The sequence below is a fragment of the Streptomyces albiflavescens genome (genome assembly GCF_014645835.1).
Taxonomy (GTDB): domain Bacteria; phylum Actinomycetota; class Actinomycetes; order Streptomycetales; family Streptomycetaceae; genus Streptomyces; species Streptomyces albiflavescens.
Genome location: NZ_BMMM01000013.1, coordinates 214083 through 271753 on the forward strand (window position 1 = coordinate 214083; position 57671 = coordinate 271753).

47 protein-coding genes, 1 tRNA gene and 2 pseudogenes (1 of these 50 only partly in view) are annotated in these 57671 nt (G+C 69.9%); 31 read left to right on the forward strand and 19 right to left on the reverse strand.

All coding sequences use genetic code 11. The annotated features are described in order from the left end of the window. Positions 1–14: 14 nt before the first annotated feature. Both IEY95_RS31710 and IEY95_RS31715 read right to left on the reverse strand, forming a co-directional pair. Positions 15–422, reverse strand: a complete 408-nt coding sequence (locus IEY95_RS31710) for a VOC family protein (RefSeq protein ID WP_189189603.1) — start codon at positions 420–422, stop codon at positions 15–17. A gap of 321 nt (positions 423–743) precedes the next feature. After that, positions 744–4823, reverse strand: coding sequence for a discoidin domain-containing protein (locus IEY95_RS31715; protein WP_189189604.1), 4080 nt, complete (start codon positions 4821–4823; stop codon positions 744–746). Between the two features lie 280 nt (positions 4824–5103). On the opposite strand from IEY95_RS31715, the gene IEY95_RS31720 reads away from it, so the two are divergent. The 12 genes from IEY95_RS31720 to IEY95_RS31775 all read left to right on the forward strand — a co-directional run bounded on the left by IEY95_RS31720 (position 5104) and on the right by IEY95_RS31775 (position 18831). Beyond that, complete coding sequence (locus tag IEY95_RS31720; RefSeq protein WP_189189605.1) at positions 5104–7254, forward strand: DUF8189 domain-containing protein; 2151 nt, start codon at positions 5104–5106, stop codon at positions 7252–7254. A gap of 116 nt (positions 7255–7370) precedes the next feature. Continuing rightward, entirely contained in the window at positions 7371–8657 is a 1287-nt protein-coding gene (locus IEY95_RS31725) for an ABC transporter substrate-binding protein (protein ID WP_189189606.1), read from the forward strand. A 1-nt stretch (position 8658) separates the two neighbouring features. Next, the gene (locus IEY95_RS31730) at positions 8659–9594 is read left to right on the forward strand and encodes a carbohydrate ABC transporter permease (protein WP_189189607.1); all 936 of its coding nucleotides are present in this window, start codon (positions 8659–8661) and stop codon (positions 9592–9594) included. Beyond that, positions 9594–10442 (forward strand): carbohydrate ABC transporter permease, encoded by an 849-nt coding sequence (locus tag IEY95_RS31735; protein ID WP_189189608.1) that lies wholly within the window; start codon positions 9594–9596, stop codon positions 10440–10442. The genes IEY95_RS31730 and IEY95_RS31735 overlap by 1 nt, the downstream gene beginning before the upstream one ends. Then, positions 10439–12538 (forward strand): alpha-galactosidase, encoded by a 2100-nt coding sequence (locus tag IEY95_RS31740; RefSeq protein WP_189189609.1) that lies wholly within the window; start codon positions 10439–10441, stop codon positions 12536–12538. The genes IEY95_RS31735 and IEY95_RS31740 overlap by 4 nt, the downstream gene beginning before the upstream one ends. A 124-nt stretch (positions 12539–12662) precedes the next feature. Then, entirely contained in the window at positions 12663–13436 is a 774-nt protein-coding gene (locus IEY95_RS31745; protein WP_189189610.1) for an SDR family NAD(P)-dependent oxidoreductase, read from the forward strand. A 40-nt stretch (positions 13437–13476) separates the two neighbouring features. Next, the gene (locus IEY95_RS31750; RefSeq protein ID WP_189189611.1) at positions 13477–14214 is read left to right on the forward strand and encodes a FadR/GntR family transcriptional regulator; all 738 of its coding nucleotides are present in this window, start codon (positions 13477–13479) and stop codon (positions 14212–14214) included. Next, positions 14211–15356: a galactonate dehydratase gene (dgoD, locus tag IEY95_RS31755; protein WP_189189612.1), complete on the forward strand. Its 1146-nt coding sequence runs from the start codon at positions 14211–14213 to the stop codon at positions 15354–15356. The genes IEY95_RS31750 and dgoD overlap by 4 nt, the downstream gene beginning before the upstream one ends. A gap of 8 nt (positions 15357–15364) precedes the next feature. After that, complete coding sequence (locus tag IEY95_RS31760; RefSeq protein WP_189189613.1) at positions 15365–16183, forward strand: hypothetical protein; 819 nt, start codon at positions 15365–15367, stop codon at positions 16181–16183. Between the two features lie 118 nt (positions 16184–16301). Beyond that, positions 16302–16934 (forward strand): bifunctional 4-hydroxy-2-oxoglutarate aldolase/2-dehydro-3-deoxy-phosphogluconate aldolase, encoded by a 633-nt coding sequence (locus tag IEY95_RS31765; protein ID WP_189189614.1) that lies wholly within the window; start codon positions 16302–16304, stop codon positions 16932–16934. Then, positions 16931–17839, forward strand: coding sequence for an SMP-30/gluconolactonase/LRE family protein (locus IEY95_RS31770; RefSeq protein WP_189189615.1), 909 nt, complete (start codon positions 16931–16933; stop codon positions 17837–17839). The genes IEY95_RS31765 and IEY95_RS31770 overlap by 4 nt, the downstream gene beginning before the upstream one ends. Further along, on the forward strand, positions 17836–18831 hold the full coding sequence (locus IEY95_RS31775; RefSeq protein WP_189189616.1) for a sugar kinase: 996 nt from the start codon (positions 17836–17838) through the stop codon (positions 18829–18831). The genes IEY95_RS31770 and IEY95_RS31775 overlap by 4 nt, the downstream gene beginning before the upstream one ends. Before the next feature lie 511 nt (positions 18832–19342). On the opposite strand, the gene rox is transcribed toward IEY95_RS31775, so the two are convergent. Further along, positions 19343–20773 carry a rifampin monooxygenase gene (gene rox, locus IEY95_RS31780; RefSeq protein ID WP_189189617.1) on the reverse strand — a complete coding sequence of 477 codons (1431 nt, stop codon included), beginning with the start codon at positions 20771–20773 and terminating at the stop codon, positions 19343–19345. A gap of 703 nt (positions 20774–21476) precedes the next feature. Between rox and IEY95_RS51080 the strand changes: the two are divergent. The 5 genes and pseudogenes from IEY95_RS51080 to IEY95_RS31800 form a co-directional block, all read left to right on the forward strand. Beyond that, positions 21477–21612, forward strand: a pseudogene (locus tag IEY95_RS51080) (IS256 family transposase); the annotation flags it as partial. Positions 21613–21943: 331 nt separating this feature from the next. Further along, positions 21944–22813: a HalD/BesD family halogenase gene (locus IEY95_RS31785; RefSeq protein WP_189189618.1), complete on the forward strand. Its 870-nt coding sequence runs from the start codon at positions 21944–21946 to the stop codon at positions 22811–22813. A 69-nt stretch (positions 22814–22882) separates the two neighbouring features. Beyond that, entirely contained in the window at positions 22883–23728 is an 846-nt protein-coding gene (locus tag IEY95_RS31790) for a class I SAM-dependent methyltransferase (RefSeq protein ID WP_189189619.1), read from the forward strand. Between the two features lie 59 nt (positions 23729–23787). Continuing rightward, on the forward strand, positions 23788–25548 hold the full coding sequence (locus tag IEY95_RS31795; protein WP_229703499.1) for a choline/carnitine O-acyltransferase: 1761 nt from the start codon (positions 23788–23790) through the stop codon (positions 25546–25548). Positions 25549–25827: 279 nt separating this feature from the next. After that, a pseudogene (locus tag IEY95_RS31800) lies at positions 25828–25950 on the forward strand (IS3-like element ISRhosp5 family transposase); the annotation flags it as partial. Between the two features lie 41 nt (positions 25951–25991). Here IEY95_RS31800 and IEY95_RS31805 read toward each other — a convergent pair. After that, entirely contained in the window at positions 25992–26225 is a 234-nt protein-coding gene (locus tag IEY95_RS31805) for a hypothetical protein (protein WP_189189622.1), read from the reverse strand. Between the two features lie 144 nt (positions 26226–26369). On the opposite strand from IEY95_RS31805, the gene IEY95_RS31810 reads away from it, so the two are divergent. Then, on the forward strand, positions 26370–26612 hold the full coding sequence (locus IEY95_RS31810; protein ID WP_189189623.1) for a DUF6510 family protein: 243 nt from the start codon (positions 26370–26372) through the stop codon (positions 26610–26612). 490 nt (positions 26613–27102) lie between these two features. On the opposite strand, the gene IEY95_RS31815 is transcribed toward IEY95_RS31810, so the two are convergent. Beyond that, positions 27103–27471: a hypothetical protein gene (locus tag IEY95_RS31815; protein WP_189189624.1), complete on the reverse strand. Its 369-nt coding sequence runs from the start codon at positions 27469–27471 to the stop codon at positions 27103–27105. Between the two features lie 339 nt (positions 27472–27810). On the opposite strand from IEY95_RS31815, the gene IEY95_RS31820 reads away from it, so the two are divergent. The 5 genes from IEY95_RS31820 (at position 27811) to IEY95_RS31840 (ending at position 33056) form a co-directional block, all read left to right on the forward strand. Continuing rightward, a complete protein-coding gene (locus IEY95_RS31820) occupies positions 27811–28086 on the forward strand; it encodes a hypothetical protein (RefSeq protein ID WP_189189625.1) in 276 nt (91 codons plus the stop codon). Between the two features lie 11 nt (positions 28087–28097). Further along, entirely contained in the window at positions 28098–28925 is an 828-nt protein-coding gene (locus IEY95_RS31825; RefSeq protein WP_189189626.1) for an alpha/beta fold hydrolase, read from the forward strand. Positions 28926–29173: 248 nt separating this feature from the next. Beyond that, entirely contained in the window at positions 29174–30103 is a 930-nt protein-coding gene (locus tag IEY95_RS31830; protein ID WP_189189627.1) for a universal stress protein, read from the forward strand. Then, positions 30100–32469 carry a glycoside hydrolase family 65 protein gene (locus tag IEY95_RS31835; RefSeq protein ID WP_189189628.1) on the forward strand — a complete coding sequence of 790 codons (2370 nt, stop codon included), beginning with the start codon at positions 30100–30102 and terminating at the stop codon, positions 32467–32469. The genes IEY95_RS31830 and IEY95_RS31835 overlap by 4 nt, the downstream gene beginning before the upstream one ends. 143 nt (positions 32470–32612) lie before the next feature. Beyond that, on the forward strand, positions 32613–33056 hold the full coding sequence (locus tag IEY95_RS31840) for a universal stress protein (protein ID WP_189189629.1): 444 nt from the start codon (positions 32613–32615) through the stop codon (positions 33054–33056). A gap of 131 nt (positions 33057–33187) precedes the next feature. On the opposite strand, the gene IEY95_RS31845 is transcribed toward IEY95_RS31840, so the two are convergent. Next, positions 33188–33889 carry a response regulator gene (locus IEY95_RS31845; protein ID WP_189189630.1) on the reverse strand — a complete coding sequence of 234 codons (702 nt, stop codon included), beginning with the start codon at positions 33887–33889 and terminating at the stop codon, positions 33188–33190. 79 nt (positions 33890–33968) lie between these two features. Next, on the reverse strand, positions 33969–34643 hold the full coding sequence (locus IEY95_RS31850; protein WP_189189631.1) for a CBS domain-containing protein: 675 nt from the start codon (positions 34641–34643) through the stop codon (positions 33969–33971). Between the two features lie 483 nt (positions 34644–35126). On the opposite strand from IEY95_RS31850, the gene IEY95_RS31855 reads away from it, so the two are divergent. Both IEY95_RS31855 and IEY95_RS31860 read left to right on the forward strand, forming a co-directional pair. Continuing rightward, positions 35127–36194: a zinc-dependent alcohol dehydrogenase family protein gene (locus IEY95_RS31855; RefSeq protein WP_189189632.1), complete on the forward strand. Its 1068-nt coding sequence runs from the start codon at positions 35127–35129 to the stop codon at positions 36192–36194. A 19-nt stretch (positions 36195–36213) separates the two neighbouring features. Further along, entirely contained in the window at positions 36214–36936 is a 723-nt protein-coding gene (locus IEY95_RS31860) for a helix-turn-helix domain-containing protein (RefSeq protein ID WP_373294578.1), read from the forward strand. Between the two features lie 144 nt (positions 36937–37080). On the opposite strand, the gene IEY95_RS31865 is transcribed toward IEY95_RS31860, so the two are convergent. Beyond that, positions 37081–37536, reverse strand: a complete 456-nt coding sequence (locus IEY95_RS31865; RefSeq protein WP_189189633.1) for a pyridoxamine 5'-phosphate oxidase family protein — start codon at positions 37534–37536, stop codon at positions 37081–37083. 441 nt (positions 37537–37977) lie between these two features. Between IEY95_RS31865 and IEY95_RS31870 the strand changes: the two genes are divergently transcribed. The 3 genes from IEY95_RS31870 to IEY95_RS31880 all read left to right on the forward strand — a co-directional run bounded on the left by IEY95_RS31870 (position 37978) and on the right by IEY95_RS31880 (position 41187). Continuing rightward, positions 37978–39696, forward strand: coding sequence for a GAF domain-containing sensor histidine kinase (locus tag IEY95_RS31870; RefSeq protein ID WP_189189735.1), 1719 nt, complete (start codon positions 37978–37980; stop codon positions 39694–39696). Between the two features lie 138 nt (positions 39697–39834). Then, positions 39835–40542, forward strand: a complete 708-nt coding sequence (locus IEY95_RS31875; RefSeq protein WP_189189634.1) for a CBS domain-containing protein — start codon at positions 39835–39837, stop codon at positions 40540–40542. A gap of 42 nt (positions 40543–40584) precedes the next feature. Further along, positions 40585–41187, forward strand: coding sequence for an Rv1733c family protein (locus IEY95_RS31880; protein WP_189189635.1), 603 nt, complete (start codon positions 40585–40587; stop codon positions 41185–41187). A gap of 170 nt (positions 41188–41357) precedes the next feature. Here the strand turns inward: IEY95_RS31880 and IEY95_RS31885 are convergent, their stop codons facing one another. The 5 genes from IEY95_RS31885 to IEY95_RS31905 all read right to left on the reverse strand — a co-directional run bounded on the left by IEY95_RS31885 (position 41358) and on the right by IEY95_RS31905 (position 46103). Further along, positions 41358–42017: a CBS domain-containing protein gene (locus IEY95_RS31885; protein ID WP_189189636.1), complete on the reverse strand. Its 660-nt coding sequence runs from the start codon at positions 42015–42017 to the stop codon at positions 41358–41360. A gap of 26 nt (positions 42018–42043) precedes the next feature. After that, positions 42044–42505 (reverse strand): Crp/Fnr family transcriptional regulator, encoded by a 462-nt coding sequence (locus IEY95_RS31890; RefSeq protein WP_189189637.1) that lies wholly within the window; start codon positions 42503–42505, stop codon positions 42044–42046. Between the two features lie 308 nt (positions 42506–42813). Beyond that, on the reverse strand, positions 42814–43722 hold the full coding sequence (locus IEY95_RS31895; RefSeq protein WP_189189638.1) for a GlxA family transcriptional regulator: 909 nt from the start codon (positions 43720–43722) through the stop codon (positions 42814–42816). Positions 43723–43732: 10 nt separating this feature from the next. Then, complete coding sequence (locus IEY95_RS31900) at positions 43733–44332, reverse strand: isochorismatase family protein (RefSeq protein ID WP_189189639.1); 600 nt, start codon at positions 44330–44332, stop codon at positions 43733–43735. 328 nt (positions 44333–44660) lie between these two features. Further along, entirely contained in the window at positions 44661–46103 is a 1443-nt protein-coding gene (locus IEY95_RS31905) for an extracellular catalytic domain type 1 short-chain-length polyhydroxyalkanoate depolymerase (RefSeq protein ID WP_189189640.1), read from the reverse strand. A gap of 520 nt (positions 46104–46623) precedes the next feature. Here IEY95_RS31905 and IEY95_RS31910 point away from each other — a divergent pair. Next, positions 46624–46788, forward strand: coding sequence for a hypothetical protein (locus tag IEY95_RS31910; RefSeq protein WP_189189641.1), 165 nt, complete (start codon positions 46624–46626; stop codon positions 46786–46788). Positions 46789–47094: 306 nt separating this feature from the next. After that, entirely contained in the window at positions 47095–49761 is a 2667-nt protein-coding gene (locus IEY95_RS31915; protein WP_189189642.1) for a SpoIIE family protein phosphatase, read from the forward strand. 154 nt (positions 49762–49915) lie between these two features. Here the strand turns inward: IEY95_RS31915 and IEY95_RS31920 are convergent, their stop codons facing one another. The 5 genes from IEY95_RS31920 to IEY95_RS31940 all read right to left on the reverse strand — a co-directional run bounded on the left by IEY95_RS31920 (position 49916) and on the right by IEY95_RS31940 (position 55901). After that, the gene (locus IEY95_RS31920) at positions 49916–50494 is read right to left on the reverse strand and encodes a hypothetical protein (RefSeq protein ID WP_189189643.1); all 579 of its coding nucleotides are present in this window, start codon (positions 50492–50494) and stop codon (positions 49916–49918) included. Between the two features lie 43 nt (positions 50495–50537). Next, positions 50538–51755, reverse strand: coding sequence for a bifunctional class I SAM-dependent methyltransferase/NUDIX hydrolase (locus tag IEY95_RS31925; RefSeq protein WP_189189644.1), 1218 nt, complete (start codon positions 51753–51755; stop codon positions 50538–50540). A gap of 80 nt (positions 51756–51835) precedes the next feature. Continuing rightward, the gene (locus tag IEY95_RS31930; RefSeq protein WP_189189645.1) at positions 51836–53764 is read right to left on the reverse strand and encodes an ABC transporter ATP-binding protein; all 1929 of its coding nucleotides are present in this window, start codon (positions 53762–53764) and stop codon (positions 51836–51838) included. Further along, positions 53761–54642, reverse strand: a complete 882-nt coding sequence (locus IEY95_RS31935) for a phosphotransferase enzyme family protein (RefSeq protein ID WP_189189646.1) — start codon at positions 54640–54642, stop codon at positions 53761–53763. Before IEY95_RS31935 ends, IEY95_RS31930 begins: the two co-directional genes overlap by 4 nt. A 785-nt stretch (positions 54643–55427) precedes the next feature. Then, positions 55428–55901: an ABC transporter ATP-binding protein gene (locus IEY95_RS31940; RefSeq protein WP_189189647.1), complete on the reverse strand. Its 474-nt coding sequence runs from the start codon at positions 55899–55901 to the stop codon at positions 55428–55430. A 401-nt stretch (positions 55902–56302) separates the two neighbouring features. Here IEY95_RS31940 and IEY95_RS31945 point away from each other — a divergent pair. Then, positions 56303–56376: transfer RNA gene (locus IEY95_RS31945), tRNA-Met, on the forward strand. Positions 56377–56529: 153 nt separating this feature from the next. On the opposite strand, the gene IEY95_RS31950 is transcribed toward IEY95_RS31945, so the two are convergent. Further along, positions 56530–57671: the 3' portion of a glycoside hydrolase family 32 protein gene (locus tag IEY95_RS31950; RefSeq protein ID WP_189189648.1), read on the reverse strand. It continues 307 nt past the right edge of the window; only the last 1142 of its 1449 coding nucleotides appear in the window; its start codon lies beyond the right edge, outside the window; its stop codon occupies positions 56530–56532.

Sequence of the window (57671 nt, forward strand, 5' to 3'; positions counted from 1 at the left end):
GGGCCTACCGACGGTCAGCCGTCACCACGGCTTGCCCGGCTTCGCTGGCGCAGCGAGATCCGGTTGCCGTCCGGATCCACTGCCTCGATACGGACCCCGAACGCGTAGTCCTCCGGTTCGGGCCGGTCGAATGTCACACCGCGGTCGCGCAGCACCTTGAAGTCCTTCCTCAGGTCGTCCGATTCGAGGAAGACCGGACCGGGCACGGTGCCCCGCTGCGCCTCGGCCGGCTGCCCCGCGGCCGCAGCGTGCGGCCACAGGATGAATTCGAGCGGACTGCCGGGGACGCCAACGGTGAGGAAGCGTCCTTCAGGACCCGGATAGTCGACGCGCTTGTCCAGGCCGAGCTGTTCCGTGTAGAACCTCAGCGCGCGGTCTTGATCGGTGACATAGAGCGTCACGTACATGACGTTTGTCAGCATCGTGTTGTCCATTCCATTTGTCGGTCCGACGACGTGCATGCCCGGGTGTCGATCGGCCCGGGAGTTGGAGTCGGTTCTCGGTCACACGGGGTGGGCCGTGTTGCTTCGTCACTCCACTGACGGGCCCTGACCGGAGAATGTGACGGATGGACGGAAAAACCTGTGTAGGCCGGCTCAGTCCTTGAGCTGCGGCCTCTTGTTGCTTCGAGGGCTCGGCGAGCGCGGCGGACACGCCGGTGAGCGGGACGGGTGCCGACTGGTTCCATTCGTTGTCAGGACAGCGGCCCCCGTCCACGCACACGCAGCGCAGGCACACCCCGCTCACGACGACGCCGAGACCTCAGGAACGTTGTATCCGTCGAGGCGAACCTGAGGACGGCCGGACGGCAGCTCCTCGGCCGGCCAGGACAGGGTGATCGACCGGGTCTCGTCCGGCAGCAGCCACAGGTAGTTGTCGCCGTACAGGGTGGGCAGAACGCGGTCGCCCGTGCTCGCGTCGTGCAGGGAGAGCCGGACCATGGCCGCGACGGAGGAACCGCGATTGTGTACGCGTGCGGTGAGTTCGCGTCGTGTCCCTGTCCGGAGCATGCGGCCGAGGCTGACGGAGACCTTGGTCGAGCGGACCGCGTTCAGGGCGCGCATGTCCGAGGGTTCTCGGTAGCGCCAGTAGGTGTTGCTCGACAGCAGCGTCCCTCGGGCATCGCTCAGGTGGAGCCGCAACAGATGGAACGCCGGGAGCGAATCGGTCAGGCCCGCTGTGAAGACCTGCGTGGTCGCGGAAGCCCCGAGGTCGATGCTTCTACGCTGCTCCTTGCCGAGCCGGCGCCCGTCGAGGCCGTAACACTGTGCCGTCACCACCGCATTGGAGATCTTCCGCGGGGTGTGGTTGACCCCCATGACGTGCCAATCGGTGGGGTCGGCCTGGATATGCAGGGGCTCACAGGCTGCTCGGGCACCGTAGTAGGTGCCGTTGACGTCGAAGTCGTAGTCGTACGTCTGCCACACCGTGCTGTACCAGGCGGGATGGGACATCCACAGCATGAGCCCACCGGCGTCGTCCCACAGGTTGGCGTTCCAGGCCTCGAACATGGCCCTGAAGTTCTCGTAGTTGACGAACTGCGCCTTGCGGCAGAAGTCCTCCAGGCCCTTGGCCGTGTCGAGCCGGGCTTCGATGGCCGCCTGATAGTTCTGCGGTGCCTGATTTCCCCTGGTGCTCCAGTCGTGGTGGAACCACGCGCCGCCGATCGGCCACTCCGGCTCCGAGCCGACGAGCCGGCGCATCGTCCGTGCCGTCGGCACGGTGGGCATCCCGATCTCGGTGTGGAAGCCGAAGCTCCCGCTGCCGTAGGTGGACGCGGAGTAGTAGCGCGTCGGCTCGACCCAGCCGTAGGGTCCGCCGCCGGACACGATCCCGCCCGCAGAGTTGTTCTGGTACAGCAGATCGGGCGCCTCCGCCCGGACCGCGGCGCGCATACCGTTGTCCACCGCGCCCGGCGGATTACCCTCGTTGGCGCCGCACCACACGACGATGCTCGGGTGGCTGCGGTAGCGCCGCACGGTGTTCCGCGCCAGGTCGAGGAAGGCCTTGTGGTCCGGCGGGTCCATGGCCCAGGCGTTGGGGAAGTCGTTCCAGACCAGCAGACCGTGTTCGTCGCAACTGGCGTAGAACTCCTCGCGGTTGCTGCTCCCCACCCAGTTGCGGATCATGGTGAAGTTCATGTCGCGGTGCATCCGCACCGCCGCGTCCATCCGCGCGGCGGGCATACGGCGCAGCAGTTCGTCCCAGCCCCAGTTGCCGCCGCGGGCGAAGACGCGGACACCGTTGACGCTGATTTTGAGCGGGACGGGGGTGTTGTCGACCGACTTCACGTCCGTCCAGTCGTCGCCGTTGTCGGAGACCTGGAGGGTGTACGTCTTCGGGTACGCCGCCTCCCAGACGATGACGACACGGTCGAACGACTGGGAGGACCCGAGGTCGACCTGGATCCACTGGTCGTTCTCGAAGGCGGAGGACCAGCGGGTCCCGGGATTCCCGTCGACCGCGTTGCCCGGCTGGTTCGAGGAATCATCGACGGAGGACGCGGTCGCCGTCCGGCGCAGGGCGAGATCGGTGTCCGGCGAGGAACTGTCCAGGATCGACAGACTCCACATCGACGAACCCCAACTGGTCGCGCGCGTACGGCAGAAGACGCGCAGGTACCGCGCGGTCCGGGCCTCGAACTCGACACTCTGCAGGCTCGCCGAGCCCCCCGACCGGAACGGCAGAGGAACCGCCGTGTTGTCGACGGACTGTACGTCCGTCCAGTCGCTGCCGTTGTCCGAGACCTGGACGGTGTACGTCTTCGCGTACGCCTGTTCCCAGGTGATGACGACCTGATCGAAGGAGAGCGACGACTCCAGGTCGACCTGGATCCACTGGTCGTCCGCGAACGCGGAGGACCAACGGGTGCCCGCATCGCCGTCCGTGGCATTGCCGGGCTGGTTCGCCGCATCGTCCACGGACGAGGCGGTGGCCTTCTTGTGCAGGGCCAGGTCGGTGTCGGGCGCCGAGCTGTCCGCGACCGACAGGCTCCACATCGACGAGCCCCATTCGGTGGCCCGCGTCCGGCACCTGATCCGTACGTAACGGGCCTTCTGGCGAGCGAAGTTCACGGTCTGTGCGTACGCGTCGCTTGCGGACTGGAACGTCAGCGGCACGTCGTACTCGTAGCCGTACTGACGTATTCCGAAGCGGGTGGCGCGGCGGTCGCTCTCCTGGCCGCCGATGGAGGCGGCGAGGGTGAGCCGGTGCAGGTTCGGTTCGCCGTAGCCATTGGGCCACCACAACTTCGGGTCGTTCAGGCGAAGTTCAGGGTGAGTGGCCGGCGTGAAGGAGACGTCGACGCTTTCGCCCGCGGGAACCGTGACCGCCTGCGTCAGCCGTACGTCGTCGAAGGCGGCGACGACGGTCACACGTCTGCTGTCCGAGTCGGCATTGCGGACCGGCACCACGATTGTCAGCTCGGCGGTGCGGGTGTCGGGCAGGTCCGGCAGCCTGGTGTCCACCCGGGGATCGCCGAGGACGGCGGCTCCGGTGGAGCGCAGGCGGACGTGGTTCCAGATGCCGGCGGCCCGGTCCCGCACCGCGGGCATCCAGTCCCAGCCCGAAGAGGCCAGGTAGGTCGGCGAGTTGCGGTTCATCATGTTGGCCCCGGCGTCCACGAAGGCGAGGCCCGCCGGACCTTTGTCTCCAGGGCTGCCCGGGAACGGCATGGGCGTGATCTTCACCGCGAGCGCCTGGTCGCCGCCGTCTGTCAGCAGTTCCGTGACGTCGTGGGCGGCGCGTGCGAAGGGGAAGGTGAGGTCGCCGACCCTGGTGCCGTTCAGCCAGATGTCGGCCTGGTGGTTGATACCGTCGAACTCCAGCCAGATGTGGCGTCCCGCGCCGGTGCGCAGCTGCGTCGGGAGACGGAAGCCGCGCCGGTACCACCAGGCGTGCCGCGACAGGGCTTCCGGGATGTGGAGGTTGTTGAGTCCGGAGACCGGGTCGGGCAGGTGGCCCTGGTCCACGAGCGAGGACAGGACGGTGCCGGGCACGGTCGCCGGCAGCCAACGACTGGTGTCCACCGACGGCTTGGACAGGTCGGCTCCGTCCCCGTCGGCCCAGTCGTCCATGGTCAGTTCCCAGCCGGACTCCAGGGGTACGGTGCCGTCCTCGGCGATCGTGAGGGAGGGCGGCGTCCGATGGTGGGTGCCCCAGTCGGTCCAACCGGTGGCGTCCGGGCGCGGGGTGCGGCACGTGCCGTACACCTGAAGTCCGTTGAGGCCCAGCGGGTTCGCGTTGGACCGCTTGTGCACGGTCATCCGCACCCACCGCGCGGAGACCGGCTCGGACAGGGCGATCTCCATGACCCCGCCGGTCCCGGCGTCGGTGCGGTACACGGACGTCCACGCCGTGCGGTCTCGGGAGGTCTCGATGACGAAGTCGACCGCACAACTGGACAAGATCTCCTGCCCTGTTGTGTTGTCGCGGGGATTCCCGCCGGGGGCGTCGACGTACGCCGGATCGTCCGCGGTCGCCTCGAAGGTGAGACGCAGCGATTCGACCTCGCACACGGCCTGCAGATCGACGGAGATCCACTGTGGATCGCCGGACGCGGCGCGCCATCCCGTTCCCCGTACTCCGACGGTGTCGACCTTGTCGACCACGAACTCGGCGGGTGTGGGTGCGTAGTCGGTGGAGGACACCTCGATGGGGCGATAGGTGGCCAACTCGCCGTGTGACGCGGTCTGATCGGACTGTCCGGTTTCGGCCGCGAAGCCGTCGGCGGGCAGAGCCATGCCGAGTCCGAAACCCGCGAGCAGCGTGGAGCCGGCGGACAGGACCGTGCGCCGGGAGGGGAGAGACGACTGATCCGACATGAACAACGGCTCCGATCAGGGAAGTTCGAGCAGCGGGTGAAATCGGAAGAGCCAGAAGACAACGTTGCCAACGTCCTTTGACAACGTTGCCAAACACTGCACCGCCGGGCTAGGCCTGTCAAGGTTTCGCGCGCCACGGTCCCGCCTGTCTCAATAAATTAGGAATAAATATTGACAGGGTTTCGGTCGCGCGCCACAGTCTTCGCCGTGACACCGTCGGCCCCAGTGTCAGGGCGGCCCGTGTCACGTCCTCCTGCTTCCCAACGACCGGGAGAGGTAAGTGACTTCACTTCAGCCGGACCGAAGAACCCCAGGTCCCATACCTGCTCGCCGCGCCGCGGCGATCGCGACCGCGGTGGTCCTCGCCGTGACCGCGGCCCCCACGGCCACGGCGAACACAGCCGACGACCAAGGAGCGCCCGAGTACTACGACAGCGGACTTGCTCCGACGCCCTACATGGGCTGGAACACGTACTACGGACTGGGAGCGCCCACCGAGAAGGAGGTGCGCGCTGTAGCCGACCGGCTCGTCAGCAGCGGTCTGCGCGACAGCGGCTACGACATCGTGTGGCTCGACGGCGGCTGGCAGGCCGACAACCCCCGAGACGAGCAAGGGCAGTTGGCTACCAACCCGGACCGCTTCCCTTCCGGGATCCCCGCACTCGTCTCCTATCTCCACCAACGTGGTCTGCGGGCGGGCATCTACACGGACGCCGGCACCTACGACGGCGGCAAGAGCTGCGGCCTCGGCAGCCGCGGCCACTACACCGAGGACGCCCGGCAGTTCGCCGACTGGAAGATCGACGCGATCAAGGTCGACTTCCTGTGCGGGATCGCCGAGAAGCTCGATCCCGGGCCGGCGTTCAAGGAGTTCAGCGACGCGGTCGCCAAGTCGGGCCGCAGGATGCTGCTCAATCTGTGCAACCCGCTGACCGACGACTGGGGGCTGCCCCACACGCCGGAACAGGACGCCCACAACACGTACGTCTATGGTCCGACGGCCGCGGACTCCTGGCGCACGGGCACCGACATCGCCTGGGGCACGCCGAGCCCGGGCCAGTGGCCCAATGTGCTGCGCAACATGGATGCCAACGCCTGGCACCCCGAGGCGCAGGGCCCCGGCCACTACAACGACCCGGACTACCTCATCCCCATGCGCCGCATGGCGGACGGCGGCTACGAGCTGACGCAGGAGGAGTCCACCACCCAGTTCGTGATGTGGGCCGAGATGGGGTCACCGCTCGTCCTGGGCTCCGATCCCCGCACCCTCTCCGACGCCATGCTCGCGACGCTGCGCAACCCGGAGATCATCGCCGTCGACCAGGATCCGCTGGCCGTTCAAGGCGTCAGAGTGGCCACCGACTCGGTCGGGGACGTCTACAGCAAGGTGCTCCAGGGGCACGGCCGGCGCGCGGTCGTCCTGCTCAACCGTTCGGATCAGCCGGCCGAGCGCACGGTTCGGTTCGCCGATGCCGCCCTGGGCGGGCCGGTCAAGGTCCGCGATCTGCGGGCGCGTGCCGACCGTGGCACCCACTCCGGGTCGTACACCGTCCAAGTTCCCGCGCACGGCACCGCGTTCCTGAAGCTGACCGGTGAGGACGCGCTGCCCGGGACGAACCTGGGCGAGAAGACCACGTCGAGCCCGGCGGTCGTGCGCGACGGCGACACACTCACCACGTTTCTGCGCGGCCCGCACGGATCGCTCGTCCAGCACTCGGCCGCCGCCGGCGGGGGCGGCGCATCCCGGACGAGGGATCTCGGCGGCCCCGTCCAGGGCCGGATCCTGGGTCAGCCGGCCGCGTACGCCTCACCGGGCGGCCGCATCGACGTCTTCGTCCGTGGAGCCGACTCGCAGGCGTACCGGCGGGTCTTCGCCGACGGTCGCTGGGGCGACTGGCAGCACCTTGGAGGGAAGTTGACCGACGCGCCGTCCGTGGCGTTCACGGACCCTGCGCACTGGACGCTCTTCGCGCGCGGTGCCGACGGCCGGGTCGTCCAGCGCGGCCCCTCGCCCGACTGGTCGTCGCTCGGGGCGCCGGGGGACCGGCCGACCTACGGAAGGCCGTCCGCCGCCGTCGACGCCGAGGGGCGCGTCCATGTGGCCGTACGCACCGCGGACGACTCCGTTTGGGCGAGGGCACGAGACGCCAACGGCGCCTGGTCCGAGTGGAGTTCGCTCGGCGGGACCGTGAGCGGCAGCCCGACGCTGGTCTCCGTGGATGGCGCCGTGGTGCTGTATGCGCGGGCCGGCGACTACACGCTCTGGCAGCAGCGTTACGAGTCCGGTGCCTGGCAGGGCTGGACTAAGCGGCAGGAGTTTCCCAGCGCAGCTTTCGAAGGCGCGCTCGGAGCTGTCGCCGGGTCGGGGGGCACGGTCGACGCGGTCTTCCGCGGCGTCGACGGGTATGTCCACCGGACTCAGTTCAAATAAATTAGTAATTATTCTTGACGTGGTGCGAGCGCCACGCGAATCTGGATCCGCCGTGAGCGGGGCACCGGCCGTCAGGAGGGCCGGGCCCCGCCGTGCGGGCCCATAGGGAGTACTTCATGACGAACCATCAGCTCAGCCGACGGCGCGTCCTCGCCGGACTCGGTGCCGCCGGGACGACGGCACTGATCAGCGGCTGCGTCACCTCCACCTCCTCCGGCAAGAGCTCCTCGAAGGGTGCGGTGACCCTTCAGTCCAACCTCTCCGCCCCCCAGGCCAAGTCGGCGATGGAGGACCTCGTCGCCGCCTACGCCAAGCAGGGCTCGGGGCGCGCCAGCCTCAACACCGTCGCCTCGGAAACCTTCCGCACCCAGCTGCCGACGTACCTGACGTCCGCCAACCCGCCGGACGTGTACACCTGGTATCCCGGCTCGGTGGCGGACTCGTACGCGAAGAAGAATCTGCTGCTGGATCTCAGCGATGTCTGGGACTCGCCCGACCTCAAGCGCTACTCGAAGGCGCTGCACACGCTGTGCACCGCGAGTTCCGGCAAGAAGGTCTTCGTGCCCACCACGTACTACTGGTGGGGCATGTTCTACCGCAAGTCGAACTTCGCCAAATGGGGCGTCGAGGAGCCCAAGAGCTGGGACGACTTCCTCGACCTGTGCGACAAGCTCAAGAGCAAGGGCGTCGCTCCCATCGGCCTGGGTGCGGGCGGCAACACGGCCTGGGTGGCCTCGGCCTGGTTCGACTACCTCGACATTCGCATCAACGGCGCTGACTACCACCGCCAACTCCTCGCAGGCAAGCACCGGTTCGACGACCCCGAGGTGCGCAAGGTCTTCGACCGGTGGCAGGAGGTGCTGCCGTACTTCGACCCGAACGGCGCCGCCGTCCCCTTCGAGGACGCCACGACCTCCCTGCTCAACGGCCGCTCCGGCATGATGCTGATCGGCACCTTCTTCGCCGACGCGGCGCCCAAGGACGCCCTCGGCGACATCGACTTCTTCCGCTTCCCCGTCATCGACGCGAAGGTGCCGCTCGCCGAGGAAGCCCCCACGGACGGCTACTTCGCCAGCGCCCGCACCGGACGCGGCGACCAGGTGAAGGACCTGCTCCGCTACCTCGCCACGGCCGAGGCCCAGGAGATCTACCTCAAGGGATCCTCGGGCACCGCGCTGCCCTGCCACCCCGACGCCAAGGACACCGGCACGGCCCTCGTGAAGAAGGGCCGCAAGCACATCGAATCGGCCGCCGAGATCACCCAGTTCTTCAACCGCGACTCCAGCGACGCCCTTCAGCCCACCGCCGACAACGCGCTGATCAAGTTCCTCGCCAAGCCCAAGACGATCGGCAGCATCCTCACCGACTGGCAGCGCGACGCCGAGAAGATCTGGAGCGCGTGAGGTGGCCGTCCTGACCGCCCCCGAGCGGAAGGCCCAGGCCTCGTCGCCACCGCGCCGCGGCCGGGCCCGGAGCATCCACGCCACCCCGCCGCTGGTGCTCGCGTTCGTCCTCGTCCCACTGCTCGCCGAGGCACTGTGGGTGTTCTGGCCCGCGATCCAGGGCTTCTACCTGGCTCTCACGCGGTGGGACGGCGTCTCCGCACCCCGGTTCATCGGCCTGGACAACTTCCGGGAGATGGCCCACGACGACGTCTTCCGCAGCGCGGCCGGCCACACGGTGCTCTGGCTGCTCCTGTTCGGCGGCCTGTCCGCGCTCCTCGGACTGGGCGCCGCCCTGCTGCTCCAGCAGGAACGCCGGGGCGTCGGCTTCTACCGGGCCGCCCTGTTCCTGCCCGTGGTCTTCTCCCTGGTCGCCACCGCCCTCGTATGGCAGGCGATCTACCAGCCCGACGGCGTCCTCAACCAGCTCCTGCAGTCGCTCGGCCTCGGCAGCCTGCGCCACGCCTGGCTCGCCGACCAGGACACCGCCCTGTACGCGGTCATCGTGCCCGCGCTCTGGCGCCAGATCGGCTACGTGATGGTCCTGTACGTCGCCGGACTCAAGGGCATCGACCCGGCGCTGTACGAGGCGGCCAAGGTCGACGGGGCCGGACCGTGGCAGAGGTTCCGGCATGTGACGCTGCCTCAGCTGCGGAGCGTCAACGCCGTCGTCCTGTCCGTCATCATCATCGACTCGCTGCGCTCCTTCGACGTCGTGTGGTCGTTGACCCGCGGCGGCCCGTACCACTCCTCCGAGCTGCTGAGCACCTACATGTACTCCACCGCCTTCCAGTCCCTGCGCCTGGGATACGGCTCCGCCCTGGCCGTCGTCATCTTCGTCCTGGCCTTCGGAGTCATCTGCTCCTACCTCGTCCGCGCCTTCCGGGAGGCCGACTGATGCCCGGTACGTCCACGGCGCTGCGCCGGCGGCGCGCCGCGACCGCCGGATTCCATCTGGGCGCCGGCACGCTGGCGATCCTGTGGCTGCTGCCCATCGCCCTGGTCCTCGTGACCAGCCTGCGCTCCTTCGACGACATCGCCGCCCACGGGCTGGGCAGTTGGCCCCGCTCCTTCACCCTCGGCAACTTCCGCCAGGCCTGGGTCGACGGCGGCCAGCAGCGCGCCCTCATCAACAGCCTGATCGTCACCGTCCCGTGTGTGCTGGTGACGCTGATCCTGGCGGCCATGGCCGCGTTCGCCCTGAGCAGGTACGCGCTGCCCTTCCGCCGCGCCCTGCTGCTGCTCATGCTCGGCGGCAACCTGCTCCCGCCGCAGATCCTGCTCATCCCCGTGTCGAAACTCAGCGAACTGCTGGGCGTCTACGACACACTGCCCGCCCTCATCGGCGTCCAGATCGGCTTCGGCGTCGGCTTCTATGTCTTCGTCCTGCATGGCTTCATGCGCGCCATCCCGCCCGAGATCCAGCAGGCGGCCGTGGTCGACGGCGCCGGTCCCTGGCAGCTCTTCTGGCGGATCATCCTGCCGCTGACCCGACCCGCGCTCGCCGCGCTCAGCGCACTGTCCTTCACTTGGATCTTCAACGACCTGCTGTGGGCCATCACCGTGCTGCGCAGCGACACCAATATGCCGATCACCGCTGCCCTCATCGGACTGCAGGGGCAGTACGTGTCGATGTGGAACGTGATCGCGGCCGGCTCCGTCATCGCCGCCGCGCCCACCGTGGCCGTGTTCCTCCGGTTCCAGCGCCACTTCGTGGCCGGACTCAATCTGGGAGCCGTCAAATGACGTCGTACCGGCGCTGGACCCTGCGCACCGAGCACACCGCCTACACGGTCCGGCTGGCCCCCGACGACACCTGGGCCGAACTCCACGCGTGGGGACCGCACGGCGTCGAGGAGGGCCCGTCCGCCCTGGACTGGTCCCGGCGCACGCACTTCATCACGCCCGCCGACGCCGCGCCCGTCGAGTATCTGCCGTACGGCGCACGGCCGTTCACCGGCGCCGACCTGGTCGCGGGCCGCCCGGGCCACGACCGTGGCGTGTGGTGGACCTTCGCCGACGCGCACGAGGGCGACGGAAGCCTGCGGCTCACCTTCACCGACGACGTGCTGGGCCTGCGGACCGCCCTGTGCTACGCCACGGTCCCGGACACCGACGTCATCCACCGCTGGACCGAACTCACCTGCACCGGAGACGAGGAACTCCGCCTTGAACGCCTCGACTCGGCCGCCGTGAACATACCCGTCACCACCGGTGCGCGGCTCACCTACCTCACCGGCCAGTGGTCCCAGGAGTTCCAGCGCACCCAACTCGACCTGACCAGAGGCACGTTCACCATGGGCAGTCGCCAGGGCGTGCCCGGACACGCGTACGCGCCCTGGCTCGCCGTCCAGGACGCGGCGGCACCCCGCGACGCTCCCGCCCCGGCCTACGGCATGGCCCTGGAATGGCCCGGCAACTGGCACTTCACCGCGGAGGCGGAACCCGGCGGCGCCGTGCGCGTGCGGGCGGGCCGGGTGCCGCACGAGGGCGCGGTCCACCTGGCGCCCGGCGACACCCTCGTCACGCCCCGTCTCGCGTGTGCGTTCAGCGCGGACGGGCTCGACGGCCTGTCCCGCGTCTGGCACCGCTACGAGCGCAGACTCGCCGGAGACCGGCTGCACCGTACCCGCAAAGTCCTCTACAACTCCTGGGAAGCCACCGGATTCGACGTCGACGCGTCCGGTCAGCTGGAGCTCGCCAAGGCGGCCGCCGACATCGGGGCCGAGCTGTTCGTCGTGGACGACGGCTGGTTCACGGGCCGCACCGACGACACCGGAGGACTGGGTGACTGGCACCCCGATCCGGCGGCGTTCCCGCAGGGCTTCGACCGGTTCGTCGACGACGTACGTGCCCTGGGGCTGGACTTCGGTCTGTGGGTCGAGCCCGAAGCCGTCAGCCCCGGAAGCCGCCTGTACGCGGAACACCCCGACTGGGTGTACCGGATCGACGAACGCCCCGCCCGACTCGTGCGCAACCAACTCCTGCTGGACCTGGGCCGCACGGACGTCCAGGACTTCGTCATCGCCACCCTCGACCGGCTGCTGACCGACCACGCCGTGAGCTACCTGAAGTGGGACATGAACCGGCCGCCGACCGAGCGCGGCCGGCCCGGCGCCGGCCCCGCCGACCGTCTCGACCTGGACGCCGAGCACGTCGCCGGCTATCTGCGCGTCCTGGACCACCTTCGCGCCGCGCACCCCGACGTCACGGTCGAGGGCTGCGCGGGCGGCGGCGGCCGCATCGACCACGCGACCCTCGCGCGCACCGACGTCGTCTGGCCCAGCGACAACACGGCACCGCTGGACCGGCTCTCCATCCAGTTCGGGTTCCTGCACGCGCACGCGCCGCATGTGATGAGTTCCTGGGTCACCGACGCGCCGGGCGTGTTCGACCCGCGCCCGCGCAGCCTCGCCTTCCGGTTCGTCAACGCGATGTGCGGGGTCCTCGGGATCGGCGCCGACCTACGGACCTGGAACCCCGAGCAGCGAGCTGAAGCCGCCCGGTGGATCGCCCGCTACAAGGAGGTGCGCGAGGTCATCCACCGGGGCGAGGCCCGGCTGCTCGGCTGCCCCGCGGACCCCACCTGCGGTGTGCAGTACGACGCCGAGGACGGAAGCCGCACCGTGGTCGCCGCGCTCAGCACCGGGCGCCTCGATGGCGCCCCGCTCGTACCCGGCCGTCCCGACCGGCTGCGCCTGCGGGGCCTCACCCCGGACGCCCACTATCACGACGCCGCGACGGGAGCGACGTACAGCGGAGCCCATCTGCTCCACTACGGACTGCCGTTCGCGTGGAGTGCCGACCATGACGCCGAACTGGTGGTGCTGATACGGCAGTAGGACGTCATCCGGCATAGGTTTCCCAGCAGCCCCGTACGGGTTTCCCAGCATTCCGCATCGGTTTCCTGGCGCGGCCCATCAGGCGCGGTCCGCCGCGCCCGTACAGAAGGAGTCGAACCGCACCATGGACACGTCCGCACGACGGTACGGTGCCCGCTTCGTCGGCCGCACGGCCGTGGTCACCGGAGCGGCCTCCGGGATCGGAGCCGCCACCGCCGAACGCCTTGCCCAGGAGGGCGCCGCCGTCGTGCTCGCCGACCTCGCGGAGGAACGCGGCGAGGCCGTGGCGGAGCGGATCGCCAAGGACCGCGGCCGGGCCCGGTTCGTCGCCGCCGATGTCGCGGCCGAGGCCGACTGGACACGGATCGTGGCCGCCGCGCACACCTTCGGGCCCGTGGACGTCCTCGTCAGCAACGCCTTCACCGTCGACGTCGCTCCGGCCCACGAACTGTCCCTCCCCTCCTGGCAGCGGCAGATCGACGTCAACCTCACCGGCGCCTTCCTCGGTTTCAGGACAGTCCTGCCGGATCTGCGGTCCCGCCGGGGAGCGGTGGTGCTGACCTCGTCGGTCCACGCGCACAAAGGCATCCCCGGACATCCGGCGTACGCGGCGTCCAAGGGCGCCCTGCTGTCGCTGTGCGGTCAACTCGCCGTCGAATACGGGCCCGATGTACGGGTCAACGCCGTCCTGCCCGGTCCGATCCTGACGGCGGCCTGGGACAGAGTCCCGCCCGAGGAGCGGGAGCGCAGTATCGCCGAAACGGCCGCCCGCCGCTTCGGGGCACCCGAGGAGGTGGCCGCGGCCATCGCGTTCCTCAGCGCCGACGAAGCCTCCTACATCACCGGGTCGAGTCTCCTGGTGGACGGTGGCTGGAGCGTCGTCAAGGCCTCCGCATGACCCACCGTCGCCCTCACCTCTCAGCAGAAAGGCTCACGACATGACGCCCTACGCCCGCCGCGGCGTGCACGGCCAGACCGTGGAACTCCTCGCCCGCCGCGTCCTGAGCGGCGAGATTCCCGAAGGGGCGACGCTCGACCTGGTGGCACTCCAGAGTGAACTGGACGTGAGCCTCACGGCTTTGCGCGAGTCGCTGAAGGTGCTGGCCGCGAAGGGGATGGTGGACGCCCGCCAGAAACGCGGCACGTTCGTCAGGGCGCGCGCGGACTGGAACCTTCTGGACGCCGACGTCCTGAGATGGCAGTTCGAGGGCGGTCGCGCCACCGAGGCCGACGAGGCGTTGCTGCGGAACCTCGGAGAGGTACGCGCCATCATCGAGCCGGCCGCGGTCCGCCTCGCGGCGCAGCGGCGCACCGACGTCGACCTCGCCGCACTGGAGAGCGCCCTGGAGGCGATGGGGGAGGAGGACACCGACGCCACCCATGCGGTCGAGGCCGACCTCGCCTTCCACCGCGCCCTGCTCGCCGCCACCCACAACGAGCTGCTGGAACGCATGGAAATGGTCATCGAGTCGGGCCTCGCCCACCGCGACCGCATCGTGCACAGCTCCCCCCACAGCGACGACCCCGTGCCCAGCCACCGCGCCGTCCTCGACGCCGTACGCGACCAGGACCCGCAGGCCGCCGAGGCCGCCATGCGCGCCCTGCTCGACCAGGCCGTGCGCGACCTGGACCGGCTCAGCGCCTCCGACGACACGAAAGGCCCCCGCGGCAAGTGAAGATCGCTCGCATAGAAACCTTCCTCGTTCCGCCGCGCTGGCTGTTCTGCCGCATCGAGACCGACGAGGGCGTGGTCGGCTGGGGCGAGCCCGTCGTCGAGGGACGCGCCGAGGTCGTCCGGGCCGCCGTGGACGTCCTGTCCGAATACCTCGTGGGCCAGGACCCGTTGCGCGTCCAGGACCACTGGCAAGTGCTCACCAAGGGCGGCTTCTACCGCGGCGGTCCCGTCCTGTCGAGCGCCGTCTCGGGCCTCGACCAGGCGCTGTGGGACATCGCCGGCAAGACGTACGGGGCGCCGGTGCACGCCCTGCTGGGCGGTCCCGTGCGCGACCGGGTGCGGGTCTATGCCTGGGTCGGCGGCGACGAACCGGCCCAGCTGGCCGACCAGATCGCCGCCCAGGTCGAGGCGGGCTTCACCGCGGTGAAGATGAACGCGGCCGGTGTCACCTCACCGATCGCGACCGCGGCCGAGACAGCGGCCGTAGTTGCCCGGGTAGCCGCGGCGCGTGAGATCCTCGGCCCGGACCGCGATGTCGCCGTCGACTTCCACGGCCGCTTCACCGCCGCGAGCGCACGCCGGGTCCTCACCGAACTCGCACCCCTGCACCCGCTGTTCGTGGAGGAACCCGTCGTCCCCGAGCAGAGCCATCTGCTGCCCGGGCTCGTCGCCGCGAGCCCGGTGCCGCTCGCCACCGGCGAACGACTCTACGGACGCGGTGACTTCCTGCCGGTTCTCACCGCAGGCGTCGCCGTCGTGCAACCGGATCTGTCCCACGCCGGTGGCATCTCCGAGGTGCACCGCATTGCTTCCCTTGCCGAGACCTACGGCGCCCAACTCGCCCCCCACTGCCCGCTCGGCCCCATCGCGCTGGCGGCCAGCCTCCAAATCGCCTTCGCCACACCGAACTTCCTGATCCAGGAACAGAGCCGGGGCATCCACTACAACAAGGACGCCGACCTGCTCTCCTACCTCGCCGACCCCGAACCCTTCCGCTTCGTGGCGGGCCACGCACGGCGCGGCGACCAGCCCGGCCTGGGCATCACCATCGACGAGGCCGCCGTACGCGCCGCCGACCGCACCGGGCACACCTGGCGCAACCCGGTGTGGCGGCACGCCGACGGTTCCTTCGCAGAGTGGTGACCCCCCTCGTGCCCGCCCCACTCGCCATCGAGACCGACACGGCCCACGGCGGCCGCTGGACCTCGCTGAAGGCCCGCGGCCGTGAATGGCTCTGGCAACGTGCTGCTCCGGAACGTGCGAGCGTGTCGCCCGGCGACGCGTTCGCCGACGCCGGCGGACTGGAGGAATGCATCCCCACAGTCCGCGGCACCCCCGACCACGGAGACGCCTGGTCGCGTGCCTGGACCCGCAGCGCGGATGCCGAGAGCGTGCGCTGCGACCGCTTCGCCCTCACACGCACCATCCGCGGTACGGCGGACGGCGCCGAGGCCCACTACACACTGACCGCCGAGCCCGGCTTCCGATTCGTCTGGGCGGCTCACGCCCTGCTGGACCTCTCGCAGAACGCGACCCTCCAGATCAGCACCGGCGCCGCCACCCGCCTCTTCCCCGAATCGGCCGCCCTCCTGGCAGAACCGTGGCCCGCCCGCGCATCGTGGCTGGAGGGCCCCTGGCCCGCGCCCCGTGGACTGCGCCTGGACCGGCTCGGCCCGGACGACGGCACCGCGGTCGGAGCCGTCGTGGACGCCTCCCGATGCTGTGTCCACGACGCGGAGGACCGCCTGGCACTGGCCCTCGAAGCGGACGGTCAGCCGACCGCCATCGCCCTGTGGCGCAACCTCGGCGGTTTCCCCACCTCAAGTCCCTACCGCAGTACGGGTGTCGAGCCGATGCTCGGCCGGGTCTTCGACCTCGCCGACGCGGGCCCGGGCGACGCCGCCCGGGTACCGGCGTCGGGTGAGGTCCGTTGGCGGCTCACGCTGACCGCGGACTGCCGCTGCCCCTGATCCGAACGCAGATGACCCTAATGCCCATCGCCCGAGGGTCGATGGCCCGAATGCCCATCGCTCGAGGGTTGATGGCCCGAATTCTGATGATCCGAACGCTGAGAAAGGAGCCCCGCCCATGGACCTGCGAGCCGCACTGGCCACGCATCGCCTGGTCGCCATCGTGCGCGGAGACGAGCCCGAAGCCGCGCTGCGCACCGTGCTGACCCTCGCCGAGGAGGGCATCGAGCTGATCGAGGTGTCGCTCACCGGCAAGGACGCCCTCACCGTCATCGAACGAGCCAGAAAGGCCCTCGGACCGGACAGGCCCCTCGGCGCCGGCACCGTCCTCAGCGCCGACGACGCCCGTGCCGCCCACCGCGCGGGCGCCGACTTCGCGGTAACCCCCGGGCTGGGGGAGGGAATCGACGCGGCACGCGATCTGGGCATGCCGGTGCTCGCGGGCGTGCTCACCCCTACCGAGATTCTCGCCGCACGCGCTCTCGGCGCGGCCGCACTGAAGATCTTCCCGGCGGCCCAGGCCGGGGGAGCCGCCTACCTCAAGGCGCTGCGCGGCCCGTTCCCCGACGAACCGATCGTGCCCGTGGGCGGCGTCGACGAGACCTCCGCCCGGTCCTATCTGGCGGCAGGCGCCACGGCGGTCGGTGTCGGCTCGCCCCTGGTCGGCGACGCCGCGGACGGCGGAAGTCCGGCTGAGCTCCGCAAGCGCGCCGCAGCGTTCCTCACCGTGGTACGAGAGGCCACGCGGTGACCGAAGACCACCCCGGCTGCGGCCGACCCGACCGGCTGGAACTCGGCGAAGGCATCCGCTGGACCGACGGACGCATCGTGCTCGTGGACCTCCTCGCGGGGCGCCTGCTCACCGCCCCCGACGATCCGACGGCGCCCCTGCAGACACTCGCCCAACTCCCCGTCCCGCTGGGGGCGGTGGCCGCTGTGGCCGACCGGCCGGGCAGCTGGATCGCCGCCGCGGGCACCGGCATCTGCCTGCTCGCACCCGACGGTGCCCTGACCTGGCTGGCGCGGCCCGAAGGTGACGCCTCCTCGCGCATGCGCATGAACGACGCCACCGCGGATCCTTCGGGACGCTTCTGGGCGGGCAGCATGGCGTACGACGCCGACGAGGGGGCCGGATCGCTCTACCGGGTCGACCACGACGGCACGGTGGTCCGCGTCCTGCGGGACATCACCGTGCCCAACGGGCCCGTGTTCACGGCGGACGGCCGCTTGATGTACCTGGCCGACAGTGCGCGAGGCATCGTACGGCGCTACCCCGTCGATCCCACAACAGGCCAACTCGGCACGCCTGAGGTGTTCTTGACCATTGACGACGGCAGCCCCGACGGGATGGCCATCGACGCCGAAGGCGCCGTATGGGTGGCCGTCTGGGGCGCCGCGACCGTGCGGCGCCATCGCCCGGACGGCACCCTCGATCGCGTGCTGCGACTACCGGCGACTCAGCCCGCCGGTGTCTGCCTCAAGGACGACTCCCTGCACATCACCACCGCTCGTGTCGGACTCTCCGCCCCTGGACCCTTCGACGGCGCACTGTTCACCGCTCGGGTCGACGTGCCCGGCAACCCGGCGGCCCCCTACCGGCCGCACGCCTCAATCTCCGCAAAGCTGTCGCCATCCGCCGTGCCGGAGTCCGCATGACGAACCCCTGGCGACCTTCCGGAGGACCGGTCTGCTGCGTCGGCGAGACCATGGCAGCCCTGGCGCCCGATCCGCCCCAGCCACTGGAGCAGGCTGACGGCCTGCGCCTGTCGGTCGCCGGGGCCGAGTCGAATGTGGCGATGTATCTGGCGGACCATGGTGTCCACGTGTCCTGGCTCTCGGCCGTCGGGGACGACGCGTTGGGGCGACGCGTGCGTGCCGCGATCGCCGCAGCGGGCGTCGACGTCTCGGGCGTGCGCACGGACGCGAACAGGCCCACGGGGCTGCTCGTCAAGGACCCGGACTCAACGGGCACCCGCGTCCACTACTACCGTACGAACTCGGCCGCCGCGGCCCTCGGAACGGATCTGCTGGACGCCGAAGAGCTGCGGCAGGCCTCCCTGGTGCATTTCACCGGGGTCACGCCGGCACTGTCGCCGTCCTGTCGGGACCTGGTGGTACAGGCACTCGCCGTATCGGCGGACCAGCGCCCGTACGCCGTGAGTTTCGACGTGAACCACCGTCCCGCGCTGTGGCCCGACGGTGCGGCCGCCCGGGTTCTGCGCGACCTCGCCGACCGGGCCGACATCACGTTCGTGGGACTCGACGAGGCACAGCATCTGTGGGGCAGCGACCTGAAGGCCGTGGATGTACGGGAGTTGCTGCGGCACCCGCGCATCCTGGTCGTCAAGGACGGCGCGCACGCCGCGACCGCCTTCAGCGACGAGGGCGTGTGCACCGTGCCGGCGCTGAGCACGACCGTCGTGGAACCCGTCGGTGCGGGCGACGCCTTCGCCGCCGGGTTCTTGGCCGGGCTGCTGCGGGGCGCGGACAGGAAGCGTGCACTGAGGCTCGGCCACATCACCGCCGTGTCCGCGCTCCAAGTGACGGGGGACCATGGGCGTTTGCCGGACGGTGACCGGATCGATGAGCTGCTGGATCTCAGGGACGAGGACTGGCTGACGCGCACGTTCCCGACGCACGCCGTGTGACTGATCGTTTCAGGATGCTGTGCGGAGCCGTCGGAGGCGGATGAGGCCGCAAGCGAGGCGGACGTCGCCGGCCTGGAGCTCGGCGGGCAGCGTCATCAGCTCGGCGGCGCAGCGGGCGAGGCGCGTGAGCTTGTCGACGGTGAAGACGACCGGCGTCCCGGGCGCGGCCTCCTGCCGGAGGTCGCCCGGTGGCCTGACTCAGCGATTCAATCGGCCCTTTCGGAAGGTGAGTTGGCCCCGCTGAGCACCGCGGCCGGCCCTGCCTGGTGGCGCGGCACTCAGCGGGAGGTTCCGTGTTCGTTCGCTTGGACGGTCGGTGGGCGCTCTGCGCCGAAGACGTAGAGCGCCCCCGCTCTGTACCGAGGGATCGAGGCCCGGGGACATCCCAAGGAATCCGCCCGGCGCCCACACAGCCGCCACCTACCCCGAGCACCAGGACCCGATGTCACGCACCGAACCGCGCCGAACTCGGCCGGAGACAGGCCCGCCCTTTCGAGTCACGATTCCGCGCTCAGCTGACGGCAGTGCCGAACCACTTGGGCAGTCGGCTGAGCAGATCCTGCTGATCTTGACCGACCCACGCCACGTGGCCGTCCGGCCGCAGCAGTACTGCGGGCACGTCCAGTTCCTCGCTGACGTCGACGACGTGGTCGACCCGGTCCGCCCAACCCGCCACCGAGAGCCCGCCGGTCTGGTCGAGCAGCAGTCCGCGGCCGCCGTGCATCAGCTTGTAGAGCCGACCCTGCTTCAGCTCGACGTCCCGCAGTCGCCGACCGAGCAGTTCATGTCCCTCGCCGAAGTCGTAGCAGACCCCGATCGCAGTGATCTTCTCGATCAGGTGCCTGTTCACCTCCTCGAAGTCCATCAGTTCCGACAGCAGCCGGCGCACTGACTGCGGGCCCGCCTCGGTGGACATCAGCTGCATCTGCGCTCGGGTGTTGTCCAGCACGTCGGCGGCCACCGGATGCCGTTCGGTGTGGTAGCTGTCCAGCAGCCCCTCCGGTGCCCAACCTCCCACCTCCGCGGCCAGTTTCCAGCCGAGATTGAACGCGTCCTGGACACCGAGATTGAGCCCCTGGCCGCCGGTCGGCGGGTGGATGTGCGCCGCGTCGCCGGCCAGCAGCACACGGCCGGTCCGGTAGCGCTCGGCCTGCCGGGTGGCGTCGCCGAAGCGGGACAGCCAGCGCGGTGTGTGCACGCCGAAGTCGGTGCCGGCGATCACCCGCAGCCGCTGCTTGAACTCCTCGAAGGTCGGCGGGACCGAGCGGTCCCCGGCCGTCCCCTCGGCGGGCACAACGACGCGATGCACCTCGCCTCCGAAGGGCACGACGCCGAACCGCTTCTGGGTCTTGCGGACTTCGGCCACCACGGCGGCCACGGTCTCCGGTGGTGCGGCCACCTCCATCTCGCCCAGCAGCGTCTCGACCCTGCTGGGCTCGCCGGGGAATCCGACGCCGAGCAGCTTGCGCACCGTGCTGCGGCCGCCGTCGCAGCCGACGAGGTAGCGCGTGCGCAGCCGCGTGCCGTCGGCCAGCTCAGCAGTCACCCCGTGGTCGTCCTGGCTCAGCCCGACCAGCTCGCAGCCGCGCCGGATCTCGGCGCCGAGCTCGATGGCGTGCTCGGCCAGTAGGCGATCTGTGGTGGTCTGTGGGATGCCGAGGACGTAGGGATGCGCGGTGTCCAACCGGTCGGGCGAGGGTTTGTCGATGCCGGCGAAGAAGCCGCCGATCCCGTCGTACCGCCGGCCGTGCGCGAGGAACTGCTCCAGCAGACCGCGCTGGTCCATCACCTCGATGCTGCGCACGTGCAGGCCGAGCGCGCGGACCACCCTGGTCGGCTCCGCCTCCTTCTCCAGCACGACCACGTGCACACCGTGCAGCCGCAACTCGCCGGCCAGCATCAGCCCGGTCGGCCCGCCGCCGGCAACGATCACGTCAATCATGAAACCCCCGATTCGACAAGGTTGCATTGCGGCCAGATGTTCTTCGCGGTGCGGCGGCGCGCACACCCGCACCTCCGCGCCGAGTGCCCGCAACCGCACCGCGCGTCCCACCGGCGGTTCGCGTCCCGCGAGACCCATACGAGCCCAAAAGTGTGCGCACTTCGCGAATTTTTGATTTCCGCAGGTTCTGGCTTCGGCCGGAGATTGTGCAGCACGACCCGGGGCTTGCCGCAAGGCCCCCGGTGCGCTATAGGTTGAGAGTGGCAAGGAGCGGACAACCTCCTTGCCTTTGCTTTTTTGTCGTCCGCTGTGAACGGACAAGCTCCTCCCGAAGCGGTGACGCGCCGCGCAGGCCACGGCCGGCCGGGGTGGAGGCGCGGAAGCTGTAGTTGCCCAGCACGTTGACGTTCAGACCCGCGTCCCGGCGAGGGTGCCACCGTCGGATCCGCCGACATCGCTCATCGGGGAGACGTGCCGCTGGGATGGGCGTAGGCGGTTGAGTACGGCATGGCGGTCCTCGCAACACCTTCGCGAAGGTAGCCTCTTGCGGCCGCCTTCCCATGCCTTTGCCGCGTGGATTGGCGTGGCTGGGGGTTCGTCCTTCGCTGGGCCCGTCTCGCCGAGCACCTGGTTGCACAGGCCGACTACGTACGCCTCATCACCGTCGTCTCTCGTTCCCATGGCGGCGCATCATGCCAGCCCCCTGCTGCAGGCCGCCCTGGAGCCGGAGATGGACGAGCACCTGGCCACGGAGGCCGGCCGGGTCGGCGGGCGAGTCCCGTTCGGGCGGCAACATGCGCAACGGCTACCGGGCCAAGAAGGTCATGACGGAGGTCGGTGCGAATAGATCCCTGTGATCACCGGCTTCACGGGCCGACCCTCGCGCAGGGTGCACCGGCTCCTGCGGCTCCTGCGCGACGGTCGGCCCGTGCCGAACCCGCGAAGGCCTGCTGGAGCGCACAGTTGGGCAGTGTGACGCGTCACAGACAAGACGGCGCCACTGTGGGAACTTCAAGTGCCCTTCGTGCCGGGCAAGTTACTGAAAAGCCGAGAGTGAGGTCCGGCCGACCGCACGGATTGCGTCGCTCGTCCCGTGTGTGCGTAAGAGGCGGAACCGCGAGCCGGCGAGGGAACCGACGAGAGGGACGGCCCGCATGTGGAGAGGATCGAATGCGCTCTTTGGAAGCCCTGACGCTTGATCAGGTAGTCGACACGGCTCGCTATCCCCTGTCGGAAGTCGCGAGCACCCGGGGAGAGGCCGTGGTTTCCCGTGCCCGGCGCGACCTGTTGACTCTCGGCTGCACCGTGCTGCCGGACTTCATCCGCCCGTCGCTGCGCGATGTGCTGCGGCAGGAGTGCTCGGCCATTGCCCCCCGGGCGCACCACGACGTCGAGACGGTGAACGTCTACAACATCGCAGTGGACTCGGCGCTGCCGGAGGACCATCCGGTCCGGAAGGCCTTCGAGCGGGGTAACGCGTTCGTCGCGCGGGACCGCATCCCCGCGGACTCCCTCATCAGCCGGCTCTACTCCCACATGGTGTTCCGGCACTTCATCGCCCGCTGCTTCGAACTGCCAGAGCTGCACGAGTTGGCGGACCCGCTCTCCGGGCTGGTTCTCAACGTCATCGCGCCGGGTATGGAGCACCCCTGGCACTTCGACACCAACGAGTTCACCGTGAGCATGCTCACCCAGCAGGCGCAGGCCGGCGGCGTCTTCGAGTATTGCCCGAACATTCGGACCGCGCAGGACGAGAATTTCGACGACGTCCGGGAGGTAGTGGACGGCCGGGGCGAGCGGTTGACCCGGCGCCTCCCCCTGCAACCGGGTGACCTGCAGTTGTTCAAAGGGCGCTACTCGCTGCACCGAGTGAGCCCGGTGCGCGGCGAGGTCGCGCGCCACTCCGCGATATTCGCCTACAGCGAGCGCCCCGGCGTCATCGGGAGCGTGGAACGGACCCGGCAGCTCTTCGGCCGGGTGCTGCCCGAGCACCTGGCGGCCGAGGGCCGGGCGGTCCGCGGCGACCGGCTCCTGGACTAGCGGGCGGCGAGAACGCGTAGTCGTCGTAGGCCGTTTCCCCCTGCGCGATCCCATGGAGGAGTAAGCCCTGTGCGTTTCGACGTGACCGGAAAAGTCTCACTCGACCACATCTACGACCAGCCCGATCCGCGAACCTATTTCAGGGTGCTGCGCCCGCTCGGCTACGGCGTTCCGCAGCAGGCCAAGCCCTACTTTGCCAAGATCATCACGGAGTACCGGGAGTCCCAGCACGTCGCGGTACCGAAGGTGCTGGACATCGGCTGCTCGTACGGAATCAACGCCGCCCTGCTGAAGTACGACGCGACCATGGACGAGCTGTACGCGCGCTACGGCGACGAGGAGCGTGCGGGTGAGAGCCGCGAGGCTTTGCTGGCCCGCGACCGGGGGCTGGCTCGGTCACGCCAACCCCCGCAAGCGATCCGCTTCGTCGGCCTCGACACCTCCGGCAGCGCGCTGTCCTATGCTCTTGAGGCCGGGTTCCTCGACGACGTGGTGCACGCCGACCTGGAGGAGCACGAGCCCACACCACGACAGCACGCCCAGCTCTCGGGTACGGACCTGGTGATCTCGACGGGCTGCGTCGGCTACGTCACCGAGCGGACGCTCACGCGAGTCGTCCGGGCGCAGGGCATCCGCCGGCCCTGGATGGCGCACTTCGTGCTGCGGATGTTCCCGTTCGACTCCGTCGAGCGCGCGTTGGCGAGTCTGGGCTACCGGACCGTCCGCGTCGACGAGGTGTTCAGACAGCGGCGGTTCGCCTCCCCGCAGGAGCAGGCGCTCGTGCTCGACAGCATGTCGGCCGCAGGGGTGGATCCACGGGGCCTGGAGGCGGAAGGCTGGCTGTACGCACAGCTCTACCTTTCCCGGCCGTACGACATCACAGGTACCAACGATCCGAATCGAGAACAGAGTTGAAGACCAGTCAGGATGCGTCAGGCAACGCGACCTTCGCCCAGGAGGGCAGCCTCCCGCGCGTGCCGCTGCCTACGCTGGATGCGAGCTGCGAGAGGTTTCTCGCCTGGTGTAGGCCGCTGCTGACCGCCGACGAGCGGTCGGCGACCGAGGCGGAGGTTGCCGCCTTTCTCCGACCCGGTGGCCCCGGCCGGGTGCTGCATGCCGCGCTGGAGGAATACGACGCCACGGAGGGCGTGCACAGCTGGCTCGACACCTTCTGGCCGTACCGATACCTGGGCCGCCGGGACCGGATCGCGCTCAACGCCAACTTCTTCTTCCTGTTCCAGGACTCCGACCAGGCGCAGGTGGAGCGGGCGGCCGGGCTCGTCGCCGGGGCCCTCAACTACAAGCGGCAGCTCGATCAGGGGCTGATTCCACCGGTGGTGCAGCGCGGAGCGCCTCAGTCGATGGTGCAGAACAAGTTTCTGTTCTCCACCACGCGTATCCCCGGCGTGCAGCAGGACACCGTCCGCGCCCCCTACACCGAGGAGTGGCCGGGCCCGTCCGAGGCCCGGCACGTCGTGGTGTTCTTCCGGGGCGACATGTTCCGGCTCGACGTGCTGGGTCGGGACGGTGTCCCGCACAGCCTGGATGACATCCAGGCGGGGCTGCGCGCCGTGATGAAGGCCGACCCGGCCGGCGCGGACACCTCGGTGGGCCACCTCACCACCATGGCCCGCGCGGAGTGGGCGGCCGCCCGGGAGTCCCTTCTCGCCTGCCACCCCCGCAACGCCGACGCCCTTGACGATGTCGAGACCGCGCTGTTCTGCGTCGCTCTAGAGGACTTCGCCCCCGCGGACGTCCAGGACGCCTGTGACCAGCTGCTGTACGGCGACCGCGGCAACCGCTGGTTCGACAAGGCCGTGACCTTCGTCGTCTTCGCCGACGGACGGGCGGGCATCAACGTCGAGCACTGCGAGTTGGACGGGACCACGATCCTCACCTTCACCGACGCCCTGCTCAGCACCCCGGCCGAGGAGCAGTCCCGGCAGTCCGGAGCCCGCTCCCAGGGGCTGCCGGCGCTGGAGCCGATCGTGTTCGAACTGGACGACGCGCTGCGGGACCAGGTGCGCTCCGCCGCCGACGCGTTCGCGGCGTACGGGGAGAACACCGCGACCAGCACGTTGTCGTTCGCGGACTTCGGCAGCAGCGCGGCCAAGGTGTTGGGGGTCTCGCCGGACGCGTTCGTCCAGGCCGCTTACCAGCTCGCCCACCAGCGCGCCAAGGGGCACCTGGGCGCCACGTACGAGTCGATCGCCACCCGGCAGTACCGGCACGGGCGGACCGAGGCGATGCGCGTCGTCACCACCGAGATGGTGGCCTTCGTGGCGGCGATGGAGGACCCGGCAGCGGACGCGGACGCCCGGCGCGCCGCGTTTCGGGCAGCCACGGAGGCCCATGTGGCGCGTGCGAAGGCGTGCCAGGCCGGGCAGGTGCCGGAGCAGCACCTGTGGGAGCTGGAGCTGATCCAGCGCCGGCGGGGGGCCGAGCTCGGGGTGACCGAGCAGCCCGCGCTGTACCGGACGCCGGGCTGGTCGACCATGCGGGACGACTATCTGAGCACGAGCTCCGCGCCGTCCGTCAATATCCAGTACTTCGGCTTCGGGTCGACCAGCAGCCAGTGCATCGGTGTCGCCTATGTGCTGCTTCCCGAGCGGTTCAACCTCTACCTGAGCACGCCGTTGGCGGTCGCCGCGCAGATGCGGACGTTCGCCGATCGGCTCCGGGAGGCGATGGACGAACTCCGGGAGCTACTGGCGCCCGAGCGGCCTGAGGACTGAACGGACCCCGCCGCCGGACCGGAACTCCCGGTCGGGGACCACGGTCCGGCGGCCCGGACGGCTTCAGTGGCTGAGCCTGTCCTGAGCTGAGCTGAGCTGAGCTGAGCTGAGCTGAGCTGAGCTGAGCTGAGCTGAGCTGAGAAAGCCCAGGTCAGCGTCGCCGCCGTCGCGCGCCGCGCGGACGTTTCCCGCACCTTCCTCTACGGCAATCGCGACGTCGGAGCCGCAGTCGCCACTGCCATGGCCGAGGCCGGAGAACGCCGCTCCCAGTTGCTCGTCCACCAGGACGACGGCGCCCAGTACGCATCGAAGGAGTGCGCGAACGTGTGCCGTGAACTCGCCGTGACCAGTTCGCGTGGGGCGATCGAAACCTCGGCGGACAACGCCGCCGCCGAATCAGTTGGTGACGCGTAGGTACACGCACTTGAGTCACTGAGACCACTTCAGACCAGCTTCAGATGAGGCTTGACGGTTGTGTGTCGGTTGATGCTTTCCGATTCCTGGCCTGTCGTGCGGTTCTTCGTGCCGTAGGCCTTGAAGCGGGTCACCTCCTTGCTGGTGGTGCGGGCACCATCCGCCGCCGCGCGCCACATCAGGCAGCCCCGGGGCATGAGGTGAGATCCGCTGTAGCCGGGGCGGGCGCCGACACGATCTTTAGCTGCCTCCGTCCGGGACACGACGTTGAGCAAGCCCAGGGGGCCGATCGGGCTTGTTGCGGGCAGGCAGGAGCCAGCCCGATGCGCAGGCAGCGTATGGCCCCCTGGCCATGCTCGACCCCAGCCCGGGCAGGCCACCGGCCAAAGATCGGGCCAACGCCCCACGTGGACGGCAACGCCGTCGCCGGAGCGTTGTCGCTGGTCCTGGGCCGGGAGGCCACCACGATCGTCCTCGAGTGCGCCGAGTGCGGCGATCGGCACCGCGTCGCCGAGACCCGGGCCTACCTGCGCTGTCCCGGCATGGTGCTGCGCTGCCCAGCGTGCTCGGCGTGCGAGGTGCTGCTCGTCGACCGACCCCACCGGCTACAGCTCACGCTGATGTCGATCCGTACCTTGCAGCTGCCGTGACCCCCGCCCCGCCGAATGACGACCGAGAGGCGGTGGCCAAGCGGCGTGCTCGGGCCGTCCGGTCGCTGAGATGAGGACGCATCTCAACCGATGACCTCCCCTGTGGCAAGCTCTTCGTCACACTCTCTGCTGTCAGCACCGGCGGGCCCTTTCAAACTCGTCGACGACTGAGGTCACACTCGGGGGATGAAAGAGCTCAAGGGTGTTGATGCCGGGACGCCGCATGCGCAATTTCTGGCGACCGAGCACTGGAGTTTGCTGGCGACGCGGACCATGACGTGGCAGGAGATCTTCTCGGCGGGTGCCGCACCACAACCGCACCATGGGCCGAGGCCGCCCCGTCCGTCGTCCCCTGTCTCGGAGCCGGGCGCAGCCGCATATGCAGGCCAGTCGTCGAAGTGACTGCCGGCGAGTGCGCACGACGGCGTTCGGGAAGGTCCGGCCAGACCAAGGGGCAGTGGCGTCGGCACGGGAGGCTTCGGCAGGTGTGTCAGGCGGGTGGGCATCCGAACCAGTTCACCGTGCCGTTGCTGGAGGTGTAGCCCAGGCATCTGATGGTTCTGTTGTGCAGGGTCTCGGTCCGGTCGACCCCTCCATCCAGAGTGTCCCCCTTGTAGTGGGTCTGTACGAGGGTGTCGATCTCGATGGTGTACCAGCGGCTCTTGTTGGTCGGGATGCTGCAGTCGTAGCCGGTCACGTTGCGGCTGGGATCGTTGCTCCACATGTCCTGTTCGGCACGGTCGCAGTACGCGCTGTCGCTGGCGGCGCCGGCGGCGCCGGCACCGGTGCCAAGCAGGGCCGCCGCGCCCGTGGCCACCGCCACGGTAACGCCGAGCAGGCGCTTCAGAGTGAGGTTCATCGATTGGGCCCTCCTGCCAGGTGTGGTGACGGCTCGGAGTCGCCATGTCACCCTGGTGTGATGGTCACACTTATCTGGGATGTCCGGCCTGGCAGCCGGCGGCGCAGTCCCCCGACCTGGTGACATCGGTGATGCCAATGCAGCAGGCCGCGGTCATACCCCCGGCCGCGGCCGGGGAACGGGCCTCGGTTGGTGCCGGGGAGCGCCGCCTCATCCCGGTCACCGCCGACGGCCGACGAGCCCTCACGGTGTGGCGCCTTCTGGCAACTTCCCGAGCACCGCTCTGGCCGTCCGGGTCGACATCGAGCTTCCGCAGGCCTTGGCCGCCGCACCTTCGTGATGCAGAGGTATGTCGGCTGCGCGAAGCTGGAAAACGACCGGGCCACGGACACCGTGGTGGGCGCGACCTTTGTCGGGTTCACCGTCCCGGACATCGCCTGCGCGGCGACCGCGGCCGTCGTCGCGCGGGTACCGCTGTCCGTGCCGTGGCAGGTCGTGCTCAGCCATCCCATGCCGAGCGCAGTCCGGCTCCGGCTGCTGGAGGCACTCCATACCCAACGTCGCGCGGAGTCGAGGCCCAGCGGGCCGCCCTGTCCGATGCCGATGCGATCGTAAGGAACCCCACCATGCCTTTCATCACCACGAAGGACGGTACCGAGATCTTCTACAAGGACTGGGGCTCCGGTCAGCCGGTCGTGTTCAGCCACGGCTGGCCGCTGACCGCCGACGCGTGGGATCCCCAGGCGAAACTGGTCGTGGACAACGGCTTCCGAGCGATCGCCCACGACCGGCGCGGCGGCGGGCGCTCCGGCCAGCCCTGGGACGGAAACGACCTCGACACCTATGCCGAGGACCTGGCGTCCCTGATCGAGACGCTGGATCTGCGGGACGTCATCCTGGTGGGCCACTCGACCGGCGGTGGGGAGGTGACCCGCTACATGGGCCGATACGGCACCGGCCGGGTCGCCAAGGCCGTTCTGCTCGGCGCGATCCCGCCGTTGATGCTGAAGACGGCGGAGAACCCCGAGGGACTGCCGATCGAGGTCTTCGAGGAAATCCGCAACGGCGTCGCGAACGACCGCTCGCAGTACTACCAGGACCTCAGCGCGGCCTTCTACGGCGCCAACCGCCCCGGATCGACGGTGACGAAGGGCACCCGCGACGCGTTCTGGCTGTGGTCCATGTCCGTGGGCATCAAGGGCGCCTACGACTGCATCAAGGCGTTCTCCGAGACCGACCTCACCGAGGACCTCAAGCGGATCGACGTCCCCACCCTGATCATCCACGGCGACGACGATCAGATCGTCCCCATCGTGGCCTCGGGCAACAAGTCCTCGAAGCTGGTCAAGGACTCGACCTTCAAGGTCTACCAAGGCGCCCCGCACGGCCTGTCGATGGTCCCGAAGTTCGCCGACCAGTTCAACGCCGACCTGCTGGCCTTTGCCCGCGGCTGACAGCGTCGTCCGACTCGGCCGAGCGACGGCCGTAGGCGAGCGCGATCCTTTGCTCGAGGCTTGTCCGCCTGGCTGCGGGGTGGCACGCGTCCGCGAGCACACAGATCTTTGAGGAACTGGGGCCGCACGTAGGGTCGAGTGTCGTAGCAATGGGCCGAAGCGCCCATCGCAACCGTCGAATGAGGTGTGAGGCTGAAGTTGGCCCCTGTGCTGCACGGCGCGGCACCCCATGAAAGGCGGTGGGGGCGATGACACTCCCTCTGGTGGTGGGCGTCGACGGCTCGGACGCGAGCCTGCTGGCGGTCGACTGGGCCGTGGACGAGGCCCTCCGGCACGGTGTCCCGCTCAGGATCGTCCATGCCTCCCCAGGGGAACGAGACGAGGGTGCCCTGCCCTCGACCGGCTCTGGGCAGACATCCGAGCGGGTGCCGGCAGAGCACATTGTGGCCTCCGCGGCCGAACGCGCGGAGCGGCGGAACCCTGATGTGGAGGTCACCACGGACATCATCCCGGAGGAGGCCGCAGCCGCCCTCGTGAGCGAGGGCAATCATGCGTTCGCCCTGGTGACGGGGTCTCGCGGTCGCGGAATGCTCAAGGGACTGCTTCTCGGGTCGGTCGGTCCGGCCGTGGCGGCCCGGGCGCAGTGCCCCGTGATGGTGGTCCGAGGGGATCGCGCGGGAATGGCCGGTACACACGGGCGGATCCTGCTCGGCCTAGGGGACGCCGACACCTCTGCTGAGGCCCTGCGTTTCGCCTTCCGGGAGGCCGACGCGCGCGGCTGCATCCTGGACGTCGTCCGTGCCTGGGGCAGCCACGCCTACGATGCCGGCGGCGATCGAACCAGGGGCGAGGAGCCGGCACACGCTCCCGAGGAGCGAGCCTCCACGCTGCTCGATGCCCTGCTCGGCGACTCGATCGCCGACCACCCTCACGTGCGGACGCACCGTACGACGCTTGAGGGCCCGGCAGGAAAGACCCTCGCGCACCGGTCGGCGGCTGCCGACCTCGTGATCATCGGGGCCAAGCGCTCGACGGGTCACTTCGGTCTCCAGCTCGGCGGGGTGAGCGACAGACTCCTGCACCACGCGCAGTGCCCGGTCGCAGTGGTGCCACAGAGGCCACGCCTGTCTCGACAGGACGGCCCAGAGATGCCCGGCACAGGGCGCCGACCGCTGTGACGTCCTGGACCTGGGAGTACGACGGCTACGCTCCTGCGGACGAGCGTCTCAGGGAGTCGCTGTGCGCCCTCGGGAACGGTTACTTCGCCACGCGCGGCGCACTTCCCGAATGCGTCGCGGACGACGTGCACTACCCGGGCACCTATGCAGCCGGCTGCTACAACCGGCTCACCTCACACGTCGCCGGCCGCCACGTCGAGAACGAGGACATGGTCAATCTGCCGAACTGGCTGCCGCTCCGCTTCCGGCACGTCGACGGCGCATGGCTCACGCCGGACACGGCGACGGTGCTCGATCACCGGCAGGTGCTGCATCTCGACAGGGGGCTGCTGGAGCGCTGGACGACGTACGAAGTGGCAGAGAGCGAAACAGTTGCCGTGCGCCAGCTGCGTCTGGTCCACATGGCCGATCCGCATCTCGCGGCTCTGCGCACGGAGTTCACCGCCTACGGGGAGGCCGTCGACCTTGATGTCGAGGCCGCGCTCGACGGCAGCGTCACGAACTCAGGGGTGGCCCGCTACCAGCTGTTGGACGGCCGTCACCTCACCCACGTGCACAGTGGCACCGCCGCCCCCGACACCGTGTGGCTGCGCTGCCGTACCAGCACTTCGGACATCCGGATCGGCCTCGCATGCCGCCTGACCGCCGGCGTACCGGTGTCGGACGCGCACCTGCCGCAGCGGGCCGTACAGCGCCTGCGCATCCGCCTGGCCCCTGGACAAACGGTCGCCGTCGACAAGACCGTCGCCCTGCACACCTCCCGCGACCCCGCGATCAGCGACCCGCTGGACGCGGCCGTCGACCGGGTCGCCGCCGCGCCCGCCTTCGAAGACCTGTTGGCCTCGCACACCACGGCTTGGGCGCAGCTGTGGCGGCGGGCCGAGATCGACGTGCCGGGCGAGGCGGGGCACATCCTGCGCCTGCACCTGTTCCATGTGCTGCAGACGCTGTCCCCGCACACCGCCGACCTCGACGTGGGTGTCCCGGCTCGGGGCCTGCACGGTGAGGCCTACCGAGGGCACGTGTTCTGGGACGAGCTGTTCGTCCTGCCGTACCTCAACCTGCACCTTCCCGAGGTGTCCCGCGCCCTGCTCGACTATCGCCACCGCCGTTTGGAGCGGGCTTGCTCGGCGGCCCGCGGCGTCGGCCGACGCGGGGCCCTCTACCCTTGGCAGAGCGGCAGCGACGGGCGTGAGGAGACCCAGCAGCTGCACCTCAACCCCCGCTCCGGACGCTGGCTACCGGACAACTCCCGGCTCCAGTGGCACGTCGGCTCGGCCATCGCCTACAACGTGTGGCAGTACTGCGAGGCCAGCGGCGACACCGACTTCCTGCACACCAAGGGCGCCGAGATGCTGCTGCAGATCGCCCGCTTCTGGGCGCACTCGGCCACCTACGACGAGCGCCTGCGCCGGTACAGGATCCGCGGAGTGGTCGGCCCGGACGAATACCACGACGCCTATCCGGGTGCCGCTGAACCAGGCCTGGACGACAACGCCTACACCAACGTCACGGCCGCCTGGGTGCTCGCCCGCGCGCTGGAATTGCTGCGCACGCTGCCCGAACCCCGTCGGCTGGAACTCACCGAACGCACCGGGCTCGACGGCAGCGAGTTCGAGGAGTGGGAGCAGATCTCGCATGCGCTGTACGTGCCGTTCCACGACGGTGTCATCAGCCAGTTCAGCGGCTACGAGGACCTCTCCGAGCTCGATTGGGACGGCTACCGCAAGCGGTACGACAACATCCGTCGACTGGATCGGATCCTGGAGGCGGAGGGCGACACGGTCAACCGCTACAAGGCCTCGAAGCAGGCCGACGCGCTCATGCTGGGATATCTGTTCTCGCCCTCCGAACTCCGCAGGGTCTTCGGGCAGTTGGACTACCGTCTCGATGAGGAGACGTGGCTGCGAACCGTTGACTACTACCTGAACCGGACCAGCCACGGCTCCACATTGAGTGGGCTCGTCCACGGCAGAATCCTTGCCCGCGCCCGTCGCGCGGAGGCGTGGACGTACTGCCAGGAGGCCTTGCGAGGTGACATCGCCGATCTGCAGGGCGGCACCACGGGCGAAGGCATCCACCTGGGGGCCATGGCGGGCACTCTCGACCTCGTCCAGCGGGGACTGACCGGACTGGAAACCCGCGAGGGGGCTCTCTGGCTCGATCCCGTGCCGGTGCCGGGGGTGTCGTCCTACGGGTTCGCCATCCAGTACCAGGGACATTGGGGTGTGCGGCTACGACTGCAGCACAAGCACATGCAGATCTCCGTGCCACTGTCCGACCGTCGGCCGATCGAGGTGCACTTGGCCGACCGCGTTGTCTGTGTCCCGCCAGGAGAAACAGTGCGCCTGGCGCTGCCGGGGTGACAGGAGGCGGTCGGGTCACAACGACGCGGTTCCGTCATGCCGCTGGACGCTCATTTCTGGCGGCATGACGAGGTCTCGCGCACCGTGGGGACGAGGGGGTGGACCGGCCAGGCGGGCTCAGAGGCCGCAGGAGAGGTGGACACATGGACAGCAACGTCTCCGAGCGGAGAGTCGTGGTCGGTGTCGACGGGTCACCGTCCTCGGACGCTGCTCTGCGTTGGGCCGTGCGCTACGCGGGTCTCCTCGGCGCCACCGTGGAGGCCGTGACGGCATGGGAGCTGCCGGGACTGTACGGCTGGTCGGCGCCCGCGGTGGACACGGACGTCGATGAAGACGAGGCCCGGCAGCGGATGCGGCAGGGACTGACCGACGTGCTCGGCGTGGACGCGGCCGACTCGGTACGGACCCACCTGGTGCACGGCAACGCAGCCGACGTCCTGCTGCGGGCCGCCGAAGGCGCCGAGGCTCTGGTCGTCGGCAGCCGGGGAAGGAGCGGGTTCGCACGTGCCCTCCTCGGTTCCACCAGCCAACACGTGTCGCAGCACGCGAGCTGCCCTGTCGTGATCGTGCGCTCCGAGACGTCGTGAGCCGAGGCCCGGCGATCTCGGCGTCACGCCTGTCTGGTGGCCGACCTGGTTCAGCGGGTATGTATCGACGAGCTGGGCTTGTGGGAGCTGCCGAGTGTGATCGTTCCTCGGCCGCTGTGGCCCGGGCCGTCTCACCGCGCTGGTCTGTCTCTGGAGTCGTACTGCTCGACGTGGGAGGCGAGGACCGCCGCCTGGACCCGACGCTGCACGCCCAGCTTGGCCAGCAGCCGCGAGATGTGGTTCTTGACGGTCTTCTCGGACAGGTACAGCTTCTTGCCGATCTCGCGGTTGGTCAGGCCGTCGCCGATCAGGGCGAGGATGTCCCGTTCGCGCGGCGAGAGGCCCGCCAGTTCAGGCGGCAGCGAGGGGGTCTCGGCGGGGTCGGCCCGCAGGGAGCGCATGAGGCGGGCGGTCGTAGCCGGGTCCAGCATCGACTGGCCCGAGGCGACGGTGCGCACGGCTGAGACCAGGTCAGAGCCCTTGATCTGCTTCAGGACGTACCCGGAGGCGCCTGCCATGATCGCGTCGAGCAGCGCGTCTTCGTCATCGAACGAGGTCAGCATCAGACACGCCAGATCCGGCATGTGGCTCCGGAGCTCACGGCAGACCGAGATGCCGTCGCCGTCGGGGAGGCGGACATCGAGTACCGCGACGTGCGGGCGCAGTGCGGGGCCGCGGGCGAGGGCGTGCTCGGCGGTGTCCGCGTCGCCGACCACGGAGATGTCCGGTTCGGCGTCGAGCAGGTCGGTCAGGCCACGTCGCACGACCTCGTGGTCGTCCAGCAGGAACACGCGGATCGGGTCCTGTTCCGTGAAGGTGCGTGTCTCGTCCATGACGACCTTCCGTTCCCCGGGGGACGGACAGACTGCCGCTGCCCTCGAGGCCGATCATCGCCCGTCGCTGCCGCATGCACTAGTGCCGACCGGCCCCACTCACTCCGTGGTGGTCGTGCGCGAGATCGAACGCCACGTCCACCACCCCTTCGACCGCCCGGACCAGGCGCGCGGCCACGGGGACCAGCGAGGTGTCGCGGACCCGGCCGATGAGCGTCACGACCCCGTCGTCCACTTCCACCTGGATGGCCGAGGACGGCGGCGGGAAGAGGCACGACACGATCTCGCTGCGGACCTCCTCGGCGATGTCCTCGTCCGCGCGAAGGAAGACCTTCAGCAGGTCCGCACGGCTGACGACGCCCTCCAGTAGACCGAGGTCGTCGACAACGGGCAGCCGCTTGACCCCGGCCCGCGCCATGATCCGGGCGGCCTCGGCCAGCGTCGCGTGCGCCTGGACGGTGATCGCGGGCGAGGACATCAGGTCCCCCGCGGTGAGCGCGCCGGCCTTCGCCAGGTCGGAGGGGCGGCGCAGCCGCGTGTATGCCTTCGAGGGGTCGTCCCGGAGTTCTTCCGTGGGCAGCAGGTCGGCCTCGGAGACCACACCGACGACGCGGCCCTCGCCCTCGAGCACGGGGAGAGCGCTGACCTTCCAGTCCTGCATCATCCCCACGATCTCCTTGAAGGAGGCCCGCCTCCCGACGGCGGCGACCGTGTGCGTCATGACATCGCTGACGATCTGCGAGGTGCCGTACATGATGACTCCGTGAGCTCCTCGGCTGGACGGTCCTGCCACTTCCAGCGTGGCCCGGTCACCAGCGGTGGGACAGGGGCCGCCTGCCCACGGGCGAGCCGTTCGGCCTCCCGCTGTGCCTGCCTGCACGAGGAATCACCGGTCGCGGCACCAGGCCCGGTCCGCGGCCACCGCCGTCGGCAGCGTCGCTGGCCGCGACGCCGGTTCTCGGCGGCCGGTGCGACAGAGACTGACGGGACATCATCGGCGGACCGTACGGATTCGGCGGACCGTACGGACTCAACGGATATGGGGCGGGACGGATGCACCCGGAAGGGCACCTTCCGGCCGACGGCGAGGGCCGGTCGGCCCAAGCGCAGCCCCTCGCGCAGCGCACAAGCTGAACGTGCGGGGCAATCCCGGCACCGTGCCGGAGCCCGGCCCGCGTCCTTCGTCGGACGCGCCAAGACCGGGTCCCGCAGCACACCGAAGAGGGTGAGGAGCGCCATGAAAGGCTTCGTCTTCCACGGTCCCGGACAGGCCTCCTGGGAGGACGTCCCGGACCCGGCCATCAAGGAGCCCACCGACGCGATCGTGAAGGTCGGCGTCGTCACCATCTGCGGTACGGACCTGCACATCCTCAAGGGCGATGTGCCCGAGGTGCGCCCCGGAACGGTGCTCGGCCACGAGGCTGTCGGCGAGATCGTCGAGGTCGGCGGCGACGTACGCTCGGTGCGGCCCGGTGACCGGGTGCTGATCTCCTGCATCACCTCCTGCGGGCGGTGCCGCTTCTGCCGGGACGCCAGCTACGGCCAGTGCCGGGGCGGGGGAGGCTGGATCCTCGGCCACCTGATCGACGGCACCCAGGCCGAGTACGTCCGCGTGCCCTACGCCGACCTGTCCGTCTATCCCCTGCCGGGCACCCTCCGCAGCGAGGATGCCGTGCTGCTCGCGGATATCTTCCCCACCTCCTACGAGGTCGGTGTCCTCAACGGGCACGTACGTCCCGGCGACACCGTCGCCGTCGTGGGCGCCGGGCCCATCGGCCTCGCGGCCATCGCCACGGCCCGTCTGTTCTCGCCCAAGCGCATCATCGCCGTCGACCTGGCACCGGCCAGGCTGGAGGCGGCCCGGCAGCTCGGTGCCGACGCAGTGGCCGACGTGCACGAGGCTCCCGGCCAGCTGGTCGCCGACCTGACCGACGGGCTCGGCGCAGACGTGGTCATCGAGGCGGTAGGCGTGCCGGAGAGCTTCGAGCTGTGCACCCGCATGGTCCGCCCCGGCGGGCACGTGGCCAACATCGGTGTGCACGGCAGGCCGGCGACGCTGCACCTCGAGGACCTGTGGATCAAGAACGTGACCATCACGACCGGCCTGGTGGACACCTACTCCACGCCGGCCCTACTGCGGATGGCCTCCGCCGGCCGGCTGCCCACCGGGCAACTGGTCACTCACACCTTCCCGCTGGAGCACATGGAGGAGGCCTACGACGTCTTCTCCCGGGCCGCCGAGACCGGTGCGCTCAAGGTGCTGCTCGGCGGGGAGCGGCACGAAGTGGCCGTCCCCGCGGCCTGACGAGAAGGGGTGCCCGATCATGACCGAACAGACGAGGGCAAGCATGGCGACGCAGACGCCCGCGGATGTGACGACGGAAGCGCCTGCGGATGTGGTGCTGGAGACGCCGCTCGGCGACCTCGGCCGCCGGCTCGTGGCCCGGCGGGTGAAACTCGGGCTGACACGGCGGCAGACGGCCGCACGCGCCGAGATGGCGACCGGCTACCTCAGGTACCTGGAGGAGCATCCCGGCGCCGCGCCGGGCAGCGGCGTGCTGATGAAGCTGGCCGAGGCACTGGAGACCACCGTCGCCGAACTCACCGGCGGTGCCGTCGACCTGCCACCCGGAACCGGACGGGCCGGGCACGCACCGGAGTTCAGCAGGCTGCGCCTGGGCGAGTGCCGCGCCTTGCTGGCGACCCACGGGGTGGGTCGGCTCGCGGTCCCCACGACCTCCGGGCCGGTGATCGTGCCCGTCAACTACTCCGTCGTGGACGACGCGATCGTCTTCCGGACCGCACACGGCGCAACCCCCCTCCTCGCCGCAGGCTGCCAGGTGGGTTTCGAGGTCGACCGCATCGACGACGCGTTCAGCCAGGGCTGGAGCGTCCTCGTCCGCGGACCCGCACGCGAGGTCACGGACCCGCAGGAGCGGCGCAGGTACACGGAACGGGCACACAGCACGCCGTGGGCAGGTGGCTCCCGGAGCGTGTGGGTGCGTATCGACCCCCTCAGCGTCACGGGCCGCCGGATCACCGTGTGAGGTGGAGACGGGGCATGAGGAGACGGGGCATGAAGGGAGGCGGCGCGCGTACGACCGTACGCGCGCCGCCTCCCTTCATGCCCTGCATGCGCGGTCGGCTCATGCCCCGCGCGGTCGGCGGAATCAAACTCGCGGTCGGCGGAATCAAACTTCCGTCGGCGCCTCGCCCGGCGCGGTGAGAAGGACTCCGGTGATCAGGTCGGGATGGATGCGCACTGCGTGGTCCATGCCCGGTTGGGCCGCCCATGGCTCCAACATGGCCCGGATGCGATCCAGTTCGCCGGGATCGGTCACCAGGCGGGCGTAGCCCGTGACGACCACGCTCCAGCCGAGGTGCGTGTCCGGGTCGATGACGTCGGCCTCGTAGGCGACGACGACACCGGTGTGGTCCGCGTGCCGGGCCTGGGAGGTCAGGGCCGCGCCCTCGTGGGTGCGGATGACGATGTCGCCGTCGTCGAGGACGTGATTGACCGGGCGGATGGTGGGAAGAGCCTGCCGGGTGAAGACGATCCTCCCCAGCGACACGCTGCCCAGCAGCCGCAGAGCCTCGGCGCGGTCGAGGTCGATGCGCCGGTGCGCCGGGATGTCGTGACGGATCATGGCGGGCTTCTTCGTCGGTGGGGCGTTCTCTCCTCGCCGGTTCCGGAGTTCACTGTGAACGCCGGGGTGAGGCAGGGGCCGAGCGACACCGCGGGGGATCGGTTCCGCTCCGGTGCCCACTGTCGCCCATGCCCTGCTCCCTCTCCAGTGCCGATCGGCCCTGATGAGGGGTCGGGAGTCCCTGCGCCGCTCATCATCGCCGCCGTACTCGCCGCGGACGCCGGCCTCCAGGTCCGGGCGGAAGGCACGGCCCTCCTCTACGGCGATCCGGCGTTGGACGGTCGCCGGCGGAGGTGCTCGCGGTCTCCTGGGGTGGGCCGACAGGCCCCGGGAGCGCGGGGTGCGGCGCTCGCCGCGATTTCGCACCACCCGCGTCGAGGATGGATACCGTGGAAAGGACCCGACCGGTCCGGGTCCGCCGAGGTGACCTGGAGGAACGTGGTGGTGAGCCCCGAGGAGCCCCGCGTACGACTGCCGCAGCTGAAGCTCGACGAACTGCTGGAGGAGCTGCAGGCCCGGATCGACGCCGCCCGGGGGACCCGGGACCGGGTGCACAGCCTGCTCGAGGCGGTGCTCGATGTCGGCCGGGAGCTGGATCTGGAGCAGGCCCTGCACTCGATCGTGGACGCGGCCGCGGTGCTCGTTGACGCGGAGTACGCCGCCCTCGGCGTCATCGGACCGGACGGCACCAGGCTGTCCGGCTTCCACACGGTAGGCGTCACCGAGGAGCAGATCGCCAGGATCGGGCCGTTTCCGGAAGGCCATGGCATCCTCGGTGAACTCATCCGTCACCCGGAGCCGCTCCGGCTCGCGAAGATCTCCGAGCACCCGGCCTCGTACGGCTTCCCGCCGAACCACCCGCCCATGAACAGCTTCCTCGGCGTCCCGATCCGGGTCCGCGACCAGGTCTTCGGCAACCTGTACCTGACCGAGAAGCGCGGCGGGGCGCAGTTCGACGAGGAGGACGAGGCGGTGCTTTCCACGCTGGCTGTGGCCGCCGGCGTGGCCATCGACAACGCGCGTCTGTACGAGGACTCCCGGCTGCGCGAGCGCTGGCTGCGGGCGAACGCGGAGATCACCCACAGCCTGATGTCGGGGAGCGCACGCGCCGAGGCCCTGGGCCTGATTGCCGAACGTGCCCGGGAGATCTCGGGCTCGGCCCTCGCGGCGGTCGCGATGCCGATGGAGGACACCGAGTCGCTCACGGTGGAGATCGCCGTCGGAGTGGACGCGGAGGCACAACGGGGACTGGTGCTGCCCCGGCACGAGAGCCTGATGGGACTGGCGTATTCCGCCGCCGCTCCGGTCGCCAGCGACGACGTCACCCAGGATGCGCGGATCGCCCCGGAACCCGCGCGTTTCGACGGACTCGGCCCTGCCGTCGCCGTCCCCATCGGCACGGGGGAGGGCGGCACCCGGGGCGTGGTCCTGCTGGCGCGCGAGGCCGGGCGGCCGGTGTTCTCGGAGAAGGAGACCGAGACGCTGCAGGGTTTCGCCGCGCAGGCCGCGATCGCGATGGAACTGGCGGAACGCCGGCAGGACGCTCAGCAGATCGCGGTGCTCCAGGACCGCGACCGGATCGCCCGGGATCTGCACGACCTGGCCATCCAGCGGTTGTTCGCCACCGGGATGACGCTGCAGAGCGTGGGCCGCTTCATCGACCATCCGGAGACCTCCGAGCGGGTGCTGCGGGCTGTCGACGATCTGGACGAGACCATCAAGATCATCAGGTCGACGATTTTCGGACTGAGGGCGCACGAGGGTGCCGTCGGCAGCGGACTGCGGGCGCGGGTCGTACGGGTGGTCGGCGAGGCGGCCCCCGTGCTGGGCTTCGCGCCCAGCGTGCGCATGGAGGGCCTGGTGGACACCGACGTGCCGCGCGAGATCGCCGACCACGTCGTGGCCGTGCTCTGCGAGGCCCTCACCAACATCGCCCGGCACGCCCACGCCGACCGGACCCAGGTCGTCCTGACGACGGATGGCCACGAGGTGTCCCTGACGGTCTCGGACAATGGCGTGGGCATCCCGTCCGAGGGCCGCCGCAGCGGGCTGGGCAACATGGCCGAGCGGGCGGAACAGCTGGGCGGGCGCCTTGAGGTGTCCAGCCCGGACGGCGGCGGCGCCCTGCTGGAGTGGCGGGTCCCGCTGCCCGCGAAGTAGCCGCTCGAGCCCGCTCGGATTGCCCAAGCGTGGCGCTTCGGACCCCGGGACGGGCCACTCGGCCCATGCCCCGAACGAGTCCGCGGCCTCAGGCTGAAGGTGTCGTAGGACGGCACTCGAGCCCCTCTGGAGGACGCCATGTCCCTATACGGCACTCCGACCGTCGTGAACGACGTGATGACCCGCACGGTCGTCGCCCTGCGCACGGGAGCGGCCTTCAAGGACATCGTCAAGACCATGCGGGAGTGGCGCGTGAGCGCTCTGCCGGTGTTGGACGACGGCGAACGCGTCGTCGGTGTCGTCTCCGAGGCCGATCTGCTGCCCAAGGAGGAGTATCGCGAGGGCGACCTCGGCCGGCACGGGCTGGTGCAGCACCTCTCCGACGTCCGCAAAGCAGACGCGGTGACCGCCGAGGAGTTGATGACCGCTCCGGCCCTCACCGTGACGCCCGACGCCACCCTGGCCCATGCCGCGCACGTCATGGCCCGCAGCAGGGTCAAACGACTGCCGGTCGTCGCCCCCGATGGGGCCCTGAAGGGCATCGTGAGCCGCTCCGATCTGTTGAAGGTGTTCCTGCGGGACGACGAGGACATCGCCGAGGACGTCGGTCGTGCGGTCGTCCTACGGCTCTTCGGTACGCGGTCGGCACCGGTGCGGGTCGAGGTGCACGATGGAGTGGTCACGCTCACCGGCCGGGTCCACGACACCGACCTCGTACCGATCGCCGTCCTCCTGGCGCGGTCGGTACCGGGCGTGGTCGACGTGCGGTGCGCGCTGAGCGGCCCACGCCGTCACCCGGACCTCGACGCCGACCTGCCGGAGCCGAAGGCGACGGCCTCCGGCTGACAGCGGCCGACGGCATGCCCTCGCGAGAGGAGGCGGCGACCGATGGGGAAGACCCCTCCCACGACCGTGACACGCGTACGGCTGTGGCGCTGGCGGCGCAATAGGCTCAGGCGGCACAGCGACGTCGTCGAGGCCTGGATCGTGCTCGGGACCTGGATCCTCGTCCTCGTGGGCGGAGCCTTCACGGGCGTGGTGGCAGCACAGGCTGTGGACTCGGCTTTCGCCACGAGGCGGGCCCAGGTGCACGCCGTGTCCGCCGTACTCACCGACGACGCGACGAAGACCCCGCCCGCCGGCACCGGATACGACGACGGCCGGGTGTGGGCCGCCGTGGGCTGGACGGACGCGCAGGGCTCGGCCCACCATGACCGGGCGAAGGTCGTCCCGGGCGCCCCGGCGGGCACCCGCCTCACGGTGTGGACGGACCGCACCGGCCGAGTGGTTTCCGAGCCCGCCAGTGCGGGGGAGGCAAAACTGCAGGCGTACCTGACCGGCGTCCTCGTTGCCTCGCTGACCGGCGCGACTGTCTGGGGCGGCGGATGGCTGGTCCGCACCGGGCTCGTGCGGCGGCGTCTGGCTGAGTGGGACGAGGAGTGGAAGCGGGTCGGGCCCGAGTGGCGGAACCTCAGTGGGGGCAGGGGCTGAGTGCTGGTGTGCCCGAACCGAAGTCTGAAGCTCTGAAGTCTGAAGCTCTGAAGTCTGAAGCTCTGAAGTCTGAAGCTCTCAGGAGTTTGAAGCTCTCGGAAACAAGGCCTGTTGGAGCTCTCAGAAACAAGGCCTGTTGGCTCGTTCCATGTCGAACAAGGCCTGTTGGCTCATTCCGTGTCGGCCGCGGTGAGCCGGCAGTCCACGCGCACCACACCCTCGACGCCCCGCGCGAGGCGGGCGGCGAGCGGAATGCGGGCGGCGTCCCCGAGGCGGACGCGGCCGGTCAGGGTCGCGACGCCTTCGGCGACCGCGATGTGCACGGGCTCGACCGGGGCCGGGAAGAGCGGCTCGACGACGTCGCGCCGGATCTCGTCGGCCAGCTCGTTGTCCGGGCGCAGGAACACCTTGAGAAGGTCCCCGCGGCTGACGACGCCCTCGAGCAGTCCCTCCGCGCTCACGACGGGCAGCCGCTTTACGTTGCGCAGGGCCATGACGCGCGCTGCTTCGGCCAGCGCTGCGTCGGCGTGGACGGTGACGGCCGGGGTGCTCATCAGCTCCTCCGCGGTCACCGCCCCGGCCTTGGCCAGGTCGGACAGCCGGTGCAACTGGGTGAACCGATCAGGATCGCCTTCACGGAACTCCTCCTTGGGCAGCAGATCGGCCTCGGACACCACCCCGATCACCCGGCCGTCGCCCTCCAGCACGGGAAGGGCGCTGACCTGCCACTGTTCCATGCGCTCGACGATGTCCTTGAACAGAGCCTTGCGGCCCACCGCGACGACGGCACGCGTCATCACGTCACTCACGTGGTGCGGGCTGCTCCGCATGCTGTCCTCCTCACACGGCCGGAAGGTCACGGCAGGCCACCGCTGCCGTAGGGGGCGTAGAGGTCGAGCAACCGGATCCGGGATGCGTGCAGCCGCTGGGCGACCACCCGCCCGACCCAGACCGCGATCGCCCGACCGAACTCGGAGTCCTCGGCGCACATGGCTCGGACCATCACCGCGTCGAACTCCCAGGCCCGCACCGGGCTCATCGCCTCGGCGCCCAGGTGCCAGATGTACGGCGGGAGGTGCCAGGACCAGCCGACCAGATCACCCTGACCGAGCGATTCGATGACGGCGGAGCGCCGGCCGGGCACGTGCAGGTCGAGTGCGACGGTGCCGGTGCGGACGATCCAGAAGCGGTCGGCGCGCCGGCCCTCCTCGAACAGGCGGGTCCCGGCCTCGAAGGAGACCTCACGGGCGACCCGCATCAGCCGTTCACGGTGCTCGGCGGGGAACGCTGCGTTCATGGTGGTGGTGGCGGAGGTCATCGCACCGGCTCCCTTCGTGACGTCTGATCCCAGCGTGTGCCTCCTCCGACCCCGGCACCACGGGCCGCCCGGGCCCGACCCGGGGGTCCTTCGGCCTACCCGGGCGGCAGCATCCTGGGCGAGGAACCGGAGGCGGGCCCCGTCGGCGGGTTTCGCTCCTTCCCGGCCCCGTGGCGCGGCATCGTCGTCGAAAGCGACTTCCGTGGCCGCTGCCCCGTGCCGGCCGTTGCCGTCGCGCACTTCCCAGGGCCGTTCGGGGCAGCCGGCGGCGGGACGTCGGCCGACCCCCGGGCGGTCATCGGACGCGGTCAGCCCGTTCGGGCGCGGAGGCGGCGCAACATGCGCGGGTCCTCGAAGCCGACGGAACGGGCGGCGGCGTCGATGGTCGCGCCGTGGTGGATCAGGTGTTGGGCGCGTTCGAGGCGGAGGGTCTGCTGGTAGCGCAGTGGGGTGAGTCCGGTGGCGCGGCTGAAGAGGCGGGTGAGGGTGCGTTCGCTGACGCCGACGGCCGAGGCCAGGGTGGGCAGGGGGAGTGGTTGGTCGAAGCGGGCGTCGATGAGGTCCTGGACGCGGTGCACGGTGTCGTCGAGGTGGGACCGGTGCCGGAGCATCGCGCTGGACTGTGGCTCATGGCCGTTGCGGCGGGCGTAGACGACCATGTCACGGGCCACCTGGGCGGCGACGGCCGGTCCGTGCCGGGTCGCGACCAGGTGCAGAGCCAGATCGATGCCGCTGGCGATGCCGGCCGAGGTGATCACCCGGTCGTCCGCGGTGAAGAGGACGTCGCGGACGACCACCGCCCCGGGGTGACGCAGGGCCAGCTCGTCCTGCACGTCGTGGTGCGTGGTGCAGTGGCGGCCGTCGAGCAGGCCTGCCTGGCCGAGCGCCTCCGCACCGGCGCACACGCTCGCCACCGTCCCGCCCCTGGCGTGATGGTTCCGGAGGGCCTGCAGGGACGCGGCGCCGATGGCGGGACCGTCGGCCAGGGCGACCGTCCGCCAGCCGGGTACCACGATCAGATCCTCCGGTCCGAGGTCCGGCCAGTCGAGCCCGGCCGCCAGCGGCAGCCCTTGGGCGGAGGAGACCTGCGGCTGCTCGGCGACGTAGGTGAGCGTGTAGGGGTGCCCGAAGTCGGCGGTCGTGGAGAAGACCTGCGCGGGGCCGGCCAAGTCCAGCAAGTGGACTCCGGGCACCAGGAAGAAGACGATGTGACTCACAATTCGGTCATCATGCCTGACGTTCTGCTGCGGCCTCGAGCTGGTCGACCGTGGCGATGGTGGCGAAGCGTCCGGCGAGGGCGTACTCGGTGCGCCTGATGACCTCTTCGGCAGGCAGCGTGCGGGGGTCGGCCAGTAGTTCGGCGACGCTCTGGTCGGCGGGAGCGTCGCGGTGCGGGATGGGATTGGTTGCGGTCGCGTCGATGACAAAGGTGACCTGGTAGCCGAGGTCGCCGGCGACGCGTGTGGTCGTCTCCACGCACTGCTCGGTGCGGATGCCGCAGACGGTGAGCTCGCGGATACCGCGCTCGGTGAGGAGTTGCTGCAGATTGGTGGTGGTGAAGGCGTTGTGTGAGGTCTTGTGGATCAGCGGCTCCCCGTCCACTCGCTCCAGCTCCTCCATCAGCCGGACATGGCCGAGGGCCGGGTCGAAGACATCGCCGGTGCCGGGCTCGGAGTGCAGTATCCACACCACCAGGTCCCCTGCTTGACGGGAGAGCCCGACCAGGCGGTTCACCTTGTCGGCGATCTTCAGGTCGGAGGTGGTCTCCCACAGCGGACGGGCGCGGAAGGACTCCTGGACATCGATGACGATCAGTGCTCGGGTCATGTCCCCAAGCCTGAGCCGCGCGGGCGGGGCGGCGACAGGCCGCATCGGGTCCAGCAGCGGACCGATCCGGTCATCAGCAAGTCAGGTGGTTGAGCAACCGAGTCAGGGCGGGGAACCGCCCGAGATCGGCAGGGGCGACGGATGAAGAGTCGGCTCCCGAAGTCGCCCGGCAGAGGCGGTTCAGCCGTGGCGTCCGGATGGGGCGATGAAGAGTCGGCTCCCGAAGCCGCCCGGCAGAGGCGGTTCAGCCGTGGCGTCCGGACGGGGCGCGGTATCCGGCGGCACCCCTGCTCACCGACGACGGGGCGGCGGAGCAGGGGCAGGACCGTCAGGCGGGGCAGCCGGAGTCGGCGATCACGTAGTAGCCGGTGGAGGTCTCTTCGAGGGTGTGGGTGGTGAACGTGTTGTACAGGCCCATGTTCTGGTCGGAGCCGTTCGCGTAGGTGTAGCCGCCGCTCTGGTGGGCGCGGCCGGAGGCGACCTGGTTGTAGTTGTTGGCCCTGAAGCACTGTGGCTGGAAGCCGGTGGTGGTTGCCGACACGGCCGCCGAGGCGGCGCCGGCCCTGCCCGATGCGTCGACGGCGGCGACGGTGTAGCTGTATCCGGTGCCGGAGGCGAGTCCGGTGTCCGTGTACGAGGTGGAGGCCGTCGAGCCCGTCTTCGTACCGCCGCGGTAGACGTCGTACGACGCGGCGCCACTGACGGCGTTCCACGACAGCGAGGCGCTCGTGTCCGTGGTGCCGGTGACCTTCAGGCCGCTGGGCGCGGGCAGGCTGCCGGTGCCGCCGGAGGAGCCGTCCAGGCCCCAGAATTTCGCCGTGTAGTAGCTGGAGCAGATGTAGTTGAGGTAGTAGGTGCCGGTCGTGCCGCACTGGTCGGCCCCGGAGCCGGGGTTCACGGCGAGGCCGTGTGCCATGCCGGCGACGGTGAAGGTCTCGACGGCTGGGTTCCCGTCGGCGTCGTTGTAGACGGCCTGGGTCGTCCCGCCGGTGAGTGTGGTGGTTGAGGACGGGGTCTGGCCGATGCCCCAGACGTTCGTCCACTGGTCGCGGGACTCGGTGGCGTTGGCCGGGTTGACGGTCGAGTCACCGGAACCCTGCCACACGGCCACCCGCGGCCAGGGACCGCTCCAGCCGCCCGACGCGCTGCGGACCAGGTCGCCCCACTGCTGCGGGGTCTTGCTCACCGGGTTGTACTCGCAGGTGAGTCCGCTGCTGAGATCGGTGGCGCAGCCGACCGGGATGCCGGAGTCGATGGACCCGCCCGCGAAGACATCGGGGTAGTCGGCGAGCATCACGGAAGTCATGGCGCCGCCGGCGGACAGCCCGGTGACGTACACGCGGGCGCGGTTGCTGGCGTACTGCGTCGTGGCGTAGTCGACCATCTGCTTGATGGACAGGGCCTCACCCTGGCCGCGGGTGTAGTCACCGGACTGGTACCAGTTGAAGCACGAGTTGGCGTTGTTGGCGCTGGAGGTCTGAGGGAAGACCAGCGCGAAGCCGTACGCGTCGGCGTACTTGGGCCAGCCGGAGTGACTGTAGTAGTCGCTCGCGCTCTGCGTGCAGCCGTGCAGTGCCACGACCACCGGAGCGCCGGACGGCAGGTTGTCGGGGACGTAGGTGTACATCGACAGGTTGCCGGGGTTGGAACCGAAGCCGGTCACCTGAGTGAGCGACGCCGCCGATGCGCTCTGCGGCACGGCGAACAGGGCGAGGAGCAGGGCCAGCAGCCCGGCCCAGCAGGAGAGACGGGTGCGGTCACGAACCGACATGCGGTCCTCCCGTGGTTGGGGGATCAGGGGCGACGCCGCCCCGGTCGTCCCCCGGAGCGGGCGGTCGGCTGCACCGTAGAACCGCAACGGCCGCCCGCCAGTGGGAGCGGACCACACTTCTCGATCACTACGGGTGTGGGCCCTCCCTACTACGGAGTGCGTCAACGTCAAGACAGCACACAGGAGTTGGCCAGGTGGGGATGCCGCGCATCATCCCTCCCGACAGACCACCCGTCAGGAGAATCGGCAGAGACGGACCCACGCATGCGAGCGCCCGCCCAACGAGGGGGCGGGGCACAGCAGTGACCCGGCTCGGGACGCCGGTACGCGGCTGCCGATGTGGACGAGGCGCCGTGGGCGCCGTACTGCCGCAAGCCCGCCCGGCTGTACCGGAACGCCGGGCACCTCGGTATCCCAGTGGCAGACAAGCATGGCCAACACCTGGGTGCCGGACCCTCGCGACCTCAGGCGGTCCGCTCGCCCGCTAGCTTTCCAGGTGATCACACACCCTGGGGAGATCATGAAAATCGTCTGGCCGCTGCTCGCCCTCACCCTCGGCATCCTCGCCGTCCGTGCCGCCATCGCCGCCACCCGCGAAGCCGACGCCATCTCCGTCATCGGCCTGATCGCCATCAGCGTTCTCCTCGCCTGGGCGGCCATCGCAGCCTGGCGCCGCCGCGGTTGACATCGCACCACGACGGGGGATGCGTTCGCCTGACCTCGGATGAGGTCCGCGAGCCGTTCGGCGGCGGCGATGGCCGGAGATTCGAGGTGGCGCGGGGCAACTCCCGAAGAAGACCGAGGCGTCGGCGACCCACAGCCCGTCGACATCGGGCACGCGGCCGGTAATCGTTCTGGAGTCCGCCGTGACGCTCGGCGGACCTGTGAACTGCTCACCTCATGTGCACGTGCGGGTACACAGAGCACCAATAGCCATGAAATGTTCTGCTTTGGGTGTTGGGGACTTATTTGGGCGATGTTATATGGGGGCATGCACCAACTGATCGGACGCGTACGGTCCTGGCTTGGGCTACGCACCGTGGCGGGCCAGGTCTTCCTCCTTCAGGCCGTTGTCGTCCTGATCCTTGTGGTGGCGGCGGTCGCCGCCCTGCTGCTGCAGTCCAAGGCTGACGCCGTGCGTGAGGCCCGCAACCGCTCGCTGGCCGTTGCCACGGCCATCGCCGCCTCCCCCTCTGTGCGGCAGGCACTGTCCAGCCCGAATCCGACCGCCGCGCTTCAGCAGCAGGCCGAAGAAACCCGCAAGCGCTCCGCCGTGGACTTCGTCGTGATCATGAGCCCTACAGGCATCCGCTACACGCATCCGAACCGCGCAGAGATAGGCCGGCACTACATCGGCAGCATCGAGGCGGCGCAGCACGGCGGGATCGTCACCGAAACGACCGCCGGTACGCTGGGCCCCTCGGTCCGGACCGTCGTTCCCGTCATCGCGGGTGACGGAAAGGTCGTCGGGCTGGTGGCCGCGGGCATCACAGTCAAACGAGTGAGCGTCGCGGCCGACCGACAAGTGCCGCTCGTCCTGGCGGCGACCGGGGTGGTGCTTTCGGCGGCCACCGGGGGTACGGCATTGATCAGCAGGCGTCTGCGCCGCCAGACACACGGTCTCGGACCCGCGCAGATGACGCGCATGTACGAGCACCACGACGCTGTTCTGCACTCGGTACGGGAAGGTGTTCTCATCGTCGATGCCCAGGGGTGTCTGCTCCTGGCCAATGACGAAGCCCGGCGCCTGCTCCAGCTGAGGACGGACGGGGAGGGCCGACCCATCCCGGAACTGGGACTCGAGCGCAAAGCCGAGCAGCTCCTCGAGTCGGGCAGAGCGAGCACGGATGAGGTGATCGAGGTCGGCGACCGGCTCCTGGCCGTCAGCCAACGCCCCATGGTGCAGCAGCCCGGACCGGGAGGCTGGGTGGCCACGCTGCGCGACACCACCGAACTCAGGGCCCTGATGGGTCGAGTGGAAGTGGTCCAGGAACGGCTCAAGCTGCTGTACGACGCAGGAATACGCATCGGCACCACCCTGGACGTGACGCACACCGCTCAGGAACTGGCGGAGTTCGCCGTGCCCAGGTTCGCCGACTACGTCACCGTCGACCTGGTCGACGCCGTGGTGCGCGGGGAGGAAGCGAGTCAACTGAGTGCAGCGGAGCTACGTCGTGTCGCATTGCAAGGCATCCGGAAGGATGTGCCGCTCTACCCGCCCGGTGGCCTCATCAAATTCAACCCCTCCACACCACAGGGTTCCGGCTTCGACTCCGGGCAGATGGTGCTGGAGGCCGACATGGGAGCCTTTTCCGGCTGGCAGGCTCAAGATCCCGACCGAGCTCGCAAATTGGTGGCATACGGCATCCACTCCATGATCGTCGCTCCGCTGCGAGCCCGCGGAGTGATTCTTGGCGTGGCAACCTTCTGGCGTTCGAAGGAGCCGACACCCTTTACTCGAGAAGACCTCTCGCTGGCAGAAGAGCTGGTCGCGCGTGCGGCGGTGAGCATCGACAACGCCCGTCGCTTCACCCGGGAACACACCATGGCGGTCACGCTGCAGCGCAGCCTTTTGCCGCACGCGCTCCCCGAGCAGAGCGCGGTTGACGTGGCCCACCGCTATCTTCCGGCAGAAGCAGGGCTCGGTGGTGTCGGCGGCGACTGGTTCGACGTCATACCTCTCCCCGGAGCCCGCGTCGCCATCGTGGTGGGCGATGTTGTGGGACACGGACTGCATGCCACCGCCACCATGGGTCAACTGCGCACCGCCGTCCACAACTTCTCCACGCTCGACTTGCCACCCGACGAACTGCTCTGGCATCTGGACGAGCTGGTCACCCGCATCGACCAGGATCGAGACGGCGACAGCGATACACCGACGCTCACGGGCGCCACCTGCCTGTACGCGGTCTACGACCCGGTCTCCCGCCTCTGCACCATGGCCAGCGCGGGCCACCTGGAACCCATCATCGTGCGCCCGGACGGTCACGCGGACCTGCCCCGAGTGCCGGTCGGCCCGCCCTTGGGGCTGGGAGGGCTGCCCTACGAAAAGACCGAGATACTTCTGCCCGAGAACAGCAGCATCGCGCTCTACACCGATGGTCTGATCGAGGACCGGCAGCGTGACATCGACGAAAGCATCGAGCGCCTGCGTCGTGCTCTCGGGCACGCCGGACGAACGCCGGACCAGATGTGCCAGGCGGCGATGGACGCCATGCTCCCCGCAGCGCCCCGGGACGACGTGGCCCTGATTGTCGCTCGTACCCGTCTGCTCGACGGCAAGCACACTGTGTCCTGGGCCGTACCGTCCGATCCCTCGGCCGTTGCCGGCGTCCGTGCCGCCGCCACCCAATGCCTGCTGGACTGGGGCTTGGAAGAGGAAGCGTTCACCGTGGAGTTGGTCCTCAGCGAGTTGGTCACCAATGCCATCCGGCACGCAACCGGCCCCATCGGCGTGCGCTTGATCCGCGACCGCAGCCTCATCTGCGAAGTCTCCGACGGCAGCAGCGTATCGCCGCATCTGCGCCGAGCCACCACCATGGACGAAGGCGGCCGCGGCCTCTTTCTGGTGGCCCAGTTCGCCGACCGCTGGGGCACGCGCTACACATCCGACGGAAAGGTCATCTGGACCGAACAACAGCTCAATGCGCAGCCATGACTCACCAACCCGTCGCGCACAGTTCGCGTGCCCAGAGGCATCGACGCCGACAGGTCGAAGGACGGTGCGGGATCCAGCAACGTGCTCGATCAAAGGTGGTACCGCGTGAATGACGGCCGCCCCAGCGCGCGCACCCGCTCACCGTGGGCTGCGGTCAGTGGCCACCGGAGGGACGGTCGCAGCCGGGGTGGTCGGGATAGCCGCCGAAGGCGTCCGCCTGGGTGGACTTGCGGTCCATCGTGCCCTCCACACACAGCGGGAAGGCATCGATGAGGAAGCCGACTCCGGTGGGACCGTCCTGATACGACCGCACTTTCCCCACGGCGTAGCCGAGGCCGGTGAGCGCGCTGCGGGTGCTCTCCGGGTCGAAGTCACCGCGCTCGCGCAGTGGTTCGAGGGCGCGCTGGACGCGCCCGACGGCCGCGAGCCCCTCGCAGCGGCGCTCCCCGTGCAGCGGGAAGGGGACCATGAAGCCGTGGTTCTCGGCGTAGTGGTCCGTGGGCGGCGCGGCCGGGACCGAGGTGACCGCGGTCGTCGGTGCCGCCGGCGTGGCGCTCTCGCCGGGGCACCGGAAGTCCACCGGCCTGCTCGGCGTAGCCGTCGGGGCCCGCGAGGGCCCGTCCGCCCCGGCGTCGTTTCCTGGCCGATGCGTTCCACAACCCGCCGCCAGCACGGCCAGCACCGCCATCGGCAGTATCCCGAGCCGGACCCGTGTCGTCCTGATCATTGTCATGCCCCGATCCTCCCCGCGTCGCGGCGGAGCGTCATGAGTCCTCCTACTCAGCTACGGTCGGCGCGCCTTCCTCGCCGGCTGACGGCGTGACCGATGCACAGGGCGCGAACGGATGGAAGCGCGCGGGGGGATGGTCGATCGAGAGGTCGGGACGCCACGCGGTGAGGCACTGCGCGCTGGGGTCGAACAGGCCGTCCGGGAGTTGATCCAGCGGGTAGAAACGCCAGTCGCTCACACTCTCGTCCGGCTGGTCCGAGGGCTCGCCCGCCCAACGGGTCACCAGGGCGACCACCGTCGTCCGAACGACGTCGCCGACGTCGTCGAGCAGTGTTCCGAGCAGGACGACGTCCTCCTCACGGGCGGTACATCCAGTCTCCTCCTTGACCTCGCGCACCACGGCGCCGGCGTAGGACTCGCCGGGCTCGACCCTCCCTCCCGGGAGCTCTCTGGTCCCTCGGCGGTGCAGGCCGAGCAGCAGACCTCGCGGGCCGTGGAGGAGCGCGCCGACCCCCAGTGCGTCGTTCGGCTCCGGGGGTCGGCTGGTGCGCGGCCGGCTCGTGATCCGAACGCGGCGCCGGGCGTGGAAGAGACGGCACGAGACGGGGTTGTCGTCCTCGGGGGCGTCGAGGGTCTCAATCCGGTCGACCACGAAGCCGTGCTCGCCAAGGAGGTCCTCCCACAATTGGGGGGTGAGCACCCACATGGATACGGTCAGTGGGTCATCGCTGCCGGCGAGGTGCAGGTTCTCCGGCCGGACGGTGAGGGTCGGGGAAGGGCCGCGGCCGTTCAAGTCGGTGTGCAGGACGGAGAACACCAGGCGTCCGCCGGGCTTGAGCGCGGTGGTGAGGGCGGGGAGCAGGCGGCGGGGATCGATGTAGCCGAGGCCGTGGATGGAGTAGATCAGGTCGTACGGGTCGGCCCGCACGAGGTGGTCGGCGGCGTCGGCCAGATGAAGGGTGAGGCCGGGCAGATCGCCGTACCGGGCGAGGGCGCGTTCGTGCTGAGTGGGGGAGGAGTCGACGGCGTCGATGCGGGCGCCGTGCTCGCGGACGAGGAACGCGGCGTACTTGCCAAGGCCTGAGCCGAGGTCCAGAACTCGCTGCCCGCAGAGGTCGCCGAGGACTTCGGTGCCCGGGCCGGTGGGCCAGAAACCCCAGGCCAGGCGGTCGACCTCGGGTACGTGCGTGCCGCGCCGGAGGTGGTGCTCGCCGTACGCCGTCCATGCGCGGGAGTTCGTCGCTTCGGCGCCGATGCTGGTCATGATGCTCCTGTGGGACGTCGGGAACGGGGGAGGGGCGGGGCCGCGCTGTGGTGCGGCCCCGCCTGCGGTTGGTGATCGAGTCAGCGGTCCTGGGCGAGCGCGTACAGCTCGCCCAGGAGACTGCCGTCGGTCTGGACGAGGTCGTCGAAGGTGCCTTCCTCGCGGATGCGTCCCTTGTCGAGGACGATGACGCGGTCCGCCATGCGGACGTTGTCCAGGCGGTGGGTGACGACGACGGTGATCCGGTCCGGGGCCATCTTCCGCAGCTCGCGGAAGATCAGGTGCTCGCCGCGGGCGTCCATCTCGCTCGTCGGCTCATCCAGGACGAGGACGGCCGGCCGACGGTACATGGCGCGAGCGCAGGCGAGCCTCTGCCATTGCCCGCCAGACAGCTCCTGTCCGCCCCACACCGATCGGGCGAGCAACGTGTCGAGCCCGTCAGGGAGTTCGCGCACATGATCGGCCATGCCGACGCGGTCCGCCGCGTCCCAGATGGGTGCGTCATCGTGGTGGCGGGGCTGGCCGAGGGTGATGTTCTCCCGGGCGGCCAGGGGCCAGTGGCCGCTCTTCTGCGGAACAAGGCCGACGTGCTGCCAGACCGCCTCGGCGTCCGCGGTGGCAAGGTCGGTGTCGTCCCAGTAGACGGCGCCCTCCGTCGCCAGTGTCAGGCCGGTGAGCATGCGGATCAAGGTGGACTTGCCGGCGCCGTTCTCGCCCACCAGGGCAATGACCTGCCCACGCTCGAAGGTGAGGGAGATCGGGTGCAGAGCCGGCGTGCCCTTGCTCGCATAGGTGAAACCGGCCGACTCGAAGCGGATCTTCTCGGGTGCCTTCGGCCGCGCGCTGCCGCGCGCGGCCGTCATCGAGCCGACCTCCGCAATGAAGTCGAAGTAGTCACTGAGGTAGAGGCCGTGGTGGAACATCACGGCGCCGTACCGAACGATGGAGTTGAGGGCGCGGCCGGCCGTCTGCGAGGCGACGATCGCGGTCCCGGCGATCGCGGTGGTCATGCTGCCGGCCAGGACGAGCGCGGCGAGCGACGCCCACATCCCCAGGGTGAACAGGCCGGCCAGGGACGCGGCGAGCAGCGTCACCCAGAGGTACGGGCGTGCGCCCTCCAGCTCGCGGCCTTCGACCCGGTCGCACATCGTCCGGTACCAGAAATGGAGGTATCCCCTCATGGTGTTGGCGCGCAGCTCGTCGGCGAGTTCCGATGTGGTCAGCCACCACCGCATCATCCCGCGCACGTTACGGGCGGAGATGGTCCGGTCGTGGACCCGGTAGTCGATCCGCGCGGCCACCACGCCGCCCAAGCCGCGGGGGACGACCGACAACAGCAACACCCCCAGCAGGAGCGGGTGTAAAGAGGTCAGGACGGTTGCGGCGGACACCAGCTGGACGAATCCGTTGGTCAGGGTCTTCGCGTCGTCGGCGAGGTCGACCGCGCGCATCGCGCCGACCTCTGCGGCCTGGCCCCGGTCGGTGAAGCCCGGCGTGTCGTACGCGGACAGTTCGGCGCGCATGTGCAGGTCCACCAGCGCCAGATCCGCGGCGGAGGCGATCTTCGGGTTGAGGCGGCGGGTCGCCCAGTCCGCGAGGATCCACATGCCCGAGCCGGCGCCCAGCGCGACCACGGCGACGGCGAGCGCCGGCCACGCCTGGGCAAGTCCCGCTCCGGGATCGGCCGTTGTCAGCAGCGGCAGAGCCTTGGACACGGCGGTGAGCATCACGGCCGTGCCCACACCGGACATCAACTGGCACACCAGGATGGTGATCGCCATCCGTCGGTCAACGGACCAGGCCAGCCAGGCCGTCTGGGCGAGCGCCCGCGGAATCCGCCGCGCCATCTCCACCAACGACGCGTTGTCCATCGCCCTGCGGTGCTTGCGGCCGTTGTAGTCCAGTTCCGGAGGCGCCGCGGGCCGCGGTGGCCCCTGGCGCGCGGTCGGCACGGCCGACGCATCCTCCGCCCCGTACTCCTGGCGGCCATCGGTCACGGATTCCGTCATGCGAAGCCCCCCGTCATCAGCCGGTCCAGCGTCTTGCGACCACGGTCGGCGACCTCGATGTCGCCGTGCTCGGGAGCCCACGCCAGGCAGCTCGCAGCGTCGAGCGCCGCCAGGCAGGTCAGGGCGTGCCGCTCGGCCGGGGACAGCTCGCGGCCGTACCCGCGGAAGAACGCGGTCCGCAGCCGCGGGTTGTCGGCCCAGACACCACAGCTCATCACCACGAAGTCCTGCACAGCGGCGCCGAAGCGGGCCCGCTCGAAGTCGACCCACGCCGACCGGTCCGACCACAGCACGTTCCTCGCCCACGCGTCACCGTGCAGGAACGCCAGCGGCACCGACCCGACCAGCAGCAGTTCCTCGGCCAGACGCCGCACGAGCTGCTGCTCCGGCGCGCTCAGCCGATCGCCGGCCGCGGCGAGGTGCCTGTCCACGCCGCTCGCCGCGCGGTGCAGCGCCTCCTCTGCCTCCACCCTGTGTACCCCGCGCAGATCGCCCGCCGCATGGAGACGGGCCAAGAGCACACCAGCTTGCCGGTAGGCCTCCAGTTCCTCGGCCGGCGCCAGCGGGAGCTCGGCCAGAGGGCGACCCGGGATCGCGGTGACCAGCAACGCGAAATGCTCCGCGCTGGACTCGACCAGCTGCGGCGCCGCTCCCGAGCCCAGCGCCGGCACTGCCGAGCGGTAGGCGAAGGACTCCCGCTGGTAGGGCACCGGTCCGGCCGCGATCTTGAGATAGACAGCCCGACCGCCGGGCCGCACGAGTTCCCACACCCGGGAGGCCGTACGCCGATGAGAGACATCCCGTACGGCCGTGATCGGCCCGATGTGCCCCTGAGCCCACGCCCGCACGGCAGGCGGAAGGATCTTCGCGTCGGTCATACCCCCCACCTCGATGACGGGTGTGCTGCGGAGGAGAACAGGGCGCGCCGGGCGTCCGCAACGGGCCGCCGGAAGCGGACCGGCGCCGCCACTGCTGCAGGCGCAGTTTCGAAAACAGGATGAAGGGCGACGAGCACGGGCATGGGATTCACGGAGTCCTCCTGTGATGACGGGCTGGCTTGAGCACCCGGACAACGCACCTGATCAAGGAGCCGACACGGGCCGACCCGGGCGAATCTTCGATCGCGAGTTCGATGGTGGCCGGGCGGGCCAAGTGCCGCCTGAGCCGAGCTCCGTGATGTCCCGTTCGAATTCACTCGTCGGGGTTCGGAAGGGGCGCGGAACACGTGTGGGGGATTGCGTGACCCCCCGCTGCGGCTGCATCGTGATCCCTCCGGCGGAGCACTGGCTTCGGGCGCGAGGGAACACTCTCGCGCGCGGCACTGACAATCGCCGGGGCCGGCACAGGCATGGCGCGCGGGCGAACGCGGCCGCGGCCGACCATGCCCGTGTCCGATCACGCCCGCGGCTGGCATCTCGGCTGCGCAGGACCCGTAGTGAGGAGGTAGCAGGTCTTGTCGGCGTCATCCTTGCCGCGGAAGCAGTGCCGGCTCTGCCCGACGCCACGACGCTTGGGCGCGAACAGGGAAATGCCCCGACTGGTCGGGGGAGGCCGGCCGGGGCCGTGGGGCGGTGGCGTGCGGAGGGCGCTCGCTCATGGCGGAGGGGCGGGACGAGGCCAGTCCGGTCCGATCCATGGTTCGACCGGACTGAACATCTTCATCTCACTCGCCGGGCGTGTTCGGTCGCAAGACCTCTCGGGCCGACGTCTCCGCTCGCTCCGCGTTGGACATGACGTGAGACTGCCCACTGGGCCACCAGGTCAGTTCAACGAGAAAGAACGCGACCACCAGCCACGACACCATTGCTTCCCGGGTCGATCCGGTGAACGTGTCGCTCAGCGCGAGGGCCACAGACAGTCCGACGCAGATCAGGAGCATCCATGGGAACAGCCGATCTCGTTCCCGGGCCGCTCGCAGCGCGCTGCCGTAGTCGAGGACGGCGTGCGCCAGTCGGGCATGACCGATGTCCTCACCCCGCCGGGTGGCACGAACCACCGCCATCCGGTCGGCGGAGTCCAGGTCTCTGGCTCCCGGCCAGGCTCGGCTTATCCGACGGGCCACCCTGATTCCGTAGAAGGGGCTGAGGATCATGGCCACCAGAGCCGCGCCCACCCATGAGCCCGACTCGGCGAGCACAAGTGCACCGCAGAGGACACCGACTGGAAGGCCGATGCTCACTGCCCGGCGAAACGCACCGCCGCGCCATGCCCAGCCCGGGATCAACACCACAGGACCATGCTGGCAGTCGTCGTTCCGCGGAGCCATCACCCACACCGGCGCCGCCGGGCACACGGTTCACGCGGGGAATCTCCATACGTCGGTTCCCCGTCCCCGACGCCTCACGCCGCACGGGCGAGGTGGAGAACCGGGACGGCGAAGTCCCCGGTGGCAACCGGCCCGGCCAGGAACGGTGTCTCCCGAACCAACGGACAGCGTTCTTGAGATGTCCGGTGACCTGATTCCTCCGCAGCCGTCGAAGGTACCGGGGCGCTTGAAAATCACTCGTGGGGATTGATGGGGCGTCATACAGTGGAGTCCGCCGGGTGGAGCAGGTAGGCAGCTCGCTGGGCTCATAACCCAGAGGTCGCGGGTTCAAATCCCGCCTCGGCCACGAAGGACCGGGCCCGTCGCGTGATGCGGCGGGCCCGAGTCGTTGGCCGTGGCGGTCCGGGTGTTGACGAGTCTCGGTCGACATCGAGTTGGTCCGGGACTGACCCGGAGCCTGATGCCGGCCCAGCCTGGACCGCCATCGCGCGGTGTCACCTCACGGTGGTCCCGGTGCTGTCAGGTCCCATGCCTGAACCGCGTACGCGGCGGTGGCAACGCCCACGGCGTCCGCCTGCACGCGCCAGGGGCCGTCGCCGACGGGATAGAAGCGGACGGTGAGGGTGCGGCCGGAGGCGGTGAAGAGCTCGGCGACCGAGTGGTCCAGAAGGATCCGTAGGATCGCGGTCGGCTGTTCCGCCGGGAGCTGCCAGCGGCCGCGCTTGGCGCGGGGGTCCAGCGAAGCGTGGTCGCGATCGACGACCAGCTCACCCGTGGCCGGGTCGTGGAGAACGTCGAGGTACTCCGTCCCGTCCGAGGAGGTGAGCAGCCGGAGTCGTCCGCCGCGTTCAAGACTCACGGTCAAGTCGCTTGCCCGGGCCACCTCACCGAGCATCACAGGCTGCTCGGCGGTCACCCGGCCGGTGGCGGCGATCCGGTGCTCGCCCCGCAGGTTGAGCAGTTCGCGGGCCGGTTGTTGGGTCAGCTCGCCGCCGGTGCCGGGCGCCAGTTCGCGGGGCAGCGACAGCATCCCGGCCCAGCCGGCCTCGTCGGTCCACGTGCTGGGTGCGCCGACCCGTTCCTCATCCCTGGCTTCCCAGATCCAGGCCCACATCAGGAACCGTCCGTCGGGGGCGCGGAGCAGGGCGGGGGCGTAGAAATCGGGTCCGTGGTCCAGGAGTTGGGGCGCCGCGGCGTGGAACTCACCGTCCTGTTCGCGGCCCGGCCAGTAGACGGCGCAGATGGCGCCGTCCTCCGGGTCCCAGGCGCTGGCGAGGACGGCTCCGGTTCCTTCGGGGAAGGAGACGTACTGGGCGCATTCCCAGCCCTCCTCGGTGGTGCGGCCGCCGCGCAGGGGGTGCGGCGGGCGGGCGAGGAAGATGCCCTGGTACCGCCAGTGGTCCAGGTCGTCGGCGACGTACTCCAGGGCGGCTCCCCGGCCGTCGGCGAGCGCGGCGCCGACGAGCATCCGCCAACGGTCTCCGTCCCTCCACACATAGGGGTCGCGGAACATGGTGGTGCCGTCGGGCGGTTCGGGGATGAGCAGTCGGCCGTGCTTGGTGAACGTCGTGCCGCCGTCGAGGGAGTGTGCCGAGGTCACCGGCTGGTGCCGGCGGTCCGGGTGACGGGCGGAGTAGAAGG

What these genes read in the sequence shown, in the direction of transcription:
- IEY95_RS31710 (WP_189189603.1), bottom strand. Translation starts at nt 422, where the DNA reads ATGCTGACAAACGTCATGTACGTGACGCTCTATGTCACCGATCAAGAC.
- IEY95_RS31715 (WP_189189604.1), bottom strand. Translation starts at nt 4,823, where the DNA reads ATGTCGGATCAGTCGTCTCTCCCCTCCCGGCGCACGGTCCTGTCCGCC.
- IEY95_RS31725 (WP_189189606.1), top strand. Translation starts at nt 7,371, where the DNA reads ATGACGAACCATCAGCTCAGCCGACGGCGCGTCCTCGCCGGACTCGGT.
- IEY95_RS31735 (WP_189189608.1), top strand. Translation starts at nt 9,594, where the DNA reads ATGCCCGGTACGTCCACGGCGCTGCGCCGGCGGCGCGCCGCGACCGCC.
- IEY95_RS31740 (WP_189189609.1), top strand. Translation starts at nt 10,439, where the DNA reads ATGACGTCGTACCGGCGCTGGACCCTGCGCACCGAGCACACCGCCTAC.
- IEY95_RS31745 (WP_189189610.1), top strand. Translation starts at nt 12,663, where the DNA reads ATGGACACGTCCGCACGACGGTACGGTGCCCGCTTCGTCGGCCGCACG.
- IEY95_RS31750 (WP_189189611.1), top strand. Translation starts at nt 13,477, where the DNA reads ATGACGCCCTACGCCCGCCGCGGCGTGCACGGCCAGACCGTGGAACTC.
- IEY95_RS31765 (WP_189189614.1), top strand. Translation starts at nt 16,302, where the DNA reads ATGGACCTGCGAGCCGCACTGGCCACGCATCGCCTGGTCGCCATCGTG.
- IEY95_RS31775 (WP_189189616.1), top strand. Translation starts at nt 17,836, where the DNA reads ATGACGAACCCCTGGCGACCTTCCGGAGGACCGGTCTGCTGCGTCGGC.
- rox (WP_189189617.1), bottom strand. Translation starts at nt 20,773, where the DNA reads ATGATTGACGTGATCGTTGCCGGCGGCGGGCCGACCGGGCTGATGCTG.
- IEY95_RS31785 (WP_189189618.1), top strand. Translation starts at nt 21,944, where the DNA reads ATGCGCTCTTTGGAAGCCCTGACGCTTGATCAGGTAGTCGACACGGCT.
- IEY95_RS31815 (WP_189189624.1), bottom strand. Translation starts at nt 27,471, where the DNA reads ATGAACCTCACTCTGAAGCGCCTGCTCGGCGTTACCGTGGCGGTGGCC.
- IEY95_RS31820 (WP_189189625.1), top strand. Translation starts at nt 27,811, where the DNA reads ATGCAGAGGTATGTCGGCTGCGCGAAGCTGGAAAACGACCGGGCCACG.
- IEY95_RS31825 (WP_189189626.1), top strand. Translation starts at nt 28,098, where the DNA reads ATGCCTTTCATCACCACGAAGGACGGTACCGAGATCTTCTACAAGGAC.
- IEY95_RS31830 (WP_189189627.1), top strand. Translation starts at nt 29,174, where the DNA reads ATGACACTCCCTCTGGTGGTGGGCGTCGACGGCTCGGACGCGAGCCTG.
- IEY95_RS31840 (WP_189189629.1), top strand. Translation starts at nt 32,613, where the DNA reads ATGGACAGCAACGTCTCCGAGCGGAGAGTCGTGGTCGGTGTCGACGGG.
- IEY95_RS31845 (WP_189189630.1), bottom strand. Translation starts at nt 33,889, where the DNA reads ATGGACGAGACACGCACCTTCACGGAACAGGACCCGATCCGCGTGTTC.
- IEY95_RS31850 (WP_189189631.1), bottom strand. Translation starts at nt 34,643, where the DNA reads ATGTACGGCACCTCGCAGATCGTCAGCGATGTCATGACGCACACGGTC.
- IEY95_RS31855 (WP_189189632.1), top strand. Translation starts at nt 35,127, where the DNA reads ATGAAAGGCTTCGTCTTCCACGGTCCCGGACAGGCCTCCTGGGAGGAC.
- IEY95_RS31860 (WP_373294578.1), top strand. Translation starts at nt 36,214, where the DNA reads ATGACCGAACAGACGAGGGCAAGCATGGCGACGCAGACGCCCGCGGAT.
- IEY95_RS31865 (WP_189189633.1), bottom strand. Translation starts at nt 37,536, where the DNA reads ATGATCCGTCACGACATCCCGGCGCACCGGCGCATCGACCTCGACCGC.
- IEY95_RS31875 (WP_189189634.1), top strand. Translation starts at nt 39,835, where the DNA reads ATGTCCCTATACGGCACTCCGACCGTCGTGAACGACGTGATGACCCGC.
- IEY95_RS31880 (WP_189189635.1), top strand. Translation starts at nt 40,585, where the DNA reads ATGGGGAAGACCCCTCCCACGACCGTGACACGCGTACGGCTGTGGCGC.
- IEY95_RS31885 (WP_189189636.1), bottom strand. Translation starts at nt 42,017, where the DNA reads ATGCGGAGCAGCCCGCACCACGTGAGTGACGTGATGACGCGTGCCGTC.
- IEY95_RS31890 (WP_189189637.1), bottom strand. Translation starts at nt 42,505, where the DNA reads ATGACCTCCGCCACCACCACCATGAACGCAGCGTTCCCCGCCGAGCAC.
- IEY95_RS31900 (WP_189189639.1), bottom strand. Translation starts at nt 44,332, where the DNA reads ATGACCCGAGCACTGATCGTCATCGATGTCCAGGAGTCCTTCCGCGCC.
- IEY95_RS31905 (WP_189189640.1), bottom strand. Translation starts at nt 46,103, where the DNA reads ATGTCGGTTCGTGACCGCACCCGTCTCTCCTGCTGGGCCGGGCTGCTG.
- IEY95_RS31910 (WP_189189641.1), top strand. Translation starts at nt 46,624, where the DNA reads ATGAAAATCGTCTGGCCGCTGCTCGCCCTCACCCTCGGCATCCTCGCC.
- IEY95_RS31915 (WP_189189642.1), top strand. Translation starts at nt 47,095, where the DNA reads ATGCACCAACTGATCGGACGCGTACGGTCCTGGCTTGGGCTACGCACC.
- IEY95_RS31920 (WP_189189643.1), bottom strand. Translation starts at nt 50,494, where the DNA reads ATGACAATGATCAGGACGACACGGGTCCGGCTCGGGATACTGCCGATG.
- IEY95_RS31925 (WP_189189644.1), bottom strand. Translation starts at nt 51,755, where the DNA reads ATGACCAGCATCGGCGCCGAAGCGACGAACTCCCGCGCATGGACGGCG.
- IEY95_RS31930 (WP_189189645.1), bottom strand. Translation starts at nt 53,764, where the DNA reads ATGACGGAATCCGTGACCGATGGCCGCCAGGAGTACGGGGCGGAGGAT.
- IEY95_RS31935 (WP_189189646.1), bottom strand. Translation starts at nt 54,642, where the DNA reads ATGACCGACGCGAAGATCCTTCCGCCTGCCGTGCGGGCGTGGGCTCAG.